The organism is Candidatus Omnitrophota bacterium (genome assembly GCA_018894435.1).
Taxonomy (GTDB): Bacteria; Omnitrophota; Gorgyraeia; order JAHIPI01; family JAHIPI01; genus JAHIPI01.
This window is the reverse complement of the sequence record JAHIPI010000080.1, coordinates 1-55,399: the sequence shown is the minus strand read 5'-3', so window position 1 is coordinate 55,399 and position 55,399 is coordinate 1. Positions and strand designations below refer to the sequence as shown.

The following is a 55,399-nucleotide window of genomic DNA, read 5'->3' as shown; positions in this document are numbered from 1 at the left end:
TGACGAAGCCGGGCATAATAAAGATATCAGGGCGAAAATAGGCGCGATAGAGAATTTCGATAAGTTCATAGTCGGCAGCATCCTTAAGCGCTTCCCGGATAAGGATGGGGTCCGGATGATGGTATTGCCTGATCACGCTACGCCCATATCGGTGGGCACGCATGTCGCCGACCCGATACCGTTTGCGATCTACGGCAGCGGCGTAGAAGCCGATAACATCGAGACCTACAGCGAGAAGGCGGCAAGGTCGAGCAAATTGTCTTTTCCTACCGGCTGGCAGCTGATGGATTATTTCATGAAAGGAAAATAAGCATTACAAGATGAACTCGCTTGTATTGGCTTTTTTGAGTATAATCCTATTGGTCTTGGGCTATAGGGTGTATGGCGCGAGGATCGAAAAATTATTTGGCGTAAATAATAAAGAAGAAACACCCGCGCACAAGTTGTATGACGGCGTGGATTATGTCCCCGCTAGGAACTGGCTTGTGCTTTTCGGGCATCACTTTTCAAGCATAGCAGGCGCCGGGCCTATCATAGGTCCTATAATAGCCTTATCCATATGGGGATGGGCGCCGGCGGTTTTGTGGATAGTAATAGGTTCCATTCTTATCGGAGGCACGCACGATTTCGGCTCTTTGCTGATATCTGTGAAGCATGAAGGCAGGTCCGTGACTGATATCGCGGAGTCGCTTATATCAAGAAGGGCAAAGATACTTTTCGCGTCTTTTGTGTGGCTGGCTCTTATATTGGTAATAGCTGTCTTTGTGTATTTATGCGCGGAGACGCTTAGCGTAGAGCCCAAGATAGTGATCCCTACGTTCGGATTGATAGTGGTGGCGCTTTTAGTGGGGCATCTTCTCTATAACGTGAGGGCGGGTATTTATTGGGTAACGATTTTAGGTTTAACCCTTACTGTAATATTCATCTTTTTGGGCGAAAAGTTTCCTATTCAACTGGCTGTAGGAAATCCAAAATTATTTTGGGGATATATTCTTCTTGGATATTGTTTTGTAGCCTCTGTATTACCGGTGCACATGCTTCTACAGCCGCGGGATTATCTTTCAGCGTATTTTTTATTTTTTGGAATCATAGCCGGTTATGCCGGAATTATCATAACGCATCCTCAGATGGCGGTACCAGCCTGGTCATCGGCTGATGCGTCGGGCAATGCCATGTGGCCCATGCTCTTTGTGATAGTAGCCTGCGGCGCTATATCGGGATTTCATTCTTTGATAGCGAGCGGGACCAGCTCAAAACAACTGTCAAACCAGGCGGAGGCAAAGAGGATAGGATACGGCGCCATGCTTACCGAAGGCGCACTCGCCGTCCTTGTTGTCATCGCCGTAGGCGCGGGGCTTGGCGGGCGGGAAGTCCTTTCCGGTTATCTTTCGCAGGGCGGCTCAGGGCCTATCAGCGCTTTCGGTTCTGGATATGGAGCAATAACAAAACCCATCCTGTTCGGTATGGGCGGATTAGTAGCTATTATTATTTTAAACGCATTTATACTTACCACCCTTGATACAGCGACCAGAATAGGCAGATACCTTACGCACGAGCTTTTTGGGATAAAAAATAGGTTTATCGCCACAGCTATAGTGGTGGCGCTGAGCGGATGGCTGGGATTAAGCGGGAATTGGGCAAAGATATGGCCGATTTTTGGAGCTACGAACCAATTAATCGCGGCGCTCGCGCTTTTGGTAATTACGGTCTGGTTGTTGCGCAGGAAGAAGAATGTCTATTACGCGGCAATACCGGGCGCTTTTATGCTGATAACCACGGTAGCAGCTTTGCTTTATAGCGCAAATAAATATATACGCACGGGAGATTATTTATTAGTAGGTATGTCGGCAGTGCTTTTGTTTTTATCGGGGTATCTCTTATACGAAGTGATTGTTTTCATAAAACGGAGAAAATATGCATAACATAGTTGTCCAGAAATACGGTGGTTCCAGCGTTGCAAATGCCGAATGTGTCATCAGGGTGGCAAAACGTATAATAAGTTATAAACGCCGGGGATTTGAAATGGTAGTGGTAGTCAGCGCCCAGGGCGATACCACCGATGAACTTATACGGCTTTCCCGTTCAATCGCAACATCGCCGGCTGAGCGTGAAATGGATATGCTTATGGCCACCGGAGAGCAGATCTCCGTAGCGCTCCTGGCTATGGCCATACACAATCTGAATGAGGAGGCGATATCTTTCACGGGCGCTCAGGTCGGCATAATTACGGACTCCTCTCACACCAAGGCGCGGATAATAGACGTTGATGTCGCAAGGATAGTTAAGGAACTAAAGAAAGGGAAGATCGTCATAGTCGCGGGATTCCAGGGGATCACGGAAGAAAAGGATATCACTACTCTGGGCCGCGGAGGTTCGGATACTACAGCGGTAGCATTAGCGAAGGCGCTAAAAGCCAAGGTCTGCGAGATATATACCGACGTTGACGGCATATACACGACCGATCCCCGGATAGTAAAGAATGCCGCCAAGCTTGAAAGGATAAGTTACGAGGAGATGCTCGAGATGGCGTCTTTGGGGGCCCAGGTCATGCATCCGAGGAGCATTGAACTTGCCAGTAAATTTAATATACCGCTCCATGTAAGGTCAAGTTTTAATAACAAAAAAGGGACGATTATCTCAGGGGAGGCTAAAATGATGGAGAAGGCTTTAGTCAGCGGAGTTACGTTGAATAAGAGCGAGGCAAAGGTGACTATTTGCGATGTCCCGGACAAGCCGGGAATCGCTGCCAGAATATTCAAAAGGCTGGCCAATGAGAATATAAACATAGACATGATAATACAAAACATATCCCGGACCGGCGCGACGGACGTATCTTTTACGGTGGGAGAAGGAGATCTCCAGAAGACTCTTAGGGTATCAAAAGAGATATCTAAAGCCATAGGCGCCAAGGGCGTTACCTCGGATAGAAACATAGCAAAGGTATCGGTCGTCGGGATAGGTATGAAGACGCATGCCGGGGTGGCAGCAAAAATGTTTGATGCGCTGGCATCAAAAAGGGTCAATATAGAGATGATATCAACCAGTGAAATCAAGATATCCTGCGTTATTGAAAAGAAGAAGGCCATTGAGGCCGTTCGCGCCATACACAGCGCATTTAAACTCGGTAAAAAAGCGGTAAAAAAGGAACGCTTATGACAGCCAAAGTTAAGCTATACGATACTACCTTGCGCGACGGAGCGCAGACTGAGGGCATCTCTTTCTCGGTCATCGATAAATTGAGGATCGCCCAAAAACTGGATGAGCTGGGCATCCATTATATTGAAGGCGGATGGCCGGGGGCCAACCCCAAAGACGTCGAGTTTTTTAAAAAAGTAAAGAACGTGCGTTTTAAGAATGCAAAAATCGTCGCGTTCGGATCTACGAGAAGGCCTAAAGTAAGAGCCGCCGACGATACGATACTAAAGGGGCTTATCAAGGCGGACACAAAGGTTGTGACTATTTTCGGTAAGAGCTGGGACCTGCAAGTTACGGATGTTTTGGGAACGACTCTCGACGAAAATCTGAATATGATCCGCGACAGCGTGGCCTTCCTGAAATCAAAAGGGAAGGAAGTGATATTTGACGCGGAGCACTTTTTCGACGGCTATAAGGCCAATCCCGCTTACGCGCTTAAATGCCTGAAGGCAGCAGAAGAAGGTGGAGCGGACTCGCTTGTCCTTTGCGATACAAATGGGGGGCTGCTTTCTTTCGAAGCTCAAAAGATCATCAATGAAGTAAAAGCTCATTGCACGACACCGCTCGGTATTCACGCGCATAATGATGCTGATTGCGCGGTTTCAGTCTCGGGCATGGCTATTCATTGCGGCTGTACTCACGTCCAGGGCACCATTAACGGTTATGGGGAAAGATGCGGCAACGCCAATCTTGTATCGATTATCGCGATTATGAAATCGAAGTTAGGCATAGATTGCGTTTCCGATTCGCAGCTTAAAGAACTGACAGAGGTCTCAAGGTTTGTTTCCGAAGTCAGCAATATGAAACAGATGCCTAACCAGCCCTTTGTGGGAATGAGCGCCTTTGCGCACAAAGCAGGGGTTCACATAAATGCCATCATGAAGAATCCCAAGACGTATGAACACCTAGACCCGGCGCTTGTGGGCAATAGGCGGCGCCTTTTAATTTCCGAATTATCCGGAAAGTCGACGATCTTAAGCAAGGCGAAGGAGATGGATATTGAGCTTGAAAAAGAGAGCCCGAAGACAAAGAAGATTCTGAAACTGATCCAGTCGCTGGAGCACGAGGGCTATCAATTTGAATCGGCAGAGGCGTCTTTTAACCTTTTGATGAAACGGGCGATGAAGGCATTTAAATCCTTCTTCCGGCTTGAGGACTTCAGGGTTATAATCGAAAAGAAGAGAAGCGGCAGGATGACTTCTGAGGCGACGATGAAGATTAAGGTCGGCGGAAAGATGGAGCATACCGCCGCCATCGGAGACGGCCCCGTAAACGCGCTGGATAACGCGCTCAGGAAGGCGCTGACCTCTTTTTATCCTTCCTTAAAAGAAATGCGCCTTTCCGATTTTAAGGTCCGCGTTCTCGACGAAAAGGCAGGTACCGCGGCAAAGGTTCGCGTGCTTATTCAGTCCGAGGACACGAAAGATTCCTGGTGGACCATAGGAGTCTCGGAGAATATCATAGAGGCGAGCTGGGTAGCGCTTGTCGATAGCATCGAGTATAAATTGATGAAAGACAAGGTGTAATAGCTTTAATGAAAGAGCTCTCCAAGACATATAATCCAAAAGAAATAGAAGAGAAGATATACAAGCTCTGGGAAGAGAAGGGGCTTTTTACGGCACGTGTCGATCTCAAGAAGAAGCCCTATTGCATAGTTATTCCCCCGCCAAACATTACCGGCATACTTCACATGGGCCATGCCCTCAATAACACGATACAGGATATATTGATCAGGTTTAAGAGGATGCAGGGGCATGAGGCGCTTTGGATGCCCGGGACCGACCACGCTGGCATAGCGACGCAAAATGTCGTGGAAAAGAGCCTGGCAAAAGAAGGGCTTAAGCGCCAGGATCTGGGCCGCGAAAAGTTCATAGAAAAGGTATGGCAATGGAAGGAAGAATACGGCTCTACCATAATAAAACAGCTCAAAAAGCTGGGCTCGTCCTGCGATTGGCCGCGTGCGCGTTTTACGATGGACGATGCATATTCAAAGGCAGTAACAGAAGTCTTCGTCAGGCTGTACGAAAAGGGCCTCATATATCAGGGGAACTATATTATTAACTGGTGCCCCCGCTGCCACACCGCCTTATCGGATGAGGAAGCGCCCCATAGAGAACTGCAGGGCCATTTGTATTACCTTCGCTATCCCTTAAAAGATGATCCGCGCGAGTTTGTAGTGGTAGCGACTACGCGGCCCGAGACGATGCTTGGCGATACGGCCGTAGCGGTAAATCCGAAAGACAAGCGCTATAAGAAACTGATAGGAAAGTCGCTTATCCTGCCCCTAATGGAACGTGAGATAAAACTGATATCCGATCCTATGGTCGACGCCAAATTCGGAACGGGCGCCGTTAAAGTTACTCCCGCCCACGACCCCAATGACTACGCGCTCGGAAAAAAACATAAGCTTCAGTTCATAAACGTTATGCATCCGGACGGCCGGATGAATGATAATGCCGGCGACTATAAAGATATGGATAGGTTTGAGGCGCGGGAAGTCATATTGGAGGACCTGAAAGAGAAAGGGCTTCTCGAAAAGGTGGAATCGCATAATCTTTCTGCCGGTCATTGCTATCGCTGCCATACTATTATTGAGCCGTATCTTTCGAAGCAGTGGTTCGTAAAAATGAAACCCCTGGCAAAACCGGCCATAGAAGTGGTAAAAAAAGGGAAGGTCAAATTCCATCCGGCGCGCTGGACAAAGGTATATTTAAACTGGATGAATGATATACAGGACTGGTGTATCTCGCGCCAGATATGGTGGGGGCACAGGATCCCGGTATATTATTGCAAGGAATGCGAAAAAGGCGTTATCGTTTCCAGAGTCAGGCCGGAAAAATGCCCAAAATGCGCCTCAAGTGTGATCGAGCAGGATCCCGATGTACTTGATACGTGGTTCTCGTCGTGGCTATGGCCATTCGCGACTTTTTACTGGCCGGACGAATCGAAGGACCTGAAATATTTTTATCCTACCAACGCCCTTATAACTGCGCAGGAGATAATATTTTTCTGGGTAGCGCGCATGATAATGGCGGGCCTCGAATTCAAAAAAGAGATACCGTTTAAAGATGTTTATATACACGGCACCGTGAGAGATGATACCGGCACAAAGATGTCCAAATCTTTGGGGAATATAATAGATCCGCTTGAGGTAATAGAAAATTTCGGGGCCGATGCCCTCAGGTTCAGCATCATATCTATCACGGCTACGGGCCAGGATGTCTTTTTATCGCCGAAGAAGTTTGAAATAGGAAGGAACTTCGCAAACAAAATCTGGAACGCCTCGCGCTATATATTAACCGTCTTGAAGAGTGATATAAAAGTCGACCTATGCGTTTACGCCGGTGATAAAAAACTGAGCATAGCGGACAGATGGATTTTGAGCCGTTATTATTCGGCACTTTCAGATGTGCAAAAGAACATCGACCAATACCGCTTAAATGACGCCGCAAGCCGTATCTATGAATTCTTCTGGCATGATTTCTGCGATTGGTATATAGAATTTTCCAAGCTTACGCAGCAGGATGAAGCGACACAGGTCATCCTGTATAAGGTCCTTGAGAAGTCGCTTAGGATACTGCACCCTTTTATGCCGTTTATCACCGAGGAGATCTGGCAGAACCTGCCCCACAACGAAGGGCCGGTCATGGCAAGCTCATGGCCGCATGTGCAGAAACAATTTATATCGAAGGAGCTGGAAGAAAGCGTGGCCGATATAATAGAAATCATAACCGCTATAAGAAATATACGCGCGGAATGGAATATAGACGCTAAGGCAGAGGTAAGCGCCGTTCTTTCGTATAAGAAGCCGGAAACAGGCGCCGTATTAAAAGAATTTGACGGCTACATAAAGAGATTGTGCCGTTTGAAGTCACTTGAATATGGAAAAGGCCTCAAAAAACCCGCGCATTCGGCATATGCACCTTCAAAAGTCGCGGAGGTATATATTCCGCTCGAAGGTGTAATAGATTTTGAAAAAGAGTCAGTACGGCTGAAAAAGAAGCGTGATGAGGTAAAGAAGAACATGGGGTCGCTGGAGGCGAGGCTGAAGGATAAGAATTTTATTGCCAGGGCTCCGGCCGAAATAGTAGAGAGGAATAAGCTCTCCAAGTCGGAACTCGAAAGCACCCTGAAACGCCTGGAAGAGAACCTGAAAGATATAGAGGCATGATATGCGCTTACAAGTCGCGATTTCGCGCCAGGGCGTTGCTTCCCGCAGAAAAGCGGCTTCTATAATAGAACAGGGTATAGTCACTGTTAACGGTAAGATTATCCGGGAGAGGGGTTATGCGGTCAATCCGGATACCGACGATATCGCGGTAGGCGGTAAAGAATTAAAGAGCAAAACAAAAAAGATCTATATATTGCTCAATAAGCCGAAGGGAGTGATTACATCAAAATCGGACCCTGAAGAGCGGGAGACCGTTTTTGACTTGCTGCCTAGGGCGTTAAGCAGGCTCCATTCCGTCGGGCGCCTCGATAAAGATACAACCGGCCTATTACTTTTGACTAATGACGGCGAACTTACATACAGGTTGACTCATCCCAGATTTGAGGTGCGGAAGCGTTACAAGCTGACCTGCGAGAGAAAGGTAGTCGAAAAAAAGGTACATATACTTGAAAGGGGTATGTACATTGACGGCCGCAAAACTGCGCCGGCTAAAATAGAGATCATACGAAGCGACGAAAATAGGACAGAGCTCTTTATAGAGATACACGAGGGCAGAAAACGGCAGATAAGGAACATGTTTCTTTTTCTCGGCCATCCCATAAAGAACCTGGAAAGGGTATCGTACGAATTTTTGCAGCTGGGCAATACGAGGCGCGGCGATTTTCGCCATTTAACCAGCGAGGAAGTAAGAAAATTAAAAGCGTTGTAGTAAATTGTATCGCGAGAGGGGGGGCAGACCCTCAGCAATCAGCAATGTAGTTAACATAACGAGGGTCTGACCCCAGAAAAATATGCTCGAAAAAGATAAAATAATAGATATTATAAAGAACGCGCTAAAAGAAGACATAGGCAGGATGGATATTACGACGACATTCCTCATCCCTTCCAACCTTAAGGTCAAAGCCGATATCGTATCAAAGTCAAGCGGCGTCCTCGCGGGCCTGCCTCTTATAGAGATGGCCTACGGCTTTCTTGATACGGAACTCAGGATCAGATTTAATGCCAAAGACGGCGATCTTATCGAACCCGGGAAAGCGGTTTGCTATTTAGAAGGGCCGGCGGCCTCTATACTTAAGGGCGAAAGGGTTGTGCTTAATCTGCTTGGCCGTTCGAGCGGAGTGGCGACTATCACAAAGAAATTCGTAGATAGAGTAAAGAAGTATAATGCGGATATTATGGACACAAGAAAGACCACGCCAAATATGCGCCACATAGACAGATATGCGGTGGTAGTCGGCGGCGGAAAGAATCACAGGTTTGGCCTGTTTGATCAGGTCCTGATAAAAGATAATCATCTGGCGGCATTAAAAGAATTGAGGCCCAATGCCAAAGCCACTCTCATTATAAAAGATGCGATCGAGACGGTAAAAAAGAGGGTACAGAAGAATGTGAAGGTCGAAATAGAGGTCCGCAATATAGCGGAGTTTGAAGAAGCGCTTTCCGCGGGCGCCGATATTATAATGCTGGACAATATGCCGCCGGAGGGCATAAAAGAGGCAGTCAAGATACGAAACGCCGGCGGCGTACGGGCGAGGCAGGTTAAAATAGAGGCCTCCGGCGGCATTACTCTGGATAATGTTGAGGAATACGCCAAGACCGGCGTGGACAGGATTTCCATAGGCGCTCTCACGCATTCCGCTTCTTCGCTGGACTTCTCGCTGGATGTAATTTAAAAAAAAAGGGGACAGGCTACTTTTTCAGCTTGTTACCGCAAACATAAAAAAGTAGCCTGTCCCCTTTTTTCCTTTAAAATGACAAACTTTAAATTAACAAGCAATCTAACACCGCAAGGTGACCAGCCGCAGGCCATAAAAAAACTTACGGATGGTATCCGAAAAGGCAACCGTTACCAGGCGCTTCTCGGGGTGACGGGTTCCGGCAAGACATTTACATTGGCGCATGTTATAAATAATATCGGGAAGCCTGTACTCGTTATGTCGCATAATAAGACACTTGCGGCGCAGCTTTACAGTGAATTTAAAGAGCTCTTTCCCGAAAATGCAGTGGAATATTTTGTAAGCTACTATGACTATTATCAACCGGAGGCCTACGTCCCGCAAACCGATACTTATATAGAGAAGGACGCCTCTATCAACGATGAGATAGATAAATTGCGCCTTTCGGCTACAAGCGCCCTAATGTCGCGAGATGATGTAATAATAGTGGCAAGCGTCTCCTGCATATACGGCCTCGGTTCCCCGGAAGATTACGCCGCACTTATGGTATTTTTGAAAAAAGGGGAAAAAGTCGGAAGAGACGATATCTTAAAGAAACTCGTTGATATTCATTATTCCCGAAACGACGTGGATTTCCAAAGAGGCAGGTTTCGCGTAAGAGGCGGAACAATAGAAATATTTCCCGCCTATGAAAATCAGGCGATAAGACTGGAGCTTTCCGGCGACAGTATAGAGCGGCTTAGAGAGATAGATCCTCTTACCGGAAGGACGATATCCGAAATAGATAAAATCGCTATTTACCCGGCCAAACATTTTGTTACTACCCAAGACAAGGTGGAGAGGGCAATAGTCTCCATAAAAGCGGAACTGAAAGAGCGGCTTTCGGAGCTCTTCAAGCAGAATAAGCTGCTCGAGGCCCAGCGGCTTGAATCCAGGACAAATTATGACATGGAGATGCTGAAGGAGCTGGGTTATTGTAACGGAATAGAGAATTACTCGAGGCATCTTTCGGAGAGGCCCGCCGGGTCGCGGCCATCCTGCCTCATAGACTATTTTCCGGAAGATTTTTTGGTCATAATAGACGAGTCGCACGTTACCGTTCCGCAGATACGCGGAATGTACGAAGGCGACCGTTCGCGGAAAAATACGCTTGTTGAATACGGATTCAGATTGCCTTCGGCGCTTGATAACAGGCCGTTAAAATTTGATGAATTTGATACGCTTGCGAAACAGATGGTATTTGCGTCGGCCACCCCGGCTGATTACGAACTTTCAAAAGCGAGCGTCGTGGCGGAACAGATCATAAGGCCGACAGGGATTGTGGATCCTGAGATAACGGTCAGGCCGAGCATTGGTGAGATAGAAGACCTTATACGGGAGATAGAAAATAGGGCCGAGCGCGGTGAACGCGTACTAGTTACGACGCTTACCAAGCGCATGTCCGAGGATCTGGCGTCTTACCTTAAAGACGCCGGTATAAGAGTGAAGTATATCCATTCGGAATTGAACGCCATAGAGAGAGTAGAGATATTGAGAGACCTCCGGCTTAATAAATTTGACTGCCTCGTGGGGATAAATTTACTGCGAGAAGGAATAGATCTGCCGGAAGTATCGCTTGTGGCCGTGCTTGATGCCGACAAAGAAGGATTTTTAAGGAGCCAGACATCCCTTATACAGGTAGCGGGGAGGGCAGCGCGTAATATTAACGGAAAAGTGATTTTATACGCCGATAATATTACAGATTCTATGTCTAGGGCAATTTTGGAAAGCCAAAGACGGCGGGTAAAGCAGCTTGCCTATAACAAAGAGCATAAGATAACACCTCAAACAGTAAAGAAGGCGATAAAAGAGGGTATTGAATCGCATGCCAGGGCAAAGGAGATGGCCCTTGAGGCGACCGGCGCTGACGAAAATACAAACGATATCCTGGAAGTCATATCGGAACTTGAACATGATATGGAGCTTGCGGCGCGTAATCTCAATTTTGAAAGAGCGACGGTGCTGCGAGACCAGATCGTTAAGCTGAAAGGCGAGTATGGGGTCAGACCCTAACTGCTGTAGTTAACATAACGAGGGTCTGACCCCAAGATGATGACCCCAAGATGACTATGAATATCGACGACAAAATACTCCATATCTTTAAAAAATACGGCGCCGCGTACGTATCCGGCGAGGATATAAGCAGGGATATAGGCGTTTCAAGAACGAGTATATGGAAGCATATAGAAAGTCTAAGGTCACTCGGTTATGATATTGAGGCCTCTCCGCACCTGGGATACAGATTAACAGGCCGGCCCGACCGGCTCATACCGGAAGAGCTGAAAAATAATCTGAAGACCAAGTTTTTGGGCAAGAACATATTGAGTTACGCTTCGCTGGATTCAACGAATGATACTGCATACAAATTGGCCGAAAATGGCGCAAAAGAAGGCACGGTAATCGTTGCCGAAAGACAAAAGAAAGGCAAGGGCAGGCAGGGCAGGCACTGGGTATCCCCTAAAGGCGGAATATATTTTTCCTGTATCATAAGGCCTGATATAGAGCCGAAAGAGGTTGCGAAGATAACGCTGGCTTCAGCGCTTGCCGTATGTACTTCAATAAGAGAAATAGCCCGCATACCCGCTTTGATCAAATGGCCTAATGACATCATAATAGGAGGCAAGAAGGTATGCGGCATATTGACGGAGATGAAAGCGGAGCAAGATAAGGTGGACTTTCTCGTAGTAGGCATAGGTATAAACGCAGATAATCCTATATCTCTTTTGCCTAAAGGCTCTACAACGCTTTCCGAGGAATCTGATGCGGATGTGTCAAAAGTAGAGTTAGCTAAAAAAGTCCTTGAGAAACTAGAGCACTATATTTTGCTTTTTAAAAAGGAAGGATTCAAACCGATAAGGGATGAATGGCGTGATCTTTCAGAGACGCTCGGCCGGCATGTCAGGGTGCATAGCCACGAAGGTAAAATAGAGGGGCAGGCCATAGATGTGGATAATGACGGCGCTCTCGTAGTGCGCTTAGACAGCGGTTTCCATAAGCGGATCCTGTCGGGTGATGTGGTTATCGCGCATTAAGTTAGCTGTCAGCTATCAGCCGTCAGCTCTCAGCTGAAGGCTGCAGGGATGTAATAAATATGGTAGTAGCGATAGACATAGGAAATACCAATATAACGTTCGGGCTATTTAGAGGAAGCAGGCTCGTAAAGAGTACGCGGCTTTCTACGGCTGCGGTGAAGGGCTATAAGAGCTTTGCCCAAAAAGAGTCAAAGGGTATTAATGTAAAGGCAGTAGTCATATGCAGCGTCGTCCCTAAAGTGACAAGAACGCTCATGCCGCTCTTAAAGAGGCATTTCAATTCCAACGTATTTATACTGGGCAAAGATATTAAAGTCCCGATAAAAAATTTATATAAGAACCCCCGCCAAGTGGGACAGGACAGGCTTGTTGCCGCTTATGCCGCGCACGCGCTGTACGCTCATAGATCGCCTGTTACAGTAATAGATTTCGGGACAGCGGTAACATTTGATGTCGTTTCGAAAAAAGGGGCGTATCTCGGCGGGCTAATAGTGCCAGGTATGGAGATGTCACTTGAGGCCCTCTCGAAAAAAGCGGCGCTTCTACCTAAGGTCAGACTTGAGAAACCATCTTTCATCTTGGGAAAGACCACAAAAGACAGCATGATAAGCGGCGCCTTCTACGGCTATGCCGCGATGTGCGACGGGTTGGTCGCGCGGCTTAAAAAGAGATTTGGACGAAAGTTCTATGTTGTGGCCACGGGCGGCAATGCCCGCCGCATCTCGCCGTTAAGCTCATCCATAGATAAGGTCGACGAAAACCTGGTTCTTAAGGGCATAAATCTGGCTTTTCGAAGAGGGGACAGGCACCTATTTTCGAAAAATACAAACAAGTAGAAAATAGACGCCTGTCCCCATTTTTTCCATTTTTTTCCTTGACAAAATCACCGGATTTTGTATAATAGCACTCTCAGGTAGAGAGTGCTAAATTTTTAATCTGGCAAATCTAACCAGGTTAGAGATAAACAGTCGAAAGGGGGTAGTAAAAGAAATGAAGATACAGCCTTTGGGAGACCGCATAGTCATTGAAGTTTTAGAAGCAAAAGAGAAGACAAAGGGCGGAATAGTTTTGCCCGATAGCGCTAAGGAAAAACCGCAGGAAGGTAAAGTGGTGGCCGTGGGAAAAGGCAAGGTTTCCGATGACGGGAAAATAATTCCCTTAGAAGTGAAAGTCGGCGACAAGATCCTTTACGGTAAGTATACCGGCACAGAAGTGACGTTGGACGAAAAGGAATACCTTATAATAAAAGAAGAAGACGTTTTGGCGGTTGTAAAATAAAAAGGGAGGGATAACTGTGGCAAAGCAATTGGTTTACAACGAAGAGGCGCGGCGCAAAATTTTGAGCGGCGTCGAGCAGTTGGCAAGGGCGGTCAAGGTGACCCTCGGGCCAAAAGGAAGAAACGTAGTATTAGAAAAGAAATTCGGTTCGCCCACTATCACGAAAGACGGCGTTACGGTCGCAAAAGAGATAGAGCTTAAAGACCCCTATGAAAATATGGGCGCCGAGATGGTGAAAGAAGTCGCGTCAAAGACAAGTGATTCAGCGGGAGACGGCACCACTACCGCGACACTCCTTGCGGAGGCGATATTTAGGGAAGGCCTTAAGAATGTTACGGCCGGCGCAAATCCGATGTCCCTTAAGAGGGGCATAGAAAAAGCGGTCGAGAGGGTTGTAGAAGAGCTGAAGAAGATATCAAAACCCAAGACCGACAAAAAAGAGATATCGCAGGTCGCGGCCATAGCGGCAAACAATGATTCCGAGATAGGAAATCTTATAGCCGACGCCATGGAAAAAGTCGGTAAAGACGGCGTTATTACCGTTGAAGAGGCAAAATCTATGGCGACGACCCTTGAAGTAGTTGAGGGCATGCAGTTTGACCAGGGCTATCTCTCGCCTTATTTTGCGACAGATGCCGAAAGAATGGTGGTAGTGCTGGAAGACCCGTATATCCTCATTTGCGAAAAGAAGATATCAAGCATGAAGGATCTTCTGCCGCTTTTAGAACAGATCGCCAGAGCCGGCAAACCTATCCTTATAATATCGGAAGAGGTTGACGGCGAAGCGCTTGCTACTTTGGTAGTCAATAAGTTAAGAGGGACATTATCTTGCTGTGCCGTTAAGGCACCGGGGTACGGCGACAGGCGCAAGAGCATGATGGAAGATATAGCCATCCTTACAAGCGGTGAGTTTATCTCTGAAGATTTAGGCGTTAAGCTTGAAAAGGTTACGCTCGAGCAGCTCGGCCGCGCGAAGAGAGTGAGTATTGATAAAGAAAACACCACGATTGTCGAAGGCAAAGGAACCCAGCAGGCCATAAAGGCGCGCATAGCTCAGATAAAGAAACAGATAGAAGATTCCGATTCTGACTATGATAAAGAGAAGCTTCAGGAACGCCTCGCAAAACTTTCCGGAGGTGTTGCGGTAATAAATGTGGGCGCCGCGACTGAAACAGAGATGAAAGAGAAAAAGGCAAGAGTTGAAGATGCCCTCCACGCCACAAGGGCGGCAGTTGAAGAAGGTATTGTCCCCGGCGGCGGAGTAGCGCTTTTGAGATGCGTTGAATCTCTTTCAAAGCTGAAGCTCGAAAGCGAGGAAGCAGTAGGTGTGGCTATAGTAAAGAGAGCCCTTGAAGAGCCCTTGAGGCAGATAGCGCAGAATGCCGGCCAGGAAGGCTCAGTAGTGCTCCAGAAGGTAAGAGAAAATAAAGAGATAGCTTATGGTTACGATGCGGACCAGGATCGGTACATAGACATGGTCCAGGCCGGTATAATAGACCCGACCAAAGTTACCAGGACGGCTTTGCAAAACGCAGCCAGCATAGCGGCGCTGCTTCTGACGACTGAGGCGTTAGTTGTCGAGATTCCGGAAGAGAAGTCGGCAATGCCTTCGATGCCACCCGGTGGTATGGGCGGCGGAGGGATGTATTAAAAGCAGGTTTTAGGTGATAAATAGGGACAGCGGTAGCTGTCCCTATTTATTATGTTTGACAATAATAATAATTTATGTTAGACTTACACCCACAACTTATTACATAAACAGCATATAGAGGGGGTAATCAAGATGGGAATGTGGGTAGGGCGCGGAAGGAAGGCCCGACGCTGTTACGGTTTTGACGAAATTGCGCTTGTTCCGGGAAATGTTACTATAAATCCTAACGAGATAGATACATCCGTAGAACTTTGCGGCAAAAAGTTCAAGATACCTATCTTCGCGGCCGCCATGGACGGTGTCGTTGATGTCAAATTCGCAATCGCCATGGGGAAACTAGGCGGCCTGGCTGTTCTTAACCTTGAAGGCGTGCAGACCCGCTACGAACATCCCGATGAAGTACTCGATAAGATAGCCAGTGCTACTCCCGCGGAGGCCACAGAACTTGTCCAATCCATATATTTGAAGCCCATAAAGGAAAAACTTATCGCAAAAAGAGTCGCCGAGATCAAGAAGGCAGGCGTCATAGCCGCTGTCAGCGCTATCCCGCAAAGAGCGGAAAGATTCGGCAAGATAGCGGAGGAAGCCGGCTGCGATATATTTGCCGTCCAGTCAACATTCAGCACCATAAAGCATATATCAACCGAGTACAAGACCCTCGACTTCAAGAAATTATGTAAATCGATGAAGATCCCGGTCATAATCGGGAACTGCGGTACTTATAGCGCCGCTTTGGAACTAATGGAAGCGAGCCCCGCCGCACTTCTTATAGGCATAGGGCCCGGTGCCGCATGTACGACACGGGGCGTTCTCGGTATAGGCGTTCCGCAGGTCACAGCTACTTGCGATTGCGCGGCGGCAAGAGATTTTTATTATAAAAAACGCGGAAAGTTCATCCCCATAATAACCGACGGCGGAATGGTCTCAGGCGGAGATGTCTGCAAGGCCTTTGCTTGCGGCGCGGATGCCGTAATGATAGGGTCCGCTTTCGCGCGCGCCAAAGAATCGCCCGGCCGCGGATTTCACTGGGGGATGGCGACACCTCATCCGAACCTGCCTCGCGGGACGCGCATCAAAGTCGGGACGACAGGCACTCTTAAAGAGATACTTTTCGGGCCGGCAAGACTTGACGACGGCTCACAAAACCTTATGGGCGCTCTCAGGACTTCAATGGGCAACGTAGGCGCAAAAAATATAAACGAAATGCAGCTTACAGAGATAATCATCGCACCCTCAGTCCAGACCGAAGGCAAGGTCTTTCAGGTCGCCCAGCGCGTAGGGATGGGGAAGTAAGCAGCGCACACTCAAGCCGAAATGAAACATTCAGAATTCGTCCACCTTCATGTCCACACTCAATACAGCCTTCTTGACGGCGCATGCCTTATACCGAAACTTTTAGAGGCCGCCAAGACAGAAAGAATGCCCGCACTCGCCATAACCGACCATGGCAATATGTTCGGCGCCATAGAATTCTATGTCCAGGCGTTAGGCCACGGAATAAAACCACTCATAGGCTCTGAAGTCTACATAGCGCCTGACAGCCGGTTCGAAAAATCGGCGCACGGCATTCAGGAAGCTTCTTTCCACCTGCTCCTTCTCGCCAAGGATATGGAAGGTTATAAAAATCTGATGAAGCTGATAACCGCCGGTTATCTGGAGGGCTTCTATTACCGGCCGAGGATCGATAAGGAATTGTTGAGCCAGCATTCAAAAGGCCTCGTTTGTTTATCGGCATGCCTTAAGGGCGAGATACCCCACCTGATAAAAAGCCAGCAGATTGAACAGGCAAGAAATACCGCAATATTTTTTAAGGAAATCTTCGGAAAAGATTTTTACCTGGAACTGCAGGACAACCTCATAAAAGAACAGTACACCGTTAATGCCGCGCTCCTTGAATTTTCGCGCCAGCTCGATATCCCTGTCGTCGCCACAAACGATGTCCATTACGTTAAGAAAGAACATGCCCGCGCGCACGAAGCGCTTTTAGCTTTACAGACGCAAACGACGCTTGATGATCCCGGCAGGATGCGGATGCAGACAGATGAGTTTTACTTAAAAAGCCCCCAGGAGATGGCGCGTAAATTCCAAACCGAGTGCCCCGAGGCCCTTAAGAATACTCTTGTTGTGGCGGAAAAATGCAACCTTGAGCTGGATTTCAAAAAGACACACCTGCCTCATTATAAAGTGCCTGCCGGCAAGAAGAGGGAAGAATACCTTCGCGAACTTGTATGGGAAGGCATCACGAAAAGATATCCGGCCATTACCGATGAGATCAAAACGAGAATCGAACACGAACTCAGTATAATAGAAAAGTCCGGGTATACCAGTTATTTTCTGATCGCCTGGGACTTTGTCCATTATGCGAAAGAGAAAAGTATTCCCGTAGGTCCGGGCAGGGGAAGCGCGGCGGGCAGTATAGTGAGTTACGGCCTCGGCATAACCGACATAGACCCGCTTAAATACGACCTGCTTTTTGAAAGGTTCCTTAATCCGGAGAGGGTAAGCCTGCCCGATATAGATATCGATTTTTGCTACGAGCAGCGGAATGAGGTAATAAAGTATGTCGTGGAAAAATACTCAAAGGACAATGTCGCCCAGATAATAACGTTTGGGACGATGATGGCCAAAGGTGTTATACGCGATGTTGGCAGGGTCATGGGCCTGGCTTACAATGAGGTCGACAAAATCGCGAAGATGGTACCCAACGACTTGAATATTACTCTCACACAGGCGCTTAAGTCTTCGCCGGAACTGAATAGCCTTTACAAGACGGATCCGCGCGTAACGCAGCTTATAGATATATCCCTCGCGCTGGAAGGGCTTACGCGCCATGCCTCTACACATGCCGCCGGTGTCGTAATTTGCGAAAAACCGCTTACCGAATTTATACCGTTATTTAAGATGGGTGAAGGCCAGATAACTACGGGCTATCCGATGACCTCGCTTGAGAAGATAGGCCTTCTTAAGATGGATTTTCTGGGGCTAAGGACTTTAACCGTCATTGACGAGGCGCTGAAAATAATAAAGAAGATAAGGAATATCGATATAGACATAGCCGCCATACCTCTCGATGATGAAGCAACGTACCGCCTCCTCGCGAATGCCAATTCCGCGGGCGTTTTTCAGTTAGAAAGCTCCGGCATGAGAGATCTTTTAAGGAAATTTAATCCGGAAAAGTTTGAGGACCTCATCGCTATACTCGCGCTTTTCAGGCCGGGTCCGATGGGGAGCGGCATGCTAGATGACTTCATAGAAAGGAAGCATGGGAAAATAGAGATAAAATATGACCATCCGAGCCTTGAACCTATTTTAAAGGATACCTACGGCATAATAGTCTTTCAGGAGCAGGTCATGAGGATCGCATCTACGCTGGCGGGTTTTACGCTTGCACAAGCCGATTCATTGAGGCGCGCCATGAGTAAAAAGACGCCCGAGATAATGACGGAGACGCGCAAGCACTTCCTCGACGGATGCGTAAAGAAGGGCATAAACGCCCGGACAGCGGATAAGATATTCAATCTGATAGAATATTTCGCGGGTTACGGCTTCAACAAGAGTCACTCAGCCGCGTACGCCATGATATCCTACAGGACCGCGTATCTCAAGGCGAATTATCCGGTAGAATTTATGACGGCGCTCCTTACTTCGGAAAAAGACAATACCGATAAAATTGCCCTCTATATTGACGAAGCCGAAAGGCTGGGCATAAAGGTGCTCCCGCCCGATGTTAACGAGAGTTTTTCAAAATTTACAGTTGTGAGCGATAAGAGCCCCGACCAAAAATATGACAAGGCGATATGTTTCGGCCTCTCGGCCGTAAAGAACGCCGGCCACCACGCGATAGATTCCATTATTACGATGAGAGAGAAGGAAGGCGAGTTTAAGTCGCTCTACCACTTCTGCGAGCATATAGATTCTCGCGCGGTTAATAGAAAAGTGATAGAAAGCCTTATAAAGTGCGGCGCCTTCGATTCGTTCAAGCTACACCGGTCCCAGCTCGTCGCTATACTCGATAAGGCCATGGAAGTGGCCGGAGGCATACAAAAAGACAGACAGAACGGCCAATTTTCATTTTTTGACACATTTGAAAATGAGGATAATTTCAAAAAGAGTTTTCAGGACATACCCGACATAAAGGAATGGCCGGAGAGCCAGCTCTTAGCCTTTGAAAAGGAGATGCTCGGTTTTTATATTACGAAACACCCCTTGGCCCGGTTCGAAAAGATACTGAGAATATACGGCAATGCCAATGTTATGAGCCTGGGCACTAAGCGCGACGGAGAAAATATCTTTATAGGCGGGATATTAAATACGGTAAAGCTAACCACCACCAAAAAGACGGGCGAGCGGATGGCGATAGCAAAGCTCGAAGACCTTACCGGCATAGTGGAGGTCCTTGTCTTTCCGAGATCTTATACCAAAATAGGAAAGCATATAAAAGCGGACAACATGCTGTTTATAAACGGCCGCCTCAGCTTACGCGAAGAAGAGCCGAAGATTATCGCGGAAGAGGCAACGCCTATTGAAGAAGTGCAGGAGAAGAAGACAAAAGCGCTATCCATAAAATTGATCACATCCGGCCTGAACAAAAAGGCCCTGGAGTCGCTTAAGCTGATACTTTCAAATCACAAAGGCGAAATACCGGCATATATACATTTTCAGACACCCGCCAATAAAAGAGTGGCGCTTGCGATAGGCGCAGATTTCAGGGTAAAACCCTCGGCAGAACTCATCAATGAAATAGAAGAGCTTCTGGGCGCGGGCAGCGTCAGCGCCCAAAGCGCTTGATGTAATGAGCAAACAAAGTGCATTGAAGGATTGACAACGGCCCCTTTCTATGGTATTATAATTACCGAACAATATGAGAGACAGGAACTTAGAGTCAAAAATAAAACGCCTCAAAGATTTTATGCAATTGTGGATAAAGTTCCACGATATGTATAAAAGCGCTGTCAACCGCGATACGATAACCCCCGAAGAAGAGGCCGCTTTCCTTGAAACAAAATCGCTCATAGCAAGAAAATACCAGGCGCTTAAAGAATACCTTGAGATAAGCTCCTCCTATGATGACAGGACCTTTGACGTGATTTCCCAGCTTCTTTCGCTGAAAGGTGTAGCAGCTATATCCGATCTAAGCCTGCACAAAATAGAGAACGATTGGCATGGCTCATATATCGTACTGAATAAACTTTTAGGAGAGCTTGATGCAAAAGAGGAGTCCCTGAAAAAGGTTAGTAAGTTCAGGCTTCTTTTGCGGGATCTGGCCGGCAGCCCGCTTATTAACCTGGCGCTTTTGATAATAGTGATCCTGGCGATCTATATGGTCCTTGTATATATGGGAAAAATACCGGGTGCTGTCGAGTCTAAGGGCAAAATAGAATTCAAGCAAGGTACCAACGATGTAATTAAGTAGTCCCTCGACGCGCTTCGCTTGCTCGGGACGAATTGCAAGCGGGTAAATGAGGGCAATTCGGAGGGTATAAAATGACCAAAAAAGACATTGTAGTAAGAATTTCGGACGAGGCCGGTGTTAAGCAGACAGACGTGAAGAAGGTAGTCCAGAAATATCTAGACTATGTCATAGACAGCTTGGCAAAAGGCGAAACGGTCGAACTTAGAAATTTCGGAGTCTTCAAGGTAAAGACACGAAAAGGAAGGATGGGCCGGAATCCGCGTACGGGCGAAGCTGTGCCTATACCGTCCAAAAAGGCAGTTACATTCAAGCCCGGCCTTGTAATGAAACAACGGGTGAAATAATCATATCAGTACCGCGTAATATTTTGGGGACAGCTACCGCTGTCCCTTTTTATGTATTGACTTTCGCTCCTTAAGGATAATATAATATGTTATATATGAAAAGGGAGATATGGAAAAAATTCAGTCTTTAAAAGGCATGAGCGATATCCTGCCGCCGGATGTTTATTTATGGCAGCATGTGGAAGAGGCGGTGAGAAGATTTCTTGCCCGTTACGGTTATAAAGAGATCAGGACACCCATGCTTGAAGAGAGCGTTCTTTTCAACCGGAGCATAGGCGAGGAGACAGACATAGTAAACAAAGAGATGTATAGCTTTATTGACAAGGGAGGCAGAAACATTGCGCTTCGTCCGGAAGGCACGGCGCCGATAGTCCGCTCATTCATACAGCACAATATAGATCTGCAGGACCTAGTGAAATTGTATTATGTAGGGCCTATGTTCCGAAGCGAGCGGCCGCAAAAAGGAAGAAGCAGGCAGTTTCATCAGATAGGGGTAGAGGCGATAGGTTCTTCCAATCCCTATGTGGACGCCGGCATGATCGTTTTAATGAAAGAGCTTCTTTTAAAGATAGGTATAAGCGGCTTTGAAGTAAAACTCAATAGTTTAGGATGCTCTGCCGACAAGAAAAAATTTGCCGAAGCGCTGCATAAACATTTTTCGCGTGAAAAGAGCAGGTTATGCGATGATTGCAAAGTGCGCCTGGACAAGAACGTGCTGCGGATACTGGACTGTAAAGTCGAGTCCTGCAGAGCCCTTGTCAGAAACTCGCCCAAAGCAAAGGATTTTCTTTGCGAGAGCTGCGTGACGCACTATACAAAAGTAAAAGAGCTTCTCACCAAGCATACGCCTGTTGAATACAAGGAAGACGGAAATATTGTAAGAGGCCTGGATTATTACACCGGCACTGTTTTTGAGGTCAGCCATACCGCATTGGGCGCGCAGGACGCCATAGCGGCGGGCGGCAGGTATGACAATCTGATAGAAGATTTTGGCGGTAAAAAGACAGGCGCGATAGGATTTGCTATCGGCATGGAACGACTTTTAATGGCATTGCCCCCTCTTAAGCGCGAAGAGATATTAGCGGAAAGGAACAAGCAATTGGATCTATTTGCCGTAACGACAAGTTCCGCGGCGCATGACGAGGCATATAAGGCTGTAGAGGATTTGCGGAGTAAAGAGGACATATTCTGCGAGATAAATTATGACGCGGGCCGGTCCCTTAAGTCGCAGATGAATCTGGCAAATAAAAAGAATGCCAGATTCGTGGTGATTTTCGGAGATGAAGAACTGAAGAAAGGCGAAGTAGTGCTGCGCAATATGAAGACGGCGAAGCAGGTAACCGTGCGCTTAGATAGGATTTACGAAGACCTGAAGAGGGAATTAAAACGGGCATAAATAGGGAGCTGCATGTTTAAACGGACACATAGTTGCGGGGAATTGACTGAAAAGGATTTCGGGAAAAAGGCTGCGCTTTGCGGCTGGGTTCACACCTGGCGCGACCATGGCGGGCTTGTTTTTATAGATTTAAGGGATAGGGACGGGATGACGCAAATAGTGTTTAATCCCGAAAAGAATAAGGAAATGCATACGGAATCCAGGAAGCTGCGCTCGGAATATGTCGTAGCCGTCAAGGGCATTGTTGAGCCGCGGCCTAAAGGTACCGAGAATAATAAATTAAAGACCGGAAAGGTGGAAGTCGCGGTAGAGGAATTGAAAGTCCTGAATACCGCTGAACCGCCTCCTTTTGAGATATCCGACGACGCTAAGATTTCAGAGGAGGTAAGGCTCAACTACCGCTATCTTGACCTTAGGCGGCCTTGTATGCAGAGAAATCTCCGCATACGCCACAACACCACTAAAGCGATGAGGGACTTCCTTGACGAAAACGGTTTCCTTGAAGTAGAGACGCCCATACTGACTAAAAGCACGCCCGAAGGCGCGCGCGACTATCTTGTGCCCTCAAGGCTTAATCCCGGCAAATTCTATGCCCTGCCGCAATCGCCGCAGTTATTCAAACAGATCCTGATGGTCGCCGGATATGAAAAGTATTTTCAGATCGCGAAGTGTTTCAGAGATGAAGACCTGAGAGCCGACCGTCAGCCCGAATTTACCCAGCTGGATATAGAGATGTCCTTTGTGGATGTGGACGATATTTTGGCCCTTACGGAAGGCCTTTTTAAATATGTCATAAAAAAAGTGACGGGCGTGAATATTAAAACGCCGTTTCCAAGATTGACATACGATGAGGCCATGTCAAGATTCGGCACCGATAAGCCGGATACGCGTTTCGGCATGGAAATCTCGGAACTGAGGGACATATTTGAGGGGACTGAATTCAATATTTTTAAGACAGCCCTTGAGCCGGGCGGCAGCATATTCGGCATAAATGTAAGCGGCTTTGCCTCGGCATCGCGCAAAGACATAGACGACCTGACTGCTTTCGCCAAAGATAACGGCGCGAAGGGGCTCGCGTATATAAAATTTACGGAAGCGGGTGCCGAATCGCCCATCCTGAAATTTGTGGGCCAAGAGAAGGCCGCCCTGGTGCAGAAAAAAATCGGCGCCCAAACAGGCGACCTGGTCCTTATAGTCGCCGACGCCGAAAAAAAGACGGCGCTTGAGGTGCTGGGCGCTCTTCGGCTTTACCTTGCCAAGATCAGGAATATCAAAAAAGAAGAGGGTTTCAATATATTATGGGTCCTGGATTTTCCGCTTCTCAAGTATAATAAAGACGAAAAGAAGTGGGATAGCGAGCATCATCCGTTTACCTCATGCAGGGATGAGGATATTCCGTATCTTGATAAAGAGCCCGGCAGGCCGCGGGCAAAGGCGTACGATATCGTCATAAACGGTATGGAGCTCGGCAGCGGGTCCATAAGGATACATAGAAAAGATATGCAGGAGAAGATGTTTAATATAATAGGCCTATCAAAAGAAGAAGCGGAGGAGCGTTTTGGCTTTCTTCTGAAGGCCTTTGAATACGGCGCGCCGCCGCATGGCGGCATAGCGTTTGGCCTCGACAGGCTGATAACCATCTTTACCGGCACCGATACCATAAGAGATGTTATAGCATTTCCGAAGACCCAGAAGGCCGTATGCCTTATGACGGACGCTCCGTCAGATGTGGACGAGAGGCAGCTTAAAGAGCTGGGCATGAAGATACCCAAAAAAGAGAATGGTAAAACAGGACCTAACCCTAAAGAATGACAGTGAGGCGAAACTTTTATTTGGCCCTCATGACCAGAACCTTAAGCTTATAGAAAAAGGGATAGGCGTTACTTTGTACGCAAGGGGCCTGAGTATCGCAATTGAAGGGCCAAAAAAAGAGGTAGATAGCGCCACGCGGCTTCTCAATGAACTTTTGATAACGATACGCGAAGGCGGCCAGATAAAAAAGCACGAAGTCCTTTACGCTATCCACGCGATAAAAGAGAATAAAGAAGAAGACGTCCATAGCATATATCTTGATAAGATAGAAGTCTCGGCGAAACGCCAATTTGTCTTTCCCCGAAGCAAAGGGCAGAAGGAGTATGTAGAGGCGATAAAGCGCAATGATATTGTCTTTGGCGTAGGACCGGCGGGCACAGGCAAGACATACCTGGCCATGGCAATGGCGGTGAACGCGCTTAAAAAGCAGCTCGTCAGTAGAATTATTCTGGCGCGGCCCGCGGTAGAGGCGGGAGAGAGCCTTGGGTTTCTACCCGGCGATCTATACGAGAAAGTGACGCCTTATCTCAGGCCGCTATATGACGCCCTTTACGATATGGTCGAGGCGGACAAGATACGCGATTATACGGAAAGGGGCATAATAGAGGTCGTGCCCCTCGCGTATATGAGGGGCAGGACGCTGAATAATTCTTTTATAATACTTGACGAAGCGCAAAATTCCACGTCCGAACAGATGAAGATGTTTTTGACAAGGCTCGGTTTTGATTCCAAGACGGTCATAACGGGCGACATAACGCAGAGCGACCTGCCAAGCCACAAGGAATCCGGCCTGAAACAGGTTATAAATATACTTAAGGACATAGAGGGCATAAGATTTGTGTTCCTGTCCGGAGAAGATGTCGTCAGGCACGAACTTGTGCAAGAGATCATAAAGGCGTACGAGCGAGCGGATAGCGGAAAGGGTTAATATGAAAAGAATATCCGATAGCGGGAAGGCGTTATACAAAAATATGCGTATGGCAAGCCCCGCGAATGTCCTGATCTTTCTGATTTTATTAGCGCTCATAACTGCCATCTTTTTTATCGGCGAGCCGTCCTATAAGATAAAGCTGGCGGAAGGCGATATATCTGTCAATGATGTTTACGCGCCCTATAACTTTACTTACCCCGGAAACATTGACGAAGCCAAGACGAACGAATTAAAAGAGAAGGCGCTAACTAATTTCCTGCCCGTCTATACTATGAAGCCGGAATATTGGGCCGAAAAAGAAAAAGTCCTCCTGGCGTTTTTTAAGGACCTGGATTCGGCTAAAAAGCTTGCAGGCGACGATGAAAACGCCAAGATAGAAAAGCTGAAGAAGCTCTCAAATACGGCGCTTGAAAATAACCTTCTTTTGGCTCTTCTTGGGGGAGACCCCGCTCGCTTAGAGGAGATAGGCATAAAAGCGTTCAAAGGGATATCTTCTAAAGTCATCGCGGATGACAACATTATAGAAGAGCTCATATCAAACAAGAAATCCGAGATAACAGTTCTCAATCCAAAGACGGGCGCGGAGGCAAAAGTACCGCGTACCGAGTTATATACAAAAGCCCTGATAAAGCCCGTAATAGAAAAAGAGCTTGTAAATAGCGGCATCAATGATGAGGAATTGCGGCAGGCGCTTGCGAGCGTGATAGCAAGCCCGCTTGACTCAGGCATTGCCTATGACAAAGCCGGGACCGAGACGCGCCGCAAGGCAATACTCGAAAAGATTCCTCCCGTATATACACAGGTACTGGTAAAAAAGAATGAGCTCATAATCGGAAAAGGCGAGAGGGTCAATGCCGCGCATTTAGTACAGCTCGGCCAGCTGGCCGAGAAGGAAAAGGGGCATTTTAAGGCGGCGTATTCCGGCGGCGTAGCGATAATTTTAGGACTGTTTGTTATTATTTTGATCGTTTATCTCGATTCCTACCGCAGCAAGGCCTTTCTTAAAAGCAAAAAAATTTACCTGATATTTACGGTGATCCTCTTAAATATATTTTTGGCCAAGGTTATAGTAATATCCCCGTTGGTTTTATATATAATGCCCGTAGCAACCGCCGCCATGCTGCTTACGATGCTATTGGATACGGGCTGCGCCTTTATGGTAGCTATTTTGCTCAGCGTTATTACGGGTGTCATAGCCGGTAATAAATTTGACATAACGGTCGTATCAATGATAGGCAGTATGACAGGCATATATTTCGTGAGAGGAATACGCAAGCGTTCGGAACTCCTAAAGGCAGGAGTTATCGTAGGCCTTGGGCAGTTTCTGGTCATATGCGGGCTTGGGCTTTTAACTCTGCTTGAAGTGGGCGTATTTTTACGCGAGGGCATGTGGGGCTTTGCGAGCGGCATCATCTCAGCGGCTATCGTAATGCTGCTTCTTCCGGTATTTGAATGGCTTTTCGGGCTTACTACCAATATAACGCTTTTGGAATTGTCCGACTTAAACCACCCGCTTCTAAGGCGCATGGTGCTTGAGGCGCCGGGCACATATCACCACAGCCTTGTAGTCGGGAACCTTGCCGAAGCCGCCAGTGAGTCGATAGGCGCGAATTCATTATTGGCAAGGGTGGGCGCATATTACCACGACATAGGGAAGATAGAGAAGGCCGAGTACTTCAGTGAAAATGAGACGGAGAATAAGAGCCATCACGAAAAACTGGCGCCTTCCATGAGCGCCCTCATTATAACGAGCCATGTCAAAGACGGTATAGAGATCGCGAAAAAATACAAACTGGACAAGACCCTGATAGATTTTATATCCCAGCATCACGGGACCGGGCTCATTTACTATTTTTACCAGCGCGCGCTCGAAAAGCTGGAAAACGAAGAGACGCTGCGGGAAGATGGCTTCCGGTATAGCGGCCCCAAGCCGCAGACAAAAGAGGCCGCAATCGTCCTTTTGGCCGATTCCGTTGAGGCGGCAAGCCGGGCGCTCGATGACCCCACGCCCGCAAGAATAAAGAGCCTTGTCCAGAAGGTGATAAACAATAAATTTATAGACAGCCAGCTTGACGAATGCGACCTGACCCTTAAAGATATGCATAAGATAGCCGAGTCATTTGTGCGGATACTTACCGGCATATTCCACACGCGCGTGGAGTATCCGGAAAACGGCAAAGCCAAAACTAAGAGCAAGAATACAAAATAGTGATACACCTGAGAGTTTCAAATATATCCAGATGCCGTTTTTTAAACGCGAAAAAACTGGAAAAAGTAGTTGTTTCTATTTTGCGGAAATCCGGCGTGCGTGCGGGAGAGTTATCAATCGTCTTTGCCACCGATTCCGAAATAAGGCCGCTCAATAAAAAATACAGGCAAAAGGACAGGCCGACCGACGTATTATCTTTCTCACTCGGCGAAGAAGGTATATTAGGCGATATCGTTATCTCCGTTGATAGGGCCCGGGCGCAGGCAAAGGCCTTCGGGACGTCATTTAAAGATGAGATAGAACTTTATATTATTCACGGCGTGCTTCATATTTTGGGCTATGATGACGAAGCGCCGCCTGAGCGAAAGGTGATGCGCAAAAAAGAGAAGGAATATTTGACCTTATGGCGAACCCGAAGATAGTAGATTCCTTTAACCACGCGATAGAAGGCCTTATATATGTATTGAAGACTCAGCGCAACATGCGCATCCATTTTCTCTTTTCGGTCCTCATAACGCTGGTCGCGATATATCTTAATGTTTCGAAAGTGGAACTTCTGATCGTGCTTTTGGCCATCGCCTTTGTCCTCGTGACGGAGATCGTCAATACCGCCGTAGAGCACGCCGTGGACCTGACGACAAATACGATAAATCCTGTGGCCCGCGTCATAAAAGACATAAGCGCGGCGGCGGTTTTGATATCGGCGATAGCGGCGTTTGTAGTCTTTTATATAGTATTTTCGTACTACCTCAATATTCCTTTCGAAAGCGCCATATTCAAGATAAAACAGTCTCCCTGGCATATATCTTTTATAGCATTTATTATCGTCTTAAGCCTTGTCGTGGCCGGAAAGGTCTTTTTTCATAGGGGCACACCCCTTCGCGGCGGCATGCCGAGCGGCCACGCCGCTTTGGCATTCGCGATATGGACTGCCATAGCGTTTTCAAGCACCAATAATCTGGTGATCGTAATGGCTTTTATACTGGCGTTTTTTGTGGCAAGAAGCCGCATAACAGAATCTATACATACTGCGTGGGAAGTCGTCGCGGGGGCGCTTGTGGGCATATTGGCTACGACGATCGTATTTCAACTACTCAAATAACAATCAAACGCGGAGAGAAAAGATGTGGAAGAAACTGAGAGACAATTTTATTACCGGCATAGCCGTAATATTGCCGATCTTCATTACGCTCTGGGTCTTTGATGTCCTTTACAAGTGGATAAACAGGGGGCTTCTGATGCCGCTTACAAAACTGTTTACTCCATACCTCGTAAACCCCTACCTTGAATACGGCGTGGCTATCACCATCTTTGTGCTTTTGATATTGATAGTAATCGCGATCGGCATGGCGACAAGGATAATATTCCTGCGAAAGCTGTTTTCCAGCGGCGAAAGAATGTTCTTCAAGATACCGATGATCGGAAGGATCTACGTCACGCTGAAACAGATAAGCAGGGCGTTTCTGGGCGATAAGACGAAGGCGTTCCGAGGGGTTGTTTTGGTGGAATTCCCGCGAAAAGGGATGTACTCGATAGGCTTCCTGACATCCGAAAGTATAGCCGAGATAGAAGAGAAGACCGGCAAAAAGCTTGTAAACGTATATATACCGAGCGTACCCAACCCGGCCACGGGATTCTTCTATATTTTCCCCGAAGAGGAAGTGATACTCCTCAAGATGAGTCTCGAAGATGCCATGAAACTTGCGATATCGGGCGGCGCCGTCACGCCTGATACAGTAGGATTATCTGACGATTGAGATGAACCTGACATGCCAATACACACCACCGATGCCATAATACTAAGGAAGCGGGATATCCGCGAAACAAGCCTTTTGGTCACGTTTTTTACGCGCGATTTCGGCAAGATAAAAGGGCTCTTAAAGGGGATAAGGGGGCCAAGGGGGCCGTTGGGCTACCAGGTCCAGCCGTTCACGCAAAACCGCATAGTATTCTACGAATCCAAGAAATCCGATATCCACATTGCCTCCCAATGCGACCTCACGGACTTCTTCGAAGACATCCGCAAAGACATAGTAAAGACCGGCTACGCGTATTATTTCGTAGAACTTGTCGATGCCCTCACCGAAAATAGCGGCCAGGGTGCTGAGATATTCGATCTTCTATTAAACAGCCTAAACCTCTTAAAGACCGACGCATCGCCAAAGCGCATTGCGCGCATACTTGAGATAAAACTGCTTTTACTTTCCGGAGTCATGCCGCGGCTCGATGCCTGCGTGGCATGCGGCGGGGCGGTAGATTCGAAGAACGGCGCACTCAGGTTCAGCTATAAATTCGGCGGCCTCCTATGCAAGAACTGCACGGCAAAGGACTCAACGTGCCGCCACATCCTTGCCGGCACCGTCAATTTTATAGATCACATCGAGCGCGCCACATACGAAAAGGCCGAGAATATAAAGGTTTCGAAAGACGTAGGCGAGGAGCTCGAAGGCCTCATGAAGCGCTTCCTCGAGTATCAATTAGATACGCAGCTGAAGTCGCTGGAGTTTTTGAAGGCGATTACGTCATAACAACGTCGACACGGAACACTCGCCTCAAAACACGCTCCGGATTTGGGCAAAACTAAAGTCGTTCGGCCGGGGAGCCCTCCGGAATTCCCTCGTGGGCCACGCAGCACCCTTACGGGTGCTGCTTTCGGAGGAGTAATTCTTCGGTCAGTTCCGGCTTCCCTCGGCCTGCACTCCTAAGTTTTGCTGAGGCGCGGATGGACGTGAACCAAATCCTCCGCTATAGTTTTGAGTCGAGTGTTCCGTGTCGACGGGGAAATGATTTTGAAGTAGACGGGACATTATGACAAAAGGGGACGAAGGGGGCGGGTCACTTTGATATAACAGCTTTATAGACAGTGAGTTACAAGCGGTCGATTTCCATTTGTCCCCAAACGGAACGTCACCATGAGAAATTCGGCATATAAAAGGGAGGGCGATTTGGGATATGTGAGAAATTTTAGAAAAAGAATCGGCAGGCCGGGCAGTACTCCGGTAATATTTGCCGCGCTGGGCCTCTTACTTTGCGGCATAATTTTTTGCGGGGAAGCAAAGGGGCTTGATTTATATTTTGTAAGGCATGCCGAAACGGTCGCAAACGCTACAGGCCAATATACCAAAAAGGCTCAAGAGACTTTTTCAAAAGAAGGTGAATCGCAGATATCAGATCTTACGAAGTCTTTAAACGGCTATAAATTTGATGTTATCTGTGTAAGCCCGCAGAAGCGCGCCATCAATACCATACTTCCTTATCTACGAAAAAATAATGCGACTGCCGAAATATGGCCCGAATTAGATGAATGCTGTTATCAGGATAACAGGAACGTCCAGCCGTCGGCGGCTGCATTTGCAAATGGGGCATCGATCGTGTTGGATGCCAAGGATCAAAAGTATTTAAGATTAAGAGACCCCGCTATGAAATATTTTTATGCAGATGGAAATTACGCGGATGGGATGTTGCGCATTCAAAAGGCGCGTGATTTGCTAATAGAACGCTTCGGCCGGTCCGAGAGTTCTATTTTGATCGTCGGGCACTATCTTTCGGGTGGACGGCTTATTGAAATGTTGATGGGGCTTAAATCGGTGGGAAAGCAATCTCCCGGGAACGCACGGCTTTGGCATCTGCGTGAAAAGCCGGATGGTACTTTTGAACTGATCAGATTTAATATTTATCCCGCAGAAAAATATCTTGAATAAAAGGGGACGTGTCACTTTGGGACACTCCACTGTAAAATAAATGATGCCTTGCCGCTCTAACCTGGTTAGAATTGGCAGGGATGTCCCCAAACGGGACGTCACCAAAATCAATAAAGAGAGCGGGCGGATCGATCGTTAGGACAGAGAATAAAACAGCTTAAAAAAGGGGGTAGCCATGAGGAAAATAGCGGCGATTGTGATTATGATGGCACTGCTGGCGGCTTATTCACCTGTATTAGCTGCAGAGGGCGGGGAAAAGGGGGCGAGTGCTACTGCGTATGAGCATGCGAGCGATGAAGCGATATTTCACCGTGTTGGCGACTGGTTTGCCACAATAGGTAAGCCGGAAGAAGAAAAGAATGCGATGATAGCCGAACGCAAAGCGAAAAGAGCCGCTGTCCGCGCGCGGAAAGAACTACAGAAGAAAGATAAAGAGCTGGCGAAGGAAAGAGTGAAAGTCCAAAAAGCGACGCAAAAAGAGACAAGAGAAATGAAAGGCCAGATAAAGGGAATGAAAAGGAGCGTCGGAAAGCAACCGAAAAAGGGCAGATAAAAGTGACGGGCTGCAAGCCAGACAGGAGGTGGATCGTGATAGCGCGACTTAATGAAAGAATAAAGACATTGACGGTTTTGGATATAGGGCTGGTTAAATGGTCGGTTTTATTCGCCACTATCATCATCGTTAAACTATTCCCTCAACTATTAAACATAAGCTACACTGTTCTTGTAATACTTATGATAGCTTGTATGGCAAGACCGATTTATAAGATTTGGATTAAGAAGTAGCCTTGAATTTTTCGCCGTTCTAACCCGAATTAACTAGAAACGCTTTCCGAGCTGATCGGGAAACGGAGCGGGAGCTGAAGCGGAAAGTGGGCATAGCAAAATATAGTTGACAAAAAAAGCGCCGGATAGTATAGTAAGTTAACAATTGTTAACCATATTAGAGTAGTTAACAATTGTTAACCTAATTGGATAAACTTAACAAATATAACTCATTTATTAGGAGTATGTTATGAAAAAATCGGAATATATATCTATTGCCCAAGTGGCAAAAATGCTGGGAATAAGCAGGATAGCTGTATACAAAAAAGTCAAAAAAGGCGATATAAAAGCTATAAAAATCGGAAGAAGCTATGCAATCCCTCAGAGCGCATTAGATAAGAGATCTATTAACGTCAAGGGTAGACCGCTCAGAGAAGCAGAAAAGCGGACTATTGAAAAAGCGGTTAGAAAAACGGTGCAAGACTATGGAGAAGTTCTAAAAAAACTGGGAAGAGAATAATGCAGATAGTTACGCTTTATGAAATTGAACACATTATCTTTAGTTTAACGTGCGAGAAGCTTTCCTTTAGTGAACCAATTCCTGACTTTGCTACAAGATTTCCCAATGTACTGGAAAGTTGCCTATCGGCTCCGATGCAGACTTTTGGCAGAAAAGATTTATACCCAACATTTATTGACAAAGTAAGCATCTTATTTTACCTGATGATCAAGAATCATCCTTTTCAAAACGGCAATAAAAGAGTCACTATGATTACTTTGTTGTATGTGCTATATAGGAATTCAAAATGGATAAAAGCCGATACGCAAGTTTTGTATAATTTCGCTGTTTGGGTTGCAGAAAGCCCGCCCATGGCCAAGGAAGAGACAATTAATTTTATTGAAAAATTCATAAAGGCGTATATAGTTCCGCTAAAAGGTGAATAAAGTAAATAATATGATAAAGTAGGGAAAAAAGGGGAAAAAAGGGGACGTAGCAGTTAGGGGCAGATAACTTTTAGAAAAAGGGGACGGGGCGGAAGATGGAAACAATATTTGCTATCGGAAAAATTATAATAGGAATCGGCTTAATAGTTTCCGGGTTAGTCCCTAAGTACAGGCCGTTCATCGGAATGTTCGCGGCGTTACTGGTCGCCCTATTACTTGTCGAAAGAATGGTAAAATAATAATAGGTGCCGCATGAAACCCGTACATAAAATATTTTTAACAGCCTTTGCTATTGCAACTTGCTGCGGATTTATAACTCAGGCGGAGGGGGAAGAGATGAAGCAGCCGGAAAAGATTATTCTGCCAAAACCGAATTTAAAAGGCGCGATGAGCGTAGAAGAATGCATCCAAAAACGGCGCTCAGTCAGGTCTTTTTCTTCCAAACCGCTCGCGGCGGAAGAGGTATCGCAGCTATTGTGGGCGACGCAGGGTATTACGGATGCGCGCAGGGGGTTAAGAGCTGCCCCGTCGGCAGGCGCGTTATACCCTCTTGAGATTTATCTGGTAAAAGGCGACGGGGTCTTTTATTACGATATAGAAAACCACGCCATTATAAAAAATAGCGGCGGGGATATGCGCTCCGCACTTTCGGGCGCTGCGCTGGGGCAGGCATCGATAAAAGAGGCGCCGGCCTCAATAGTCATATGCGCAGTCAGGTCAAGAACTACCGCAAAATACGGCGGCCGCGGCAATAGATATGTTGAAATAGAGGCGGGGCACGCGGCCGAGAACCTGCATCTTCAGGCGGTGGCGCTCGGGCTCGCTTCAGTCCCTGTGGGGGCTTTTGACGACAACCAAGTAAAAAAGGTTCTGAATCTGCCAAGCGGCACAGAGCCGTTATATATTATACCGGCGGGACATCCGAAAACGCCGTTCTAACCTGGTTTCCGCTTGAGGCGGATTCGCTTTTGGCGGAAAAATCGGCAGATTAGAAAATTATGATAAAGGGGCCGGGTCACTTTGGGACACGTCACTGAATCTGGGATGTCCGTAAATAGAACGTTACCACCGAAAACTATATAGCAATGAAAGAATACATAAAATTTAAAGAACTATTACAGACATACAACATGGCGGATATTGCGTTTATAAAGTCACTGCTTGATGCCAGTAAAATAGAATATTATGTACAGGGTGATAATTTTCTTGCCGTTAGGCCGTTTGTTCAGGCTGCGAGAATCATGGTAGATAACGAAAAATATAATGAGGCAAAAGAATTATTGAAGGATTACAAGGGCAAATTTACCAGTTTTTCATAATAAATGGTGCCTAGCACGATTAAAAAAAGAAATAGCGTAATGGCATATACAAAAGTTTACTCTACATTCAGCCCCGGAGAACTGCCGCTTATTAAATCCATACTGGAGGCTGACAACATCCACTATTTGGTTACAAATGAATGGAGCGGGGGAATATACCCTCATGCTACCGGTATGGAAGTTATGGTGGAAGATGCGCAGGCAGAAAGAGCCAAAGAGCTAATCGCGGATTTTAAGAAAAATACTAGGTAACTAGGGTAACTAGAAACGCTTTCCGAGGTAATTGGGAAACGGAGCTGGAGCTGAAGCGGAAAGTGTACCTATATTTAGGAGATGCAGCATGGAGATGAAGAAGTCGGCAACTCATAGAAAATGCAAATATCCAGGCTGTAAGCACGTTCTTAGCATTTATAACCATTTGGCCTATTGCAACGTCCATATCGGCGTGATGTCTCATGACGATAATATAAAAGCGGCAGAAAGGGTACGGGCCAAAGGGGAGCACCCTAAAAAGGTAAAAAGTAAAAAGGGGACGAGTAAAAAGGGGGCAGATTAGAAAATGGGAGAGGATTATGGACAATAAAAAATCAGTGGGTTTGATTATAATTGGTGTGTTTGAGATTCTAATCGGTTTGTTCGGCATCTGGAATCTATATTTACTCCTCACTTTTGAAAAAAGGACCGGCAGCACCGCCGGGTTAGGATGGTTATTTTTACCTTTATTATTGGCAGCCGCCCTATTATTCTTTTTAGGCGCCGGTATATTATTACGCGCTAAACTGGCATGGTATCTTCATGTTATAGGCATTCCTCTTACAATCTGTGCTTTGGTTTTATTGTTTATATACTGGGGGATGGGTTTTACGGATCTCGATTTTTGGATGCTAATTGCATTTCCTGCGATTGTTGCGATATTGCTGGTATGCTATCTCATCCTTCCCGGAATACGGGGGCAGTTTTGGGTAAAAGGGGACGCGGCGGAAGGGGACGTCCCGATACAGGAGAAATCGAAAAATGATAGTCATTGATTATGATAAATGTTGCTGGAAGGACGGTAAATGCGTAAGCTGTGGGTGCGGCAGTACCTGCGACGGCTGTGTGGAGGCCTGTCCGGTCGGCGCGTTAGAGAGGCAGAAAAACGTAGTTTTTCATCCCGATGAATGTATTGACTGCGGCGTATGTATAACAGCATGCAAATACGGCGCAATAGCTATAAAAGAGTAAAACAGGAGATACTATAGCGACGGAATGAAATACTTGAGAAAAAGTCATTCCGAAAAGACTTGATTTTGCGGTTCGCCTGTGTTAACATATCCAAAGTTTTCCGCCAAAGGCGGATCCGCCTCTGGCGGACAAAAAAGGAAGGCAAGATGGCCCAACAGCAAACCGACCTAATGGATAAAATAGTATCGTTATGTAAGCGGCGCGGATTCGTGTTTCAATCCAGCGAAATATACGGAGGCCTGGCGAGCACGTGGGATTACGGGCCGCTTGGTGCCGAGCTTAAGCGTAACCTCAAAGACGCGTGGTGGCGCTCCAACGTTTATGAGCGCGATGACATAGAGGGGTTGGATGCCTCTATCCTTATGCACCCCATGACCTGGATGGCTTCCGGGCACGTTGCAGGTTTTGAAGATACACTTGCGGACTGCAAAGGCTGTAAAAAACGCTTTAAGGTCGAAAACCTCGTAAAGAATAAGTGCCCCGAATGCGGCGGGGATGTCACGGAGCCGCGGCAATTTAATCTCATGCTCAAAACTCATCTCGGCGCTGTTCTTGATGAGGCGGGCCTCATATACATGCGGCCCGAGACGGCGCAGGGCATATTCGTAAATTTTCAGAATGTCGTAAACACCTCCCGAAAAAAGATCCCATTTGGCATAGCGCAGATAGGCAAATCTTTCCGCAATGAAGTCACTACCGGAAATTTCACATTCCGCTCGCGCGAATTCGAACAGATGGAGATAGAATTTTTTGTCAAACCCGGCACAGACGAGACTTGGTACGAAAAATGGGTCAACGAGCGGTTCAGCTGGTATACCTCACTCGGCATAAATAAAGACAATCTTCGAAAGCGCCAGCACGAAAAAAGCGAGCTTGCGCATTACGCCAAGGCGTGCACCGATATAGAATATAAATTTCCGTTCGGATGGTCAGAGCTCGAGGGCATAGCCAATAGGACCGATTTTGATTTAAAGCAGCATATGAATTTAAGCGGCAAAGACCTGCAGTATTTCGACGAAGAGACGAAGGAGAGATACATTCCCTACGTCATAGAGCCGTCGGGAGGTATAGACAGGTCCATCCTGGCATTTCTTGCCGATGCCTACCGCGAGGAAAAAGTGAAAGACGAAAAGCGCGTCGTACTCGGACTTCATAAAAAACTCGCGCCGATAAAAGCGGCGATCCTCCCGCTTTTAAAAAATAGGGGAGAGGTCGTCAGCATGGCAAAGTCCCTTGCGGCCGATTTAAGGAAATCCTTAAGAGTGATGTATGACGACACTGCTTCCATCGGCAGATTGTACCGCCGGCAGGACGAAGTGGGTACGCCTTATTGCATTACGATAGATGTAGAGAGTCTCACAGATAAAAAAGTAACAGTGCGCGACCGCGATACCATGAAACAGGATCGCGTCGCGCTTGATAAAGTTAAAGAATATCTGAAAGTGCAGTTTAACATGTAGAAAACAGAGATACTTCGGCAGCTACAATCCTCCTATTCGTCGGATTGCTTAACGCTGCCGCAGTATCAAATTTTCTTCGAAAATTTGAAAGTGAGGTCAGTTGAAATGGGCAGTAAAAGTGCAAGATACGTATACTCCTTCGGCGGCGGAAAGGCCGACGGAAATGAATCGATGAAAAATCTTCTGGGCGGCAAAGGCGCGAACCTTGCCGAGATGGCAGGCCATCCTAAATTACGGCTTCCTGTGCCCCCGGGGTTCACAATAACGACGGACGTAAGCATTCATTATTACAAAAATAAGAAGACATACCCGAAGGACCTGAAAGGCGAGGTCACTAAAGCTCTTTCGAAGGTCGAGCATCTTATGGAGAAGAAGTTCGGCGATGCGGCAAATCCGCTTTTGGTATCCGTGCGCTCCGGCGCGCGCAAATCTATGCCGGGCATGATGGAGACGGTGCTGAACGTAGGTTTAACGGAAAAAACGATACCCGGTATCGTAAAACTTTCGGGCGATGAAAGATTCGTCTACGACGCGTACAGAAGGCTCATCATGATGTACTCCGATGTTGTTATGGAAAAAGCGGCAGGTATTGAGCCGGAAGAGGGTAGGGGAATAAGAAAGCAGCTCGAAGGCATTATGAACGAGATGAAGAAGTCCAAGAATTACAAAACTGATACCGATTTAAAAGTTGGAGATCTAAGGAAGCTTACGACGCTCTTTAAAGAAAGAATCAAGAGCGTTTTAAATAAACCATTTCCCGATGATCCCCACGAACAGCTGTGGGGCGCCGTAAGCGCGGTATTCGCGTCATGGAACGGAAAGCGCGCTATCGCTTACCGCAAGATCGAGGGCATACCCGATGAATGGGGCACTGCCGTAAACGTGCAGTCGATGGTCTTCGGAAATCTGGGCAACGATTCCGCGACAGGTGTCGCGTTTACAAGGGACCCGGGAAACGGCGAAAACAAATTCTACGGCGAATATCTTATAAACGCGCAGGGCGAAGACGTAGTCGCCGGCACAAGGACACCGTCGCCCATAAATAACGAATCGAGAAGCGACCATAATAAAAAGCTTTCCACGCTGGAAGAGCTGATGCCCAAGGCCTACAAGGAACTCTTCGCGATACAGAAAAAACTGGAAAATCACTACAAAGATATGCAGGACATAGAATTCACCATTGAAAAGGGCAGACTCTTTATGCTGCAATGCCGTATCGGCAAACGAAACGGCCCTGCCGCGGTAAGGATAGCACTTGATATGGTGAAAGAGAAGCTTATAACAAACGAGATGGCAGTAATGCGCGTAACTCCGGCGCAGATCGATGAGCTTTTACATCCCATGATAGACCCGAAGGCCGAAAAAGACGGCGATCTTATTGCCAAAGGTTTACCCGCCGGCCCCGGTGGCGGCGTCGGAATGGCAGTATTTACGTCAGAGGATGCCGAGCGATGGGCAAAAGACGGCAAGAAAGTCATTTTAGTCCGTGAAGAGACATCACCCGAAGATGTGCACGGTATGCACTCAAGCCAGGCCATACTTACGTCGAAAGGCGGCATGACATCACACGCCGCTCTTGTGGCGCGCGGATGGGGCAAATGCTGCATAGTCGGATGTGGCTCTATACACATTGAAGAAGGCTCAAGGCGTTTTGTTACCGGCAACACCACTGTAAAAGAAGGCGACTGGATCACATTAAACGGCACTAAGGGCAATGTGTATACCGGCGAACTTCCTTTAGTAGAGCCCCATATTGAACGAGATGTATGTTTTAATAGTTTCATGAAGATATGCGACGAAGTAAGAAAGATGGATGTCAGGACCAATGCCGACAGGCCCGAAGACGCTGCGATAGCAAGAAAATTTGGCGCCGAAGGCATAGGGCTCTGCCGTACCGAGCATATGTTCTTCGATCCTGCTCGAATAAAATCTATAAGGAAGATGATCCTGGCTGAAACGACAGCGGCGAGAGAGAGCGCTCTTGCGGAACTGCTTCCTTATCAGAAGGAAGATTTTAGAGGTATCTTAAAGGCCATGGAAGGCCTGCCTGTCATAATAAGGCTCCTAGATCCGCCTTTACACGAGTTTCTGCCGCAGGAAGACGATAAGAAAAAAGATCTGGCAAAAGACCTCGGTATTTCGCTGGAAAAACTGGAAGCTAGGATCGCGAAACTGCACGAACTCAACCCGATGCTTGGCCATCGCGGATGCCGTCTGGGCGTAACGTATCCGGAGATCACCCGCATGCAGGCCCATGCCGTATTTGAAGCGGCGGCAGAGCTTACCTTGAAGGGAGTCAAGGTATTTCCGGAGATAATGGTTCCGCTCGTCGGATCCGAGACAGAAATAAAAGACCAGTACGATATCATAAAAGCCAAAGCCGAAGAGATCCAGAAGAAGCACAAAATAAAACTTCATTACATGATCGGGACGATGATAGAGATACCGCGCGCCGCGCTTACCGCGGACAAGATCGCCGAAGTCGCGGATTTCTTTTCGTTCGGAACAAATGACCTCACGCAGATGACGTTCGGTTTCAGCCGCGACGATATAGGCGGATTCTTGCCGGCTTATCTTGAGAAGAATATCCTCCCCAAGGATCCGTTCCAGTCTATCGACCGCGACGGCGTGGGCCAGTTGATAAAGATGGGCATAGAAAAAGGCCGCTTGGCAAAGAAGGGTTTGGAAATAGGCATATGCGGAGAGCACGGCGGGGATCCCGACAGTATTGAATTCTGCCACATAGTAGGAATGGATTATGTCAGCTGCTCGCCTTACCGCGTCCCGATTGCGCGGCTTTCGGCGGCACAGGCAGTGGTGAAGAATAAGAAAAAATAACCATGGACGCTATTAAGCTGTATTTAAAAGATATAAAAAATATCCCCCTTCTTACGGCGGAAGAAGAGCTGGACCTTGCCTATAAGATAAAGAAAGGCAGTAAGCCCGCGCGCGCCAAGATGATAAGGTCCAATCTGCGCCTTGTAATAAACATCGCAAAACGCTACAGCTATCTCGGCGTGCCTATGATGGACCTCATCGAAGAGGGTAACCTCGGCCTTATGAAGGGCGTCGAGAAATATAACCCCAAGCGGGGTTACAGGTTTTCAACCTATGCCGCGTGGTGGATAAGGCAGTACATAACCCGCGCCATCGCAAACCAGGGCAAGACCATACGCGTTCCCGTATATATGGTAGAATCCGCGATGCGCTTTAAAAAAATATCAGAGCAGCTGCAGTTGGAACTCAAGCGCAGGCCCAGATTGGGAGAGATAGCCAGACGAATGAAGCTTTCTCTGAAAAGGGTGCGGCAGCTCGACAAGATGGCGGCAAAGATATCGTCGCTTAACGCGCCCATAGGCGAAGAGGGCACGGCGGAATTCATGGATCTTATAGAGGATGAAAACACATCTACAGCCGCCGATGAGCTTGTGGATTTTCTCAAAAAAGAAAAGGTGGGCGAACTCCTAAAACAGATGTCCCCCCGGGAAAGAAAGATCCTTACGCTGCGTTTCGGCTTAAAAGAGGGCATAACTCGTACGCTAGGGTATACGGCAAAAAGGTTTAATATAACCAGAGAGCGAGTGAGGCAGATAGAGTTCGCGGCAATGAAAAAATTGCGCGCCTATCTTAAGCAACAGGAACTTTCCTCAATCCAAGGCACACTGACCCCGTTCCTAAAAGAAAAGGTATAGGTATGAATCCTGTAGCGGATGAATTGAAAGCGGCGATAAGAGACGTCCCGGACTTTCCTAAAAAAGGCATAATATTTAAAGATATAACACCACTTCTAAAAGATGCCGCGCTTTTTAAAAAAGCAGTCGATGCGCTTGTCGACCAGTTCAAAGATAAAAAGATCGACAGAGTGGTAAGCGTAGAGTCGAGGGGCTTCATACTCGGGTCCGCGATCGCCTATAAGTTGGAAGCGAGCTTCATACCCGTTCGCAAAAAAGGAAAGCTGCCCCACCTTACCTATTACGCCGAATATGCGCTCGAGTACGGCACTGATATTCTGGAGATGCATCAGGACGCTATACAAAAAGGCGATAAGGTCCTTATAATCGATGACCTTTTGGCTACGGGTGGGACTCTTGGCGCCGCAATAAATCTGGTAGAGAAGATGGGCGCCGAGATAGCCGGAATAGGGTTTCTTATAGAACTCGCATTTTTAAAAGGCCGCGAGAAGAACAAGGGCCACGAGATCTTTTCTTTGATAAAATATTAAGGACGCCCCGCCACAAAGCGTCGGCGGGGCGTGCAGAGACGCAATAACACGGCACGCGCCTGTAGCTCAGCTGGATAGAGCACAGGTTTCCTAAACCTGGTGTCGCCCGTTCGACTCGGGCCAGGCGCGCCAATCCCGCCGAAGGCGGGATTGATCCCGCGACCGAAGGGAGTCCCGCCAGGGGTAGCGCCGTAAAATCCGCCGAAGGCGGATAGGCGCGGAGGGACCACGAATTTATGATAGACCTACACACTCACACATTATTAAGTGACGGAGAACTTTTACCGAGCGAGCTGGTGCGGCGAGCGGAAGTAAAGGGTTATAAGGCCATCGGCATCACAGACCATTGCGACCGGTCAAATATAGATTTTATAGTGCCGCGAATAGTTAAAGTCGCAAAGGCTCTGAGCCTCTATTGGAAAAATATAAAGGTCATACCGGGCGTGGAGTTGACGCATGTCCCCCTTGAAGAGATAGCCCCCCTTATAAAATACGCGCGGGGAGAAGGCGCAAAGATTATTGTGGTGCATGGCGAAACATTGAGCGAACCCGTTCTTCCCGGTACCAATAGAATGGCCATAGAGAGCGGGGCCGACATACTTGCCCACCCCGGCAATATAAGCGAAGAGGATGCCATGCGAGCCGCCAAAAATGGCGTACACCTCGAAATAACCACCCGCAAGAACCATTCGGCTTCCAATAAGCATGTCGCGGAAATGGCGCGAAAAACAGGCGCCAAGCTTATCCTTAATACTGATACCCATAAGCCGGAAGATATTACGACGAAGGCCGATGCCGAGCGGGTTCTCGGTGACGCAGGGCTCTCGCAACCCGAAATAGAGGAAGTATTTAGGAATTCGGAAATTTTTGCCCAAAGACCTTGACAAAAGCCGGTTTTGTGGTATACTTCTCACAAAAGGTAGCTTTTTGTATAGTTTTACGTAGTGTTACATCCTAACGCCTATACCGCAATAGGCTCTTTAATCTTGAGACGAAAGGTGGTGAAACCAAAAACTCGAAGATGCCTATAAGTTGTGATATAGATATATAAGAGTGTCATCGGGCAAATATTTTCTAACGCCCGTTTTAACATAGAGTAATTTTCTTAACAGAAATAAAGAAAGTAAAATTTTTAAGGAGGTAAGGCATGAAGTTTTTAAGAGCATTGTGTTTAGTCGCTCTTTTGGTTGCTATTACTCTCCCTGTATATGCTGAAACTCAAAGCATAAAGCTGAGCGGTGACATCATAATGAGATGGATCGACCGCAAGAATTATGACTTTAACCAGTGGAATGCGAATGGCGTGGCAGTAGGGACAAGAGACAACAATGCCGCTGACGCCAATTATTTCATGACCACTGCGGAAATTCAGCTCGATGCGGATTTGACGGATAACGTCTCCGCGACGATCAGGGTGGTAAACCAGAGAGATTGGAATGTGCGCATATGGGACGGCGGGGATCACATAAACGGATATGTGTATCCTAGTGATACCGGTCATACGGCTTCAAACGATGAATTCAAAATAGACGTTGACCTTGCTTATGTGACATTGAAAGAATTCTTCTTTGCACCTTTGACAGTGAAGATCGGACGTCAGGACCTTTGGTACGGTAAGGGATTCATCATAGGAGCCAATGGCTGGCAGGATCCTCAGCATCAATTGTCAGGCGACGAATGGTCGGTTCTTAATGCATTTGATGCAGTAAGAGCGACATGGGATGCATCGCCTTGGACGTTGGACCTTGTTTACGCCATGATACTCGAAAACGACATCGGCGCAAATGATGATGAACAGCTGTACGGAGCAAACCTTGGCTGCGATCTAAGCCAGTACAACAATGCCGAAGCCGAATTGTATTATTTCATAAAGAACGACCGAAGCCTGCGCAAAGTTGCCGGCGGCGGCGCTTCTAGCGCTATGAAAGACGGCAATACGGTCCATACCATAGGTATGCGCGGCAGCTTTGATCCGCATGAAGCGATTACGCTTTGGGCGGAAGGTGCTCTTCAGGTAGGTACCTATTATCGTGGTACAACCCAAATAGACGAAAGGCCAAGAGGAGCCGGAGCCGTTGATGTCGGAGGCGAAATGAGGCTTTGGCAGGATCAGTATGCATGGAAGCCGAAACTAGGCGCCGAGTACATCTACTATTCGGGCGAGAAGATAGATGAAGATGTCAATAATACCGACCATCGATATGGTGGTTGGGATAGGATGTATCGCGGCAAAGTTGATAGCGCCATTCATGAATGGTATAATTACCTTTATACCAACAGCATAAATAACGCTACCGTCAACGACAGAGGCGATACAAACCTCCATCAGTTTATCCTAATGGGTTCGTTGCAGCCTATGGATAACCTGAAGGTAAGCGGCCGATGGATAGATTTCTGGCTGGCTCAAGACGCCATAAACGTATTTGGCGGCGGCAACAGGCACGTCGGTAATGAGTTGGATGTCGAATTGAACTATGACTATACAGAAGACGTATCATTCGGCCTTCTGGGCGCATGGTTCTGGTCCGGCGATCATTACATCAGCCCGGAACAGTATAGCGCGAGCGTTGTTTCCGGTGGATCAAATTCCAAGTCCAAGAATGTAGCGACCGAATTAGTCGGTACATGCAAAGTTACGTTCTAAGGTAGTCAGTTAGTTTGTTAGTTGGTTAGTTATTTAGCGATAGGAAACCCAGTCCCGCTTTTGGCGAGACTGGGTTTCCTATTTTATTAGCATATTGACAAGCCTGATTGTGTGTTGTATACTAACTTTTAAAAAGGGGGAAGCATGGCGGAAGATAAAGAAGTCAAGGACGGTAAGGTATTTGCATTGATGGCGTATCTTGGTATTTTGTGTCTTATACCGCTTGTTGTGAAAAAGGATAATAAGTTTGTCCGCTTTCACGGTAAGCAAGGATTGGTCCTGCTTATCGGAGAGTTGGCCGCCGGCATAATCGGCATAATCCCGTTCGTCGGCTGGATCGTAGGTTTTATCAGTATTATATTATTCGGCACGCTTTCGCTATTAGGGATTGTCCAGGTGCTCATGGGCAATTACTGGAAGATTCCCGTAGTGGCGGACCTCGCCGATAAATTCAATATTTAATTTGGATTACGAGAGATTATTAAAAAATTGCGCCGCATGCCCGCGGAAGTGCGGAGTAAACAGGCTAAAGAATGAGCTTGGCTTTTGCAAGGCAGGTAAAGTGGCCGAGGTCTACTCCGCGCACCTTCATTTGGGCGAAGAGCCCCCAATCTCAGGCCAGAACGGTTCCGGCACCATATTCTTTGCGCATTGTAATCTACGCTGCGTATACTGCCAGAATTATCAATTAAGCCAGATTGAAAACGGAAAGCCATTTGAAACGGAAGATCTGGCTGGCCTCATGCTTTCGCTCCAAAAAGAGAAAGCGCATAATATCAATCTTGTAACGCCTACCCATTACGCGCCGCAAATAAGAGAAGCCATCCTCCTCGCGCACAAAGGAGGCCTAAATATACCGATAGTCTACAATACAAGCGGTTATGAGGGAATATCGACACTGCAGCTTTTGGATGGTATTGTGGATGTATACCTTGCCGATATGCGTTACGGCGATAATAAGTATGCGCTGCAGTATTCGACGGCGCCGGATTATGTAGAAGTCAATCAGGCTGCTGTCAAAGAGATGCATAGACAGGCCGGGGATCTAAAGCTGGCGGATAACGGCATCGCAGTCAGAGGCCTTATCATACGCCACCTTATACTTCCTCATAATATAAGCGGCACAGAAGAGGTCCTTAAATTCATATCCCGCTCACTCGGCGAAAAGACATATATCTCTTTCATGAGCCAGTATTACCCCGCCTACAACGCTTTTAAACACAGCGGGCTTTCCCGCCGGATAAACAAAAAAGAGTATGATGAGGCGCTTAAACTTCTGGATAAATACGGCCTTCATAAGGGCTGGGTCCAGGAGTATATGGGCGGCTCAGTCGACGAAGGCTTTGCAGGCACGAATATTGTACTCGATGTGTAACATTGAACTTGAATTCCGCTCGCTCAGGTAAAATTTTTTACGCCTCTCGCCTACGGGAAAAAGCGGGGGCGGTGAACTCGCTCGACACTACCGTGTCGGCTCGCCCCGACGTACCGTCGGGGCCGCTGACGTGTTAATAGCGGGCGGACAGTCCACCGCCCTATTTAACCGCTTTTTCCCGGGCTCGAGGCTAAAATTTTATTCGCTCGCTGGAATATCAAGTTCAATGTATTGCAACGTTGCTTACAACAATATTGATACTTCTCCGAGCGACTGCGAAATTTAGTTTCGAACGAGTCAAAAAGCGGTTTCTAAAAGGGCGAAATTTGTCCGCGGAGCGGGCCCGCCCGTTATATAGGTACGATGGCGGGATGAGGGGGCATGGTAATGCCCCCGAGTTATTTCGCCCCCGCCCCTCGCTAACAGCTTTCCAGGGTGCCCGAGTGGAACGAGGGCACTTTTTGACGAAGTGAGAAGCGTTAAGAATTTCGCCGGAGCGAGGAAAGTATTAATATTGTTGTGCAAAGACAACCACAAAGTTGAGCAACACTTGCAGGAGTGAGGAGAGTATCAATATTATTGACTTATATACGAAATAGTTGTATATTTATACCCATAAATAGGAGTGTAAAGATGAAATTAATTTGTAAATTTTTACTTGTTAGCATCGTATTGTTGCTAATGGCACAGCTTGCCGGATGCGGGGAGACGTTCACCGGCATAGGCAAGGATATTAAAAGAGTCGGGCAGGGTGTCAAGACGATATTCCTCAGAGACGGTAGCTAATGGCAATACATCCCACAGCGGTCATAAATCCCGGAGCAAAGATAGCGCCTGAGGTCGAAATAGGCCCTTACGTTGTGATAGAGGATAACGTAACGATAGGCCCCGGTGTCAAAATATGGGCGAATGCTTATATATCGGAAGGAACCGAGATAGGAGAGTCTTCCGAAGTCCACATGGGCGCTGTTATAGGCCATTTTCCGCAGGATCTATCCTTCCGGAAGAAAAGAAGCTATCTAAAAATAGGCAAGCGCAACATCATCCGGGAATACGCCACTATCCACCGCGGCACCGAGGAGGAGTCTTCCACCATAATAGGCGATGACAATTTTATAATGGGTTTTGTTCATATAGCCCATAACTGCAAGATAGGCAATAACGTTATACTTGCCAATGCCGCTACTTTAGGCGGTCATGTAGAAGTCGAAGACAGGGCCTTTGTTTCGGTATACTGCGCAATACACCAATTTGTCAGGATAGGGGCGGTCTCCATGATATCCGCCCGTACGCGTTTGGGCAAGGACCTGCCGCCGTATATGCTTCTTTCTCCGGCGAGAGGGGAGGCAAGTATTTTCGGCCTAAATGCGCTTGGTTTAAGAAGGGCAGGATTTTCTCTGGAAGTCCGCAGCAATATTAAAAAGGCATATAAGGTGATTTATCATTCCGGACTTAAATTGCCAGAAGCCACACTTCGGCTTGAAGAATCGAACCCCGGTCCGGAAGTGCAGCACCTGATAGATTTCATGAAGAAAAAAACAAAACGAGGATTGTCCCCCCACATCAGAAAGACCTTAGCCGCTCCTGTCGAATTCGCCGAATAATCCCACCGATAGGTGAGGCAGATCTAATCGCTTATATTAAGGCTTGGCTCGTCGAAAAGCACCTTTCCAGTCGATTTCTTACCGCCTGTTATTACAAAACTGAATACGGCTTTCTTCGCGTCCCGCGGAACCAGCCCCCGCACAACCAATTTGGTCCAATTTGTTGACTGGGTTATGCTGTTTGACTTGGCGATCTTTACCTCGTTTTCGAGGGCATCGAGGAATTTTACTTCTATATATGCTTTGGCATCGTTTTTAAGCGGCACATCATTGCGTTTATTGAGCACCCATCCGCTTGCCTCAAAGGCCTTGGACGGAGTTACATCTACAGTTTGGCTTATACCGCCCCACCTTTCACCTTCGCCGTAAAATATCTTTCCTACGCATTTTGATCCCTCATAGGCCATTTCTTTCGGCGCCGGAAATCCGGCCACGCCGTCTTTAGGGTCGTCGGAAGCGCTTCCGCTCCAGTCTGCCCAGTCGGCGGGCGGAAAATCGCCTGCTTCGAAACCGGCGTTCAGAAGTATATTTGCCGCATAGGATTCCGGTGTTACGCAAGATAATAATAGCGCTGTGATAAATATGCACAAAATGTTTCTGGCCATTGCTCACCTCCGTTTAGTTTGAGTAAATGTATTATCCCCCTACGCCATTGTGCATGCGTATCGTCAACAATAGCTTCGGGGGATTCCGCCTGCATGGCAAAAGAATGCCTGAGGCTACAGTAGTATACCATATCTTCGTTTATTTTTGTTGAAAAGCAGCCGCGTAAAGTATATTATAGTCTAACCAGGTTAGATTCGCCAGATTATATTATAGTCTAACCTGGTTAGAGTAAGTATAACATATAAAAAAGGGGAAATGGATGAAAAAATATATGCCTGAAGAGGACTTTACTGCAGAAGACCCATGGCGCGTTTTTCGCATTATGGGCGAATTTGTTGACGGATTTGAGACGCTTTCAAAGGTCGGGCCTGCGGTTTCCATATTCGGATCCGCAAGGACGAAAAAAGGCAGCAAATATTATAGATTAGCCGAACGAATCGGCGCTCTCCTTGCCAAGGAGGGCTATACCGTAATAACCGGTGCCGGGTCGGGAATAATGGAAGCCGGAAATAAGGGGGCAAAGACAGCGGGGGGCGCATCTATAGGATTGAATATCGAGGTTCCCGTTGTGCAGAAGCCAAACAGATATATTACAACTTTACTCGAATTCAGGTACTTTTTCTGCCGAAAAGTCATGTTTGTTAAATATAGTAAGGCCTTTGTAGCGTTGCCGGGCGGCTTCGGAACTCTGGATGAATTATTTGAGGCGCTTACCTTAGTGCAGACAGGAAGAATCATGCCTTTTCCGATAATAATAGCCGGTAAAGAATATTGGAGCGGGCTTTTGGAGTGGGTCAAAAAAAGTATGTGCGGGAATGGCTGTATATCCGAGGCGGATTTAAAACTCCTTCACCTTGTCGATACGCCCGAGGAAGTCGTGGCAATCTTAAGAAAATTTTACGGTTCAAAGAAAAATATCCGCAAGTAATAACATCGTAAAGACATGTATTGATATGGCCAAGAGAATCCTTAATGCTCTAATTCTTTGTTTTATCTCTGTTTCACTATTCGTTTTTATAGCCCTTGTGCTTCTAAATAATTTTTTGGCGCCGGCAATAGAAAAGAAGATACGGCAGTTTGCGGCCGAAAATTTCGACAAGCGCGTGCAGCTTGCTCAAGTAAGCGTAAAACTTCCGGAAGCCATCGTGCATATAGAGGGTTTCGAACTGGCCGCTTGCAGTCTAGGGAAATCCTACGTTTCGATAGCTGCGGGCGAAACAGTCCTGCATTTAAGCCTGATAAGTACGATCTTACAAAAGAAACTCATATTTGATGAAGCGTACCTCAAAGACTGGGTATTTATTATAGAAAAGATTACTCCTTCGCCGTCAAAAACTCCCGCATCGGCCGGCACATCCCAAGGGGGCGGTACGCCCGATTCAACCAAAAACTTATTTTCTTCCATCCATGCGAGGCTAATAAAGGTGGAGAATTTAAAATGCATTTTCAAGGATAGTGTTAATATACAGCCGCCCGCGCCCATTGAGCTGTCAGGCATAAATGGAGTGGTAAACAATTTTTCCGCATCACTGGAAAAGGTGGGGGATTTTAAGGGAAGAGTAAATTTTAAGGGCCACTTCGATTCTGACAATAAAGGGGTACTCAAGGCCGCCGCAAGCGTTTCCAGGGAAGGAGAAAGAGTAGATTTTACGGTGAAGTCGGAGCTTTTGGATGCCGATCTCACATATTTTTCGCGATATTACGCAAATACATCCTTTACCATTATCAAGGAAGCGCGGATAGACATTGCCTCGGATGCCAAATGCAGTAATAATGAATTAATGACTTCGCATGAGGCACATATTTATAATATTAAGCTCAACGATGTAACCCCCCGCCCGGACGACACATTGTTTACTTTGCCGGCCGTCACGGTGATAAATTTTTTCAAAGATTATGGAGGAGAAGTGAAGTTTGGTTTTAACATAAATGGCCCGCTTAACGACCCCAAGTTTGAACCGAGTCCGCTCATACAAAAAGTTCTTTCAAAGGCGCTTGGCGATAGAATTGCGGCAAAGCTTAAAGAATTGCCGCGTGATGTTGCGAAAATGAGCGAAAAGGCGATCAAAGGCGACCTGGACATAGGTAAAGAATCGCAGATCTGGTTTAAAGAGATAGAAAAGAGATTCGGAGATTTCAGGAAAGAATTGAAGGAAAAGTATGATGCCGACAAAAAAGCTGATTGAGAAATGCACAATAAACAAATAGCGGACATATTAAGAAACATTGCCGATATTCTCGAGATACAGGGAGATAATCCTTTTCGCATAAGGGCGTATCGTAAAGCGGCAGATATCGTGGGAAATCTCACCGAAGACATATCGGTAATTGCCGCCAAAAATGGACTGACCGAGCTTCCCGGCATAGGGGAGGACCTTGCATCCAAGATAAAAGAATTTCTCGAAACAGGTAAAATATCTTTCTATGAAAAGCTTCTACGCAAGATAAGCCCGGTGGTATTGGAGATGCTCAATATTCCGGGCGTCGGCCCCAAGACAGCAAAAGTCTTGTATGATAATCTTAATATAAAATCCCTTAAAGACCTTGAGGCAAAGGCGAAGGCAAACCTTATAAGCGGACTGCCGGGGATAAAGGATAAGACCGAAGAGAATATACTGAAAGGGCTGGAATTTTTAAAAAAAGACAGAGGCAGAATGCTCGTTGATACGGCGTTCACGACAGCCGAATATATGATCTCCGGGCTTAGGGGGCTTGCCGAAGTAATTAAGATATCTCCCGCAGGAAGTTTGCGGCGCATGAAAGAGACAATCAGGGATATCGATATACTTGTTACATCTAAAAAGCCCCAGCGCATTATGGAAGCCTTTACGGGGCTTCCCAATGTGGCTAATGTCGTAGCCCGCGGCCCTACAAAATCCAGCGTAATGACAAAAGATAATGTGCAGGTAGACCTGCGGGTGGTGCCCCCAGAGAGTTATGGCGCCGCTCTCATGTATTTTACGGGTTCAAAAGAGCACAATGTAGAATTGCGGAAGATAGCGGTGAGAAGAGGATTGAAAATAAATGAATACGGTGTTTTTAATGTAAAAAATAATAAGAGAATCGCAGGATCCGCGGAGCCGGAAATATACGCTATTTTCAAGATGGGCTACATAGAGCCGGAGCTGAGAGAAAATACAGGCGAAATCCAAAGCGCCCTTAAAGGCAATCTGCCAAAACTTGTGACCATGGATGATATTAAGGGAGATTTTCATATACATACTGAGGCCTCCGACGGCGTATTGACAATTGCCGAGATCGCAAAAACCGCCCGCCAAAAAAAATACAACTACGTGGTCATCACCGACCATTCGGCATCGCTCAAGATAGCCGGCGGGCTTAGCGAAAAGGAATTGTTGCGGCAGAGAAAAAAGTTGGACGCTTTTAATAAAAAAACGAAAGGCATAAAGCTACTGCTTGGTTCCGAAGTAGACATTTTGGACAATGGAAGTATGGATTATAGAGATGATGTGCTGAAAGAACTCGACTTTGTAATCGCGGCCATACATACCGGATTTCAGCAATCCAAGGAAAAGCTTACAACCCGCATTGTAAAGGCCATGCATAACCGTTATGTGAATATGGTAGCCCATCCGAGCGGCAGGCTGATAGGAGAGCGCGCGGCGTACGAACTGGACTACGATAAAATATTTGCCGCTGCCAAAGATACGGGTACGGCGATAGAGATAAATTCTTGCCCCCAAAGGCTGGACATTACCGACGTAAATTGTAAACGCGCGAAAGAAATGGGAGTTAAGATGGCTATCGCTACCGATTCCCACGCCCCAGGCCAGATGGATAATATGATATACGGCGTCAGCGTCGCCAGGCGGGGCTGGCTCGAGAAAAGAGATGTCATAAACTCATTGTCGTCGAAAGAACTCTCAAGCTTCGTTAAAAAGAAGCGTCGATGAGAAGAAAATTATATAAATTATACAATGCGCTATACCGCCATTACGGGCCTCAGAAGTGGTGGCCCGCAAGGACGAAATTCGAGGTCATAGTAGGCGCGATATTAACACAAAATACTTCCTGGAAAAACGCAGAGAAGGCCATAAGGTCACTTGCCGGCGCGAAACTATTAAATCCTCGTTCAATGAAAAAATCCGGCAAGAAAAGAATAGCGTCTTTGATACGGCCGTCCGGTTATTATAACATAAAAGCAGAACGGCTAAAAAATTTTATAGATTTTCTTTTTAGTAAATATGACGGCAGCCTCAGGAAGATGTTTTCCGAAGATACCGAAACTCTGCGCGCTGAACTTTTAGAAGTAAAAGGATTGGGTCCGGAAACAGCGGATTCCATACTTCTTTATGCCGGGGAAAAGCCTGTTTTTGTAGTAGATGCCTACACTAAAAGAATACTGTCGCGCCATAAAGTTATCTCTCTTATAGATACATACGAAAAGGTGCAGCGATTGTTTATGGAAAACATCCGGCCGGACGCGCGTATTTTTAATGAATACCACGCCCTTTTGGTCCGGCTCGCTAAAGACACCTGCAATAAAAAACCTAAGTGTTTGAAATGCCCGGCCAAACACGCGCTCTAAATACATTCATTCTTGTCAAAATCTCTTGATAATAGAATGATTGCAATGTATACTATTTAAGACATTATAACTGTAATATTAGAATTTATTTATATGCGTGAGAAAAAAAAAGGGGGGGATAACGAATGTCAAATCATGAGGGAACAAAAGAATCTGCTAAAAAAACGATAGTGCTTGCTCTTCCACACTTTTTGGATATGTTCGGCTCTTATTATGCCATGGAAATCATGAAGGGCGTAGGAAAGGCGATAGAAAATTATCCTTACGACTTGCAGCTTCATATATTTGACGCTGTGATGGAAGAAGAGGCTATAAAAGAACACCTGACCGCGGTTACCCGCTTGGGCGGGGTTCTTTTTGCGGATATAGACGGCAACCGCAAAATTATCAATATGGTTCGTAAGAATAAGATACCATATATCATAATGAACAATATATTTAACGATAATGAGACAAACTATGTGGGCATAGACAATAAGGTAGCGGCCAAAGAAGCCGTTCAGTATCTTATAGACCTTGGTCATAAAAAGATAGCTACCATAACCGGTAATCCAAAGACGCAATCGGCGATAATGCGCCTTGAAGGGTATCAGGAGGCTCTTCGCGATAACAAAATACAGGAAAATCCGGAATATATAGTAAATGGCGCTTATAACAGGGAAAAAGCCCAGGAAGCAATGGTGAAACTTATAAATGAAAAACCGCGGCCGACGGCTATTTTTGCCGCAAGTGATCTTATGGCTTTCGGAGCTATTATGATGGCGCTAAAAGAAGATGTAAAAGTACCCGAAGAGATCTCGATAATGGGTTTTGATAATAGCCCGCTTGCCGCACTGGGCCACGTTACCATTACTACCGTGAGCCAACCGCTGGCAGAAATCGGTATGGTCTCCGCTAAGGCATTGATCGATATTATAGAGGGGAATATAAAACAACCTTTCCAAAAAATCCTGAAGGCGACCCTGATCATGGGCAGTTCTTGCAGGAAGGTGTAAGGGGGGCTTAAAATGGTGAAGAAGAAAAAGAAAAAAGCCAAAAAAGCCGTAACCAAGAAAAAAATAAAAACCAGAGCAAGAAAATCTAAACCACCCGCAAAGAAAAAAAAGCGGAAGGTCAAAAAGGCAATAAAAAAAGTAAGCATACCCCTTGAAGAAGGAACTCTAATAGGAAAGGTTACGCATTATTTCCCGCATGTTAAAGCAGGTGCCATATTGATAGGAAAAGGCCAGCTTGTTTTAGGCGATATAATACGAGTAAAAGGCCACACATCCGACTTTAAGCAGAAGATAATGTCTATGCAAATAGACAGAGTTTCGGTAGAAAAGGCATCTAAGGGCCAGGAAATAGGCATACTTGTCAAGGCAAGGGTGAGAATACACGACAAGGTTTATAAAATATAAAGCATATGAAACAGCGCACCAAATCGGAGATACCCCCTAGCGTTACCAGTGATTTTAAAATGGGAATGGTGGTGCTGATATTCCTTATTACATGTTTCCATCTCCTCGAAGTAGTCTACTTTCCGAATGTCACGATTGTTTCCAATGAGATCCTGTTAGGTGTTGTGCTTTTGGCAATAGCCTACCTTTGGATACAGGAAGTAAAGGACAGAAAGAGTATACAGGTTATAAACGAAGAGCTCTTAACAACACAGGAGGAGCTTAAAGAATCTAACATTGCCGCAATGAAAGCGCTTATAATGAGCGAAGAGGCGCGGGATACGTATACGAGCGGCCATAGTAGGCGGGTAACGGAATATGCTGTTGCAATAGCAAAAAGAGCGGGCTTGGGCCGTGAAGAGAGAAGGCATATAGAGTACGCAGGCTATCTCCACGACATAGGTAAAATAGGTATTAGTGACGCGATCCTTAATAAGGCCGGAAGCCTGAACGCTGATGAATGGCAAGTTGTAAAAAAACATCCGAACACGGCGCTGGAGATACTGGACCCTCTTAAATTTCTGCCTGAGGAAAAAGTCATAATAAAACATCATCACGAACGATATGACGGTAAAGGTTATCCCGACGGCTTAAAAGAAGAGGTAATTCCCTTAGGCGCAAGAATAATGGCAGTGGCGGATTCATTCGACGCTATGAATTCAAAGAGGCCATACCGTGGCGCCCTTCCTAAAGATAAGATAATATCCGAATTAAAGGCGGCAAAAGGCACTCAGCTTGACCCGAAAATAGTAGATATATTTTTGGCCATGCTCGATAAAGACAACTGGATTTTTGAAAGGAAAGACTAAAAGTAACCATGGAGAACAGGCTGCATAAAAAGATATTATTGGGATTGGGGCTTGATACCAAAGACGGCCACGTAAGGGTCACTAAGGGTAAGAATTTCAGGCTTTACGGAGGGTCGGAAGAGACGCACGAATTTATGCAGGATAAGGCCGTCAAGTTTAATGAGGCTTTGGATAAAAAGGGCAAAACTTTAGATAACATCAATAAGGAAGAATTTTATGATATCGCGTCCAAAATCGGCCTGAAAATAAATGAGAATAAAGATAGGTAGATGTATGCCGCCAAAAAATCAGAAAAATGACAACGAAAAAAGAAAATACCTAAGGCTGGACAGCGTTTTTCCCATAGAGTTCCAAGTCGTGGGGGGAGATCGCAGGGAACCTCTTTCGGAAATGAAAGAAGGCTTTACGCGCAACATTGGCAAAGGCGGCATGGGCATATTTGCCAAGACGCTAAAAGAGCACGACAAAGAGGTATTCAGCTTTGTTCCCAATGAAACGAAATTGCGGCTTATAATTAATATTCCGTTGGACGCTGAACCTATTGAATCCTTTGCTACGGTTGAATGGGTAGAGAAAGAGCCGGGCCACATAGTAGATACCTATGCTTTCGGTGTTTCATACGATTTTATAAATGAGATAGAATACGAAAGAATAGTAGATTATGTGCGATGGCTGCGTTTAAAACCGCGTCTTAGCATGCTGGCAGTGGTGATTCTTGGCGTATTTTTGACTCTTACCACTATCGGTTTATTGCAAATAAATGCCAGAAGGATGGAGAAAGAAAAGGAGTTATTGGTTTACTCGGCGGAGAGTAAGCGCGCAGAGGCATCAACGGCCGAAGCGGAAAAAAATCGTGTCCGAGCGGAATCGGAACTTATGGATGTTCAAAACAAGCAATCGGAAATAGAAGAGAGGATTAAAAAGATAGAGGAAGAGAAGACAGCGCTTGAGAGAAAAGCCCAATTAAGCGAGGAAGACAGGACTGCCTTGCAAGAAGCGCTTGAGGAAGTAACACAGAAAAAAGACGCGTTAGAGCAGAGCGCGGAAGAGGCTGAAGAGAGCTTAGTAACGCCAGTAGAGGCTGAGAGTGAACCTCTGGATGCCAGTGGTATTTCTGCCCAGAGGATCAAACTGGAAGCGGGGGTACATAAAAGGTTTAATGAATTAATTTTGGATGGCAAAATACATCCGCTCAGCGCCTATGTATCCGCTCACAGGGGCAGCATATATCACGCAGCAGCGCTCTTTGCGCTCGCAGAGCTGAGATATAAGGCCGGCGATGCATCTTTAGCGGAAGCAAATTATATTCAGATAGTCCAGCTTTACCCGAGAAGCAAATATGCCCGGTATGCCAGCCACAGGCTGGATCAAATACGCCAGAAGCATAATTATGTAAGATACAGCCTTAAAGACTTGTGCGAGAAGTATAATTTGCCCGAATTGTTCGACTACCGCAACATCGAACCGTATCATGCTTCCCAGTAAATTGTTAGGAGAATGCAAGCTTTGATATTTCTGGCTTGACTTCTATGATTTTTGTGTTATATTAATATTCAATAGTGGGATTACGTTAATAGAACAACTTAAAAT

At 46.7% G+C, this 55,399-nt stretch carries 56 protein-coding genes and 1 tRNA gene; 56 read left to right on the top strand and 1 reads right to left on the bottom strand.

The genetic code is table 11. The features are described from left to right. From KKI13_06960 to lpxA, 47 genes are all read left to right on the top strand, one after another. A partial coding sequence (locus tag KKI13_06960) for a phosphoglycerate mutase (protein ID MBU4488779.1) occupies positions 1-310 on the top strand: 310 nt, incomplete at its 5' end. A gap of 10 nt (positions 311-320) precedes the next feature. Then, entirely contained in the window at positions 321-1,922 is a 1,602-nt protein-coding gene (locus KKI13_06955; protein ID MBU4488778.1) for a carbon starvation protein A, read from the top strand. Further along, positions 1,915-3,156: an aspartate kinase gene (locus tag KKI13_06950; GenBank protein MBU4488777.1), complete on the top strand. Its 1,242-nt coding sequence runs from the start codon at positions 1,915-1,917 to the stop codon at positions 3,154-3,156. Before KKI13_06955 ends, KKI13_06950 begins: the two co-directional genes overlap by 8 nt. Continuing rightward, positions 3,153-4,721 (top strand): citramalate synthase, encoded by a 1,569-nt coding sequence (gene cimA / locus KKI13_06945; GenBank protein MBU4488776.1) that lies wholly within the window; start codon positions 3,153-3,155, stop codon positions 4,719-4,721. The genes KKI13_06950 and cimA overlap by 4 nt, the downstream gene beginning before the upstream one ends. Positions 4,722-4,729: 8 nt before the next feature. Beyond that, entirely contained in the window at positions 4,730-7,366 is a 2,637-nt protein-coding gene (locus tag KKI13_06940; protein MBU4488775.1) for a valine--tRNA ligase, read from the top strand. Position 7,367: 1 nt separating this feature from the next. Next, a complete protein-coding gene (locus KKI13_06935; protein MBU4488774.1) occupies positions 7,368-8,075 on the top strand; it encodes an rRNA pseudouridine synthase in 708 nt (235 codons plus the stop codon). Between the two features lie 82 nt (positions 8,076-8,157). Further along, entirely contained in the window at positions 8,158-9,039 is an 882-nt protein-coding gene (gene nadC, locus KKI13_06930) for a carboxylating nicotinate-nucleotide diphosphorylase (protein ID MBU4488773.1), read from the top strand. Positions 9,040-9,117: 78 nt separating this feature from the next. After that, a complete protein-coding gene (uvrB, locus tag KKI13_06925; protein ID MBU4488772.1) occupies positions 9,118-11,094 on the top strand; it encodes an excinuclease ABC subunit UvrB in 1,977 nt (658 codons plus the stop codon). A gap of 56 nt (positions 11,095-11,150) precedes the next feature. Continuing rightward, positions 11,151-12,113 carry a biotin--[acetyl-CoA-carboxylase] ligase gene (locus KKI13_06920; protein ID MBU4488771.1) on the top strand — a complete coding sequence of 321 codons (963 nt, stop codon included), beginning with the start codon at positions 11,151-11,153 and terminating at the stop codon, positions 12,111-12,113. Between the two features lie 59 nt (positions 12,114-12,172). Next, complete coding sequence (locus KKI13_06915) at positions 12,173-12,949, top strand: type III pantothenate kinase (protein ID MBU4488770.1); 777 nt, start codon at positions 12,173-12,175, stop codon at positions 12,947-12,949. Positions 12,950-13,103: 154 nt separating this feature from the next. Next, positions 13,104-13,391: a co-chaperone GroES gene (gene groES / locus KKI13_06910; GenBank protein MBU4488769.1), complete on the top strand. Its 288-nt coding sequence runs from the start codon at positions 13,104-13,106 to the stop codon at positions 13,389-13,391. 16 nt (positions 13,392-13,407) lie between these two features. Continuing rightward, on the top strand, positions 13,408-15,042 hold the full coding sequence (gene groL / locus KKI13_06905; protein MBU4488768.1) for a chaperonin GroEL: 1,635 nt from the start codon (positions 13,408-13,410) through the stop codon (positions 15,040-15,042). Positions 15,043-15,174: 132 nt separating this feature from the next. After that, entirely contained in the window at positions 15,175-16,335 is a 1,161-nt protein-coding gene (locus KKI13_06900; GenBank protein MBU4488767.1) for a GuaB3 family IMP dehydrogenase-related protein, read from the top strand. A gap of 21 nt (positions 16,336-16,356) precedes the next feature. Continuing rightward, positions 16,357-19,830, top strand: coding sequence for a DNA polymerase III subunit alpha (locus KKI13_06895; protein ID MBU4488766.1), 3,474 nt, complete (start codon positions 16,357-16,359; stop codon positions 19,828-19,830). Positions 19,831-19,903: 73 nt separating this feature from the next. Continuing rightward, positions 19,904-20,455 (top strand): hypothetical protein, encoded by a 552-nt coding sequence (locus tag KKI13_06890; GenBank protein ID MBU4488765.1) that lies wholly within the window; start codon positions 19,904-19,906, stop codon positions 20,453-20,455. Between the two features lie 71 nt (positions 20,456-20,526). Further along, the gene (locus KKI13_06885) at positions 20,527-20,799 is read left to right on the top strand and encodes an integration host factor subunit beta (GenBank protein MBU4488764.1); all 273 of its coding nucleotides are present in this window, start codon (positions 20,527-20,529) and stop codon (positions 20,797-20,799) included. Positions 20,800-20,908: 109 nt separating this feature from the next. Continuing rightward, a complete protein-coding gene (gene hisS / locus KKI13_06880; GenBank protein MBU4488763.1) occupies positions 20,909-22,195 on the top strand; it encodes a histidine--tRNA ligase in 1,287 nt (428 codons plus the stop codon). Positions 22,196-22,207: 12 nt separating this feature from the next. Continuing rightward, positions 22,208-24,007 carry an aspartate--tRNA ligase gene (gene aspS, locus KKI13_06875; protein ID MBU4488762.1) on the top strand — a complete coding sequence of 600 codons (1,800 nt, stop codon included), beginning with the start codon at positions 22,208-22,210 and terminating at the stop codon, positions 24,005-24,007. Beyond that, complete coding sequence (locus tag KKI13_06870) at positions 23,976-24,935, top strand: PhoH family protein (protein ID MBU4488761.1); 960 nt, start codon at positions 23,976-23,978, stop codon at positions 24,933-24,935. Before aspS ends, KKI13_06870 begins: the two co-directional genes overlap by 32 nt. Before the next feature lies 1 nt (position 24,936). Then, positions 24,937-27,147: an HDIG domain-containing protein gene (locus KKI13_06865; GenBank protein MBU4488760.1), complete on the top strand. Its 2,211-nt coding sequence runs from the start codon at positions 24,937-24,939 to the stop codon at positions 27,145-27,147. After that, positions 27,147-27,569: an rRNA maturation RNase YbeY gene (gene ybeY, locus KKI13_06860; GenBank protein MBU4488759.1), complete on the top strand. Its 423-nt coding sequence runs from the start codon at positions 27,147-27,149 to the stop codon at positions 27,567-27,569. The genes KKI13_06865 and ybeY overlap by 1 nt, the downstream gene beginning before the upstream one ends. Then, the gene (locus tag KKI13_06855; GenBank protein MBU4488758.1) at positions 27,551-28,249 is read left to right on the top strand and encodes a diacylglycerol kinase; all 699 of its coding nucleotides are present in this window, start codon (positions 27,551-27,553) and stop codon (positions 28,247-28,249) included. Before ybeY ends, KKI13_06855 begins: the two co-directional genes overlap by 19 nt. Positions 28,250-28,271: 22 nt before the next feature. Continuing rightward, entirely contained in the window at positions 28,272-28,904 is a 633-nt protein-coding gene (locus tag KKI13_06850; GenBank protein MBU4488757.1) for a DUF502 domain-containing protein, read from the top strand. A 12-nt stretch (positions 28,905-28,916) separates the two neighbouring features. Then, positions 28,917-29,675, top strand: a complete 759-nt coding sequence (recO, locus tag KKI13_06845; GenBank protein ID MBU4488756.1) for a DNA repair protein RecO — start codon at positions 28,917-28,919, stop codon at positions 29,673-29,675. Between the two features lie 384 nt (positions 29,676-30,059). Further along, positions 30,060-30,848: a histidine phosphatase family protein gene (locus KKI13_06840; protein MBU4488755.1), complete on the top strand. Its 789-nt coding sequence runs from the start codon at positions 30,060-30,062 to the stop codon at positions 30,846-30,848. A 175-nt stretch (positions 30,849-31,023) separates the two neighbouring features. After that, entirely contained in the window at positions 31,024-31,401 is a 378-nt protein-coding gene (locus KKI13_06835; GenBank protein ID MBU4488754.1) for a hypothetical protein, read from the top strand. Between the two features lie 35 nt (positions 31,402-31,436). After that, the gene (locus KKI13_06830) at positions 31,437-31,634 is read left to right on the top strand and encodes a hypothetical protein (GenBank protein ID MBU4488753.1); all 198 of its coding nucleotides are present in this window, start codon (positions 31,437-31,439) and stop codon (positions 31,632-31,634) included. 229 nt (positions 31,635-31,863) lie between these two features. Further along, positions 31,864-32,133, top strand: a complete 270-nt coding sequence (locus KKI13_06825; GenBank protein ID MBU4488752.1) for a helix-turn-helix domain-containing protein — start codon at positions 31,864-31,866, stop codon at positions 32,131-32,133. Beyond that, on the top strand, positions 32,133-32,558 hold the full coding sequence (locus tag KKI13_06820) for a type II toxin-antitoxin system death-on-curing family toxin (protein ID MBU4488751.1): 426 nt from the start codon (positions 32,133-32,135) through the stop codon (positions 32,556-32,558). The genes KKI13_06825 and KKI13_06820 overlap by 1 nt, the downstream gene beginning before the upstream one ends. A 95-nt stretch (positions 32,559-32,653) precedes the next feature. Continuing rightward, positions 32,654-32,797, top strand: coding sequence for a hypothetical protein (locus KKI13_06815; protein MBU4488750.1), 144 nt, complete (start codon positions 32,654-32,656; stop codon positions 32,795-32,797). Positions 32,798-32,894: 97 nt separating this feature from the next. Further along, positions 32,895-33,497: a SagB/ThcOx family dehydrogenase gene (locus tag KKI13_06810; protein MBU4488749.1), complete on the top strand. Its 603-nt coding sequence runs from the start codon at positions 32,895-32,897 to the stop codon at positions 33,495-33,497. A gap of 146 nt (positions 33,498-33,643) precedes the next feature. Continuing rightward, positions 33,644-33,877 carry a DUF2007 domain-containing protein gene (locus tag KKI13_06805; GenBank protein MBU4488748.1) on the top strand — a complete coding sequence of 78 codons (234 nt, stop codon included), beginning with the start codon at positions 33,644-33,646 and terminating at the stop codon, positions 33,875-33,877. 39 nt (positions 33,878-33,916) lie between these two features. Further along, positions 33,917-34,129 carry a DUF2007 domain-containing protein gene (locus tag KKI13_06800; GenBank protein MBU4488747.1) on the top strand — a complete coding sequence of 71 codons (213 nt, stop codon included), beginning with the start codon at positions 33,917-33,919 and terminating at the stop codon, positions 34,127-34,129. 88 nt (positions 34,130-34,217) lie between these two features. Continuing rightward, a complete protein-coding gene (locus tag KKI13_06795; GenBank protein ID MBU4488746.1) occupies positions 34,218-34,433 on the top strand; it encodes a hypothetical protein in 216 nt (71 codons plus the stop codon). A 16-nt stretch (positions 34,434-34,449) separates the two neighbouring features. Continuing rightward, positions 34,450-34,905, top strand: coding sequence for a hypothetical protein (locus tag KKI13_06790; protein ID MBU4488745.1), 456 nt, complete (start codon positions 34,450-34,452; stop codon positions 34,903-34,905). Next, a complete protein-coding gene (locus tag KKI13_06785) occupies positions 34,892-35,101 on the top strand; it encodes a 4Fe-4S binding protein (GenBank protein ID MBU4488744.1) in 210 nt (69 codons plus the stop codon). Before KKI13_06790 ends, KKI13_06785 begins: the two co-directional genes overlap by 14 nt. A 170-nt stretch (positions 35,102-35,271) precedes the next feature. Then, on the top strand, positions 35,272-36,561 hold the full coding sequence (locus KKI13_06780; GenBank protein ID MBU4488743.1) for a glycine--tRNA ligase: 1,290 nt from the start codon (positions 35,272-35,274) through the stop codon (positions 36,559-36,561). A 105-nt stretch (positions 36,562-36,666) separates the two neighbouring features. Next, positions 36,667-39,399, top strand: a complete 2,733-nt coding sequence (gene ppdK, locus KKI13_06775) for a pyruvate, phosphate dikinase (GenBank protein MBU4488742.1) — start codon at positions 36,667-36,669, stop codon at positions 39,397-39,399. 2 nt (positions 39,400-39,401) lie between these two features. Continuing rightward, positions 39,402-40,253 carry a sigma-70 family RNA polymerase sigma factor gene (locus KKI13_06770; protein MBU4488741.1) on the top strand — a complete coding sequence of 284 codons (852 nt, stop codon included), beginning with the start codon at positions 39,402-39,404 and terminating at the stop codon, positions 40,251-40,253. A 2-nt stretch (positions 40,254-40,255) separates the two neighbouring features. Continuing rightward, positions 40,256-40,783: an adenine phosphoribosyltransferase gene (locus KKI13_06765; protein MBU4488740.1), complete on the top strand. Its 528-nt coding sequence runs from the start codon at positions 40,256-40,258 to the stop codon at positions 40,781-40,783. Between the two features lie 55 nt (positions 40,784-40,838). Next, positions 40,839-40,915 (top strand) — tRNA-Arg (locus tag KKI13_06760). Between the two features lie 104 nt (positions 40,916-41,019). After that, the gene (locus KKI13_06755) at positions 41,020-41,667 is read left to right on the top strand and encodes a histidinol phosphate phosphatase domain-containing protein (GenBank protein MBU4488739.1); all 648 of its coding nucleotides are present in this window, start codon (positions 41,020-41,022) and stop codon (positions 41,665-41,667) included. 263 nt (positions 41,668-41,930) lie between these two features. Then, positions 41,931-43,427, top strand: a complete 1,497-nt coding sequence (locus tag KKI13_06750) for an alginate export family protein (protein ID MBU4488738.1) — start codon at positions 41,931-41,933, stop codon at positions 43,425-43,427. Between the two features lie 144 nt (positions 43,428-43,571). Further along, a complete protein-coding gene (locus KKI13_06745) occupies positions 43,572-43,889 on the top strand; it encodes a hypothetical protein (protein MBU4488737.1) in 318 nt (105 codons plus the stop codon). Continuing rightward, positions 43,873-44,802, top strand: coding sequence for a 4Fe-4S cluster-binding domain-containing protein (locus KKI13_06740; protein ID MBU4488736.1), 930 nt, complete (start codon positions 43,873-43,875; stop codon positions 44,800-44,802). The genes KKI13_06745 and KKI13_06740 overlap by 17 nt, the downstream gene beginning before the upstream one ends. A gap of 633 nt (positions 44,803-45,435) precedes the next feature. Next, entirely contained in the window at positions 45,436-45,588 is a 153-nt protein-coding gene (locus tag KKI13_06735; GenBank protein ID MBU4488735.1) for an entericidin EcnAB, read from the top strand. After that, positions 45,588-46,406, top strand: a complete 819-nt coding sequence (gene lpxA / locus KKI13_06730) for an acyl-ACP--UDP-N-acetylglucosamine O-acyltransferase (protein MBU4488734.1) — start codon at positions 45,588-45,590, stop codon at positions 46,404-46,406. The genes KKI13_06735 and lpxA overlap by 1 nt, the downstream gene beginning before the upstream one ends. Before the next feature lie 23 nt (positions 46,407-46,429). On the opposite strand, the gene KKI13_06725 is transcribed toward lpxA, so the two are convergent. After that, a complete protein-coding gene (locus KKI13_06725; GenBank protein ID MBU4488733.1) occupies positions 46,430-47,011 on the bottom strand; it encodes a hypothetical protein in 582 nt (193 codons plus the stop codon). 260 nt (positions 47,012-47,271) lie between these two features. On the opposite strand from KKI13_06725, the gene KKI13_06720 reads away from it, so the two are divergent. From KKI13_06720 to KKI13_06680, 9 genes are all read left to right on the top strand, one after another. After that, a complete protein-coding gene (locus tag KKI13_06720) occupies positions 47,272-47,940 on the top strand; it encodes a TIGR00730 family Rossman fold protein (protein ID MBU4488732.1) in 669 nt (222 codons plus the stop codon). 25 nt (positions 47,941-47,965) lie between these two features. Then, positions 47,966-49,198, top strand: coding sequence for a hypothetical protein (locus KKI13_06715; GenBank protein MBU4488731.1), 1,233 nt, complete (start codon positions 47,966-47,968; stop codon positions 49,196-49,198). Positions 49,199-49,201: 3 nt separating this feature from the next. After that, positions 49,202-50,926, top strand: coding sequence for a DNA polymerase/3'-5' exonuclease PolX (polX, locus tag KKI13_06710; GenBank protein MBU4488730.1), 1,725 nt, complete (start codon positions 49,202-49,204; stop codon positions 50,924-50,926). Further along, positions 50,923-51,561 carry an endonuclease III domain-containing protein gene (locus tag KKI13_06705; GenBank protein MBU4488729.1) on the top strand — a complete coding sequence of 213 codons (639 nt, stop codon included), beginning with the start codon at positions 50,923-50,925 and terminating at the stop codon, positions 51,559-51,561. The genes polX and KKI13_06705 overlap by 4 nt, the downstream gene beginning before the upstream one ends. A 125-nt stretch (positions 51,562-51,686) precedes the next feature. Then, positions 51,687-52,556, top strand: a complete 870-nt coding sequence (locus tag KKI13_06700; GenBank protein ID MBU4488728.1) for a substrate-binding domain-containing protein — start codon at positions 51,687-51,689, stop codon at positions 52,554-52,556. Positions 52,557-52,568: 12 nt separating this feature from the next. Further along, positions 52,569-52,961 (top strand): hypothetical protein, encoded by a 393-nt coding sequence (locus KKI13_06695; GenBank protein ID MBU4488727.1) that lies wholly within the window; start codon positions 52,569-52,571, stop codon positions 52,959-52,961. A gap of 5 nt (positions 52,962-52,966) precedes the next feature. Next, positions 52,967-53,809, top strand: coding sequence for an HD domain-containing protein (locus KKI13_06690; protein MBU4488726.1), 843 nt, complete (start codon positions 52,967-52,969; stop codon positions 53,807-53,809). A gap of 8 nt (positions 53,810-53,817) precedes the next feature. Next, positions 53,818-54,078 carry a hypothetical protein gene (locus KKI13_06685; protein ID MBU4488725.1) on the top strand — a complete coding sequence of 87 codons (261 nt, stop codon included), beginning with the start codon at positions 53,818-53,820 and terminating at the stop codon, positions 54,076-54,078. A gap of 4 nt (positions 54,079-54,082) precedes the next feature. Beyond that, positions 54,083-55,294 (top strand): hypothetical protein, encoded by a 1,212-nt coding sequence (locus KKI13_06680; protein MBU4488724.1) that lies wholly within the window; start codon positions 54,083-54,085, stop codon positions 55,292-55,294. The last annotated feature ends 105 nt before the right edge of the window (positions 55,295-55,399 follow it).

What these genes read in the sequence shown, in the direction of transcription:
- KKI13_06935 (MBU4488774.1), top strand. Translation starts at nt 7,368, where the DNA reads ATGCGCTTACAAGTCGCGATTTCGCGCCAGGGCGTTGCTTCCCGCAGA.
- KKI13_06920 (MBU4488771.1), top strand. Translation starts at nt 11,151, where the DNA reads ATGAATATCGACGACAAAATACTCCATATCTTTAAAAAATACGGCGCC.
- KKI13_06915 (MBU4488770.1), top strand. Translation starts at nt 12,173, where the DNA reads ATGGTAGTAGCGATAGACATAGGAAATACCAATATAACGTTCGGGCTA.
- KKI13_06755 (MBU4488739.1), top strand. Translation starts at nt 41,020, where the DNA reads ATGATAGACCTACACACTCACACATTATTAAGTGACGGAGAACTTTTA.
- KKI13_06810 (MBU4488749.1), top strand. Translation starts at nt 32,895, where the DNA reads ATGAAGCAGCCGGAAAAGATTATTCTGCCAAAACCGAATTTAAAAGGC.
- KKI13_06750 (MBU4488738.1), top strand. Translation starts at nt 41,931, where the DNA reads ATGAAGTTTTTAAGAGCATTGTGTTTAGTCGCTCTTTTGGTTGCTATT.
- aspS (MBU4488762.1), top strand. Translation starts at nt 22,208, where the DNA reads ATGTTTAAACGGACACATAGTTGCGGGGAATTGACTGAAAAGGATTTC.
- KKI13_06770 (MBU4488741.1), top strand. Translation starts at nt 39,402, where the DNA reads ATGGACGCTATTAAGCTGTATTTAAAAGATATAAAAAATATCCCCCTT.
- hisS (MBU4488763.1), top strand. Translation starts at nt 20,909, where the DNA reads ATGGAAAAAATTCAGTCTTTAAAAGGCATGAGCGATATCCTGCCGCCG.
- KKI13_06785 (MBU4488744.1), top strand. Translation starts at nt 34,892, where the DNA reads ATGATAGTCATTGATTATGATAAATGTTGCTGGAAGGACGGTAAATGC.
- lpxA (MBU4488734.1), top strand. Translation starts at nt 45,588, where the DNA reads ATGGCAATACATCCCACAGCGGTCATAAATCCCGGAGCAAAGATAGCG.
- KKI13_06885 (MBU4488764.1), top strand. Translation starts at nt 20,527, where the DNA reads ATGACCAAAAAAGACATTGTAGTAAGAATTTCGGACGAGGCCGGTGTT.
- KKI13_06950 (MBU4488777.1), top strand. Translation starts at nt 1,915, where the DNA reads ATGCATAACATAGTTGTCCAGAAATACGGTGGTTCCAGCGTTGCAAAT.
- KKI13_06940 (MBU4488775.1), top strand. Translation starts at nt 4,730, where the DNA reads ATGAAAGAGCTCTCCAAGACATATAATCCAAAAGAAATAGAAGAGAAG.
- cimA (MBU4488776.1), top strand. Translation starts at nt 3,153, where the DNA reads ATGACAGCCAAAGTTAAGCTATACGATACTACCTTGCGCGACGGAGCG.
- KKI13_06715 (MBU4488731.1), top strand. Translation starts at nt 47,966, where the DNA reads ATGGCCAAGAGAATCCTTAATGCTCTAATTCTTTGTTTTATCTCTGTT.
- KKI13_06765 (MBU4488740.1), top strand. Translation starts at nt 40,256, where the DNA reads ATGAATCCTGTAGCGGATGAATTGAAAGCGGCGATAAGAGACGTCCCG.
- KKI13_06835 (MBU4488754.1), top strand. Translation starts at nt 31,024, where the DNA reads ATGAGGAAAATAGCGGCGATTGTGATTATGATGGCACTGCTGGCGGCT.
- KKI13_06840 (MBU4488755.1), top strand. Translation starts at nt 30,060, where the DNA reads ATGAGAAATTCGGCATATAAAAGGGAGGGCGATTTGGGATATGTGAGA.
- KKI13_06790 (MBU4488745.1), top strand. Translation starts at nt 34,450, where the DNA reads ATGGACAATAAAAAATCAGTGGGTTTGATTATAATTGGTGTGTTTGAG.
- KKI13_06725 (MBU4488733.1), bottom strand. Translation starts at nt 47,011, where the DNA reads ATGGCCAGAAACATTTTGTGCATATTTATCACAGCGCTATTATTATCT.
- KKI13_06900 (MBU4488767.1), top strand. Translation starts at nt 15,175, where the DNA reads ATGGGAATGTGGGTAGGGCGCGGAAGGAAGGCCCGACGCTGTTACGGT.
- ppdK (MBU4488742.1), top strand. Translation starts at nt 36,667, where the DNA reads ATGGGCAGTAAAAGTGCAAGATACGTATACTCCTTCGGCGGCGGAAAG.
- KKI13_06895 (MBU4488766.1), top strand. Translation starts at nt 16,357, where the DNA reads ATGAAACATTCAGAATTCGTCCACCTTCATGTCCACACTCAATACAGC.
- uvrB (MBU4488772.1), top strand. Translation starts at nt 9,118, where the DNA reads ATGACAAACTTTAAATTAACAAGCAATCTAACACCGCAAGGTGACCAG.
- KKI13_06680 (MBU4488724.1), top strand. Translation starts at nt 54,083, where the DNA reads ATGCCGCCAAAAAATCAGAAAAATGACAACGAAAAAAGAAAATACCTA.
- KKI13_06865 (MBU4488760.1), top strand. Translation starts at nt 24,937, where the DNA reads ATGAAAAGAATATCCGATAGCGGGAAGGCGTTATACAAAAATATGCGT.
- KKI13_06720 (MBU4488732.1), top strand. Translation starts at nt 47,272, where the DNA reads ATGAAAAAATATATGCCTGAAGAGGACTTTACTGCAGAAGACCCATGG.
- polX (MBU4488730.1), top strand. Translation starts at nt 49,202, where the DNA reads ATGCACAATAAACAAATAGCGGACATATTAAGAAACATTGCCGATATT.
- KKI13_06685 (MBU4488725.1), top strand. Translation starts at nt 53,818, where the DNA reads ATGGAGAACAGGCTGCATAAAAAGATATTATTGGGATTGGGGCTTGAT.
- KKI13_06735 (MBU4488735.1), top strand. Translation starts at nt 45,436, where the DNA reads ATGAAATTAATTTGTAAATTTTTACTTGTTAGCATCGTATTGTTGCTA.
- KKI13_06855 (MBU4488758.1), top strand. Translation starts at nt 27,551, where the DNA reads ATGGCGAACCCGAAGATAGTAGATTCCTTTAACCACGCGATAGAAGGC.
- KKI13_06805 (MBU4488748.1), top strand. Translation starts at nt 33,644, where the DNA reads ATGAAAGAATACATAAAATTTAAAGAACTATTACAGACATACAACATG.
- KKI13_06795 (MBU4488746.1), top strand. Translation starts at nt 34,218, where the DNA reads ATGGAGATGAAGAAGTCGGCAACTCATAGAAAATGCAAATATCCAGGC.
- KKI13_06780 (MBU4488743.1), top strand. Translation starts at nt 35,272, where the DNA reads ATGGATAAAATAGTATCGTTATGTAAGCGGCGCGGATTCGTGTTTCAA.
- nadC (MBU4488773.1), top strand. Translation starts at nt 8,158, where the DNA reads ATGCTCGAAAAAGATAAAATAATAGATATTATAAAGAACGCGCTAAAA.
- KKI13_06870 (MBU4488761.1), top strand. Translation starts at nt 23,976, where the DNA reads ATGGTAAAACAGGACCTAACCCTAAAGAATGACAGTGAGGCGAAACTT.
- KKI13_06800 (MBU4488747.1), top strand. Translation starts at nt 33,917, where the DNA reads ATGGCATATACAAAAGTTTACTCTACATTCAGCCCCGGAGAACTGCCG.
- recO (MBU4488756.1), top strand. Translation starts at nt 28,917, where the DNA reads ATGCCAATACACACCACCGATGCCATAATACTAAGGAAGCGGGATATC.
- KKI13_06815 (MBU4488750.1), top strand. Translation starts at nt 32,654, where the DNA reads ATGGAAACAATATTTGCTATCGGAAAAATTATAATAGGAATCGGCTTA.
- groES (MBU4488769.1), top strand. Translation starts at nt 13,104, where the DNA reads ATGAAGATACAGCCTTTGGGAGACCGCATAGTCATTGAAGTTTTAGAA.
- KKI13_06850 (MBU4488757.1), top strand. Translation starts at nt 28,272, where the DNA reads ATGTGGAAGAAACTGAGAGACAATTTTATTACCGGCATAGCCGTAATA.
- KKI13_06705 (MBU4488729.1), top strand. Translation starts at nt 50,923, where the DNA reads ATGAGAAGAAAATTATATAAATTATACAATGCGCTATACCGCCATTAC.
- KKI13_06820 (MBU4488751.1), top strand. Translation starts at nt 32,133, where the DNA reads ATGCAGATAGTTACGCTTTATGAAATTGAACACATTATCTTTAGTTTA.
- KKI13_06690 (MBU4488726.1), top strand. Translation starts at nt 52,967, where the DNA reads ATGAAACAGCGCACCAAATCGGAGATACCCCCTAGCGTTACCAGTGAT.
- KKI13_06955 (MBU4488778.1), top strand. Translation starts at nt 321, where the DNA reads ATGAACTCGCTTGTATTGGCTTTTTTGAGTATAATCCTATTGGTCTTG.
- KKI13_06745 (MBU4488737.1), top strand. Translation starts at nt 43,572, where the DNA reads ATGGCGGAAGATAAAGAAGTCAAGGACGGTAAGGTATTTGCATTGATG.
- KKI13_06695 (MBU4488727.1), top strand. Translation starts at nt 52,569, where the DNA reads ATGGTGAAGAAGAAAAAGAAAAAAGCCAAAAAAGCCGTAACCAAGAAA.
- KKI13_06890 (MBU4488765.1), top strand. Translation starts at nt 19,904, where the DNA reads ATGAGAGACAGGAACTTAGAGTCAAAAATAAAACGCCTCAAAGATTTT.
- KKI13_06825 (MBU4488752.1), top strand. Translation starts at nt 31,864, where the DNA reads ATGAAAAAATCGGAATATATATCTATTGCCCAAGTGGCAAAAATGCTG.
- KKI13_06700 (MBU4488728.1), top strand. Translation starts at nt 51,687, where the DNA reads ATGTCAAATCATGAGGGAACAAAAGAATCTGCTAAAAAAACGATAGTG.